This window comes from Enterobacter cancerogenus (assembly GCF_019047785.1).
GTDB lineage: Bacteria > Pseudomonadota > Gammaproteobacteria > Enterobacterales > Enterobacteriaceae > Enterobacter > Enterobacter cancerogenus.
Genome location: NZ_CP077290.1, coordinates 855775 through 912042, shown reverse-complemented (window position 1 = coordinate 912042; position 56268 = coordinate 855775). Strand labels below are relative to the sequence as shown.

Genomic DNA, 56268 nt, shown 5'->3' with positions numbered 1-56268 from the left:
CTGCACGGGCAGGTTATCCAGACCAAAACCGGGACCATAGACGCGGCGAATAATCGCTTCGGCCTCTGCATGACGCCCTTTACTCATCAGCCAGCGCGGCGATTCCGGGGTACCCAAACGGACCAGGAACAGCAGCACGCCAATAACGGCGGTGCTGGCAAGCGCCAGACGCCAGGCGTCAGGCCCGCCAAATCTGAGGATGGCTTCGCCCGTCAGATAGGCGGTTGCCGCCCCCGCGAACCACAGAATAGTCAGGGTGGCGAGACAAGGCCCTCGATTTTTCTTTGGCAGAAACTCCACCAGGAAGGCGGTTGCTACCGGGTACTCAATCCCCACGGCCACGCCATTCATAAAGCGAAGGGCAAACAGCATCTCGCCGCTCTGCACCCAGTATTGCGCCACGGAGCAGACCACGAACAGCGTCGGGCCAACGAAATAGAGCACGCGGCGGCCGAGTCGGTCGGTCAACGCGCCGCCGATAAACCCCCCGAAGAAAATACCGATCAGCGCCGAGGCGGCAATCAGCCCCTCCCAGAAGGCGCTCAGGCCCAGTGCGGGCGAGACTTTCATCATCGCGATGCCGATGATGCTTAGCACGTAGCCATCGACAAAGGATCCGCCGCCCGATCGCACGGTCAGCAGTCGGTGGAAACGATTAAGGGGAACATCTTCTACAGAAATGGTCTTTGACATGGTAACTCCTGTCTTTCCCCGACGTCGTTGAATTAACGGCTGTAACAGTCCTTAAAAGCGATGGAGGCTTATTACAGGCGCACGCAGACGGTGCCGTTAATCAAACGATTACGGTATAAATGTCGGTCAGGTAAAATAAGTAAAGCGTGATGAATAAACGGGCTTTTCTGTTATTGAGAGTTTTTCATTATCAATACTCCTCCGGTGCAGGATGGTCGGATAAGATGTTTTTTTATTATTAAGGTCTTACTTACTTTCATTGATGACGGGTAATTTCTTTGCGGCCACGCTGCGGGTAGACCACCAGCACATCAGCGACCCCAGGCTCACCATCGCGGTTCCTTGCCAGAAGGAGAGCGTCAGATGTGAGTTCAACATAAACGCGGCGAGCACCGCCGAGATAATCGGAATAAAATACGAAGCGGCAGCCAGTACCGTCACGTTGCCGTGAAGAATACCGACGTTCCAGGCGGCGTAACCAAAGCCCATGGCGATGGCGGCCAGCAGCAGGCTAATACAGGCGTGCCACGAAAGCACAAATTCCGGCTGCGGCGACGTCAGGTATTTCACCCATAATGTCAGGGCGGTTAACATAAAGAACAGGGTGATCCCGTTACTGCCTTTGGCAATTATTTTGGTAACCACACAATATATTGCCCAAATAATGGCACCGCTAAAGGCCAGTCCATAGCTGAGCGGGTTTTCCATGACGTTGCGCGTCATTTCGCTGAACGAAAATCCCTGTTCCCCGCCTAATACCCGGCATATTCCTGCGACCGCTAAAATCACCCCCGGAATAATCAGCGGGCGGGTTTTTTGCCGGTTGACGATCACCGCCAGCAGGATGGTCATGCTCGGCCAGAGATAATTCACCATCCCGACTTCAATGGCCTGCCGACCCGAGTGGGTAAAGCCCAGCGACAGTGACAGACAGAGTTCGTAGCACACGAACAGGATGCTGCCGAGGATCAGATAGCCCGGCGGAAACTGCCGCAGCTTCGGAAAGCCAACGGTGAACAGCAGCAGTACCGCGCTGCAGCTGTAAATCAGTGCCGCGCCGCCCACCGGCCCGAAGCCTTCGCTCACGCTTTTAATCAACCCAACGATCGCGCTCCACAGCAGGATGGCGAGTAATCCGATGAGCGTGGCTTTCTTCTGGGGCATACCCTGTACCTCTGTTTACATTTGGATCACAACCAGGGCGGCTGGCTGTTAAATTCTGGTTAAATCTTGCCTTAAAACTATGCCGCCGTCGGAGCGCTGTAAATACGTCCAGGACGCCAAAAATTCCGGAATGTGATCGTTATCTGAAATCATGTAGAAAATTACTACGACGAAAAATAACTTTTAATACATTGATATTTAATGTTTTTATTTTTATTGTGCGTAGAAATATACAACAGAAGCGTATTTATTTTGTATTTCTTATGTATACATAAAATATTCATTTATTGACCTCCTTCACGCCAATGTGCAAATTTTTAACAAACGCAGCCTGGCGGGCTGCCGTATCGACCCGAGGGTCGCGCATTTCTCTGGAGGTTAACGTGTTAACATTTGAAGGTATTTACACCCCGGCAATTACCCCTTATGCGGCCGATGGCAGCATTGATTTTGCGCGCTTCGCCGAGGTGTTGGAGTCGCTGATTGAGGCTCGCGTTCACGGCATCATCATCGGCGGCTCAACAGGTGAGTACTATGCCCAAAGCGCGCAGGAGCGTAAGGCGCTGGCCGAACATGCGCGTCAGGTGATTGGCACCCGACTCCCGCTGATTGTCGGCACGGGGGCAACCCGCACCGAAGACGCGGTGGACTATGCGAAGCACGCCCGCGAAATCAAGGCCGATGCGATTCTGGTGACCTCGCCGCCGTACGCGCTGCCGACCGAGCTGGAAAACGCCCATCATGCGCTGACGGTAGATAAAGCCGCCCAGCTGCCGATCATGCTCTATAACTATCCCGGCCGGATGGGGATCACCATGGGTAAAACCTACTTCCGTGAGGTGAGCCGCTCGTCCAACGTGGTCGCCATTAAAGAAAGCTCGGGCGATTTTAACAACCTGCACCTGCTGGCCTGCACATTCCCTGATATTGCGCTCTCCTGTGGCTGGGACGATCAGGCGCTGGAATTCTTCGCCTGGGGCGCACGCAGCTGGGTGTGCGCCGGGTCTAACTTCATTCCGCGTGAACACGTGGCGCTGTATGAGGCCTGCGTGGTGGAGAAAGACTTCGACAAAGGTCGTCGGATCATGGCGGCCATGATGCCGCTGATGCATTTCCTGGACGGCGGCAAGTTTGTACAGTCCATCCGTTACGGCTGCGAACTGAACGGCCTGACATCCGGTCAGGTGCGCGCGCCGTTACAGGATCTGAATGAAGCAGAAAAAGCGCAATTGAAAGCGGTGATTACTGAAGTTAAACGCAACGTGGCGGCGGTAACGTCGGCGTAAGGAGAAAAGATGAACAAGCTTCAGACGCTCGGGGACGTGATGCGCCTTACGGACCATCTTCAGATCCCGGATAACGCATTTATCAATGGCCGTTTCACCGCGGCCCATTCCGGCCAAACCCTGACAACCTATAATCCGGCGACCGGTGAACCCCTGGCCGCTATCGCCGCCTGCGATGAAAACGACGTGAACGCGGCAGTCAGCGCGGCGCGTGGTGCATTTGAGTCAGGCAGTTGGCGCAAGCAGACGCCGGGCGAACGCAAGGCGGTCTTGCTCAGGCTGGCGGCGCTGATGGAGCAGGAGTGTGAGTCGCTGGCGGCGCTGGAAAGCCTTGACAGCGGCAAGCCGTTCAGCGAGTGCCTGGCGGTGGACGTGCCGGAAACTATTCATGTTCTGAAGTGGCACGCGGAAGCCATCGACAAGCTGTATGACCACACCGCGCCAACGGGCAACGCGCTGGCGCTGGTGGTGCGCGAGCCGATTGGCGTGGTGGGCTGCGTCCTGCCGTGGAACTTCCCGCTGCTGATGCTCGCCTGGAAGATCGGTCCGGCGCTGGCGGCAGGCTGCTCCGTCGTGGTTAAACCGGCAGAGCAAACCTCGCTGACGTCGCTGCGCGTGGCGGAACTGGCGTATGAGGCGGGCGTTCCGGCGGGCGTGCTGAATATCGTCACCGGAACCGGCAAGGCGGTCGGGGAGCCGATTGGGCTGCATCCCGACATCGACATGGTCAGCTTTACCGGATCGACCGCAACCGGGCGTCGTTTCCTGCATTACGCCGCCGAATCTAACCTGAAAAAGGTCGTGCTGGAGTGCGGCGGCAAAAATCCGGCGCTGGTGTTTAATGATGCCGATGATGTCGCGGCGGTTGCCGGGCATGTGCTTAACGGTGCGTTCTGGAACATGGGCGAGAACTGTTCTGCCACGTCGCGCCTGCTGGTACAGGAAGGGATAAAAGAGGCGCTGCTGGCAGAGCTGGCGAAGCAGATCGGCACCTGGACGATGGGCAATCCGCTCGATCCGAACAACCGTCTGGGAACGATGGTCTCGCCGGAACACTTCAGTAAGGTAAGCCGCTATCTTGATATTGCGCGTCAGGAAGGGCTGCGCGTGCTGCACGGCGGCAGTACGGAGAAGGGCGCTTATGTGCAGCCGACGGTGATCGACGGCGTTACGCCGGAAAGCGCGCTGTTCCGCGAGGAGATATTCGGCCCTGTGCTGTGCGTCACGACGTTTAAAACCGAAGCCGAAGCCGTTGCGCTGGCGAACGACACCCCTTACGGGCTGGCTGCATCGGTTTATACCGGCAGACTCAATCGCGCCGTTCGCGTCTCCCGCGCTATTCGCGCCGGGACGGTGACCGTGAACTGCTTCGGGGAAGGCGACGCCACGACGCCATTTGGCGGCTATAAGCAGTCCGGTTTTGGCGGGCGCGATAAGTCAGCCTTCGCGCTCGATCAGTACACCGAACTGAAAACCATCTGGATTGACGTTTCTGACGAGGATGACTGAGGAAATTTGCCGTCGCGCGCCTTTATCTGTAGGTTAATCAGCATTACAGGCAGTTTCAGGAGGCGATAATGAGAACGGGCAAAGCTGCGCTTTATGAGGATCTCAAGCGGCTTATCTTGACGATGGAACTGGATCCCGATGCGCTGCTGGATGAAGCCAGCCTGACGGCGCAGTACGGCCTGTCGCGCACCCCGGTGCGCGAAGTGTTTCAGCGCCTTGCGGGGGAAGGGTATCTCGAGATTGTCGAAAAGCGGGGCGTAAGGGTGATCCCCATGAGCCACGCTACGCTGCGCAACTTCTTCCTCGTGGCCCCGATGATCTATGCCGCGGTGGGGCGCCTGGCGGTTCAGCATTACAAGCCCGTGCAGTTAAAGGCGCTGAAAGAGGCGCAAAAGCGCTTTCGCAAAGCGGTTCAAAACCAGGATGCCGACGCGCTGGCGCTGGAGAACAACCGCTTTCACGAGATCATGGGCGAGATGGCGGCGAACCCCTATCTGCAGCCGAGCCTGGGCCGTTTGCTGATAGACCACTGCCGTATCGGCCACACCTTTTTCCGTCCGCAAAATGAGGACATGGAGCGGCGGTTACTGTTGGCCGCCGATCATCACGATGCGTTTATCGCCGCGCTGGAAGCACGCGATGAACAGACGGTAGTCGATCTGGTATTTGAACACTGGGAGCTGTCCCGGGAAAACATGGAGATCTTCATTGCGCCGCAGGGGCTGAAGGCCGATGAGCGCGTGTAGATATTTGATTAATCTCACCTGACGTTCCGCCCGCGGCCTCCGCTGGCGGGCGTTTTTCACGACATTTTTTTCCTTTATTCGCCGTTCATCGGGGGCTTTTCTACGCCCAAGATTAACCTAGATTTAACTATTTTTATACTTGTTGTATACATGAGATATACATCACGTATTCATTATTCCAGTCTGGCTACCATGTTTTTCAGCAACGCTTAGTGGTCGTAAGCGAAAAGAAAAAATGACAGCGTACCGGAGTAAATCACGTGCAAAAGATCACCTCACTGCCCGCCGATGACGCCCTGCCAGGGTGGTATCACACCAGTCCATCGCGCATCCCTCGTCCTGCCCATGTAGGGCAAAAACATGCCCGCTGGGCGATCGTTGGAGCCGGATTAACCGGGCTTGCCGCCGCTCGACAGATGGCGCTGAATTTCCCCGATGATGAAATTGTCCTGATTGAGGCGCAGGAGGTGGGCTTTGGCCCGTCCGGTCGCAACGCGGGCTTTGCCATCGACGTCCCGCACGACATTGGGGCGAAGGACTACATCGGCGATGTCAAAACGGCAAACCTGATCCTCCGGCTCAACACGCTGGGGCAAAACTATCTGCGTGAGGTTGTTCAGGAGCACGGTATTGCGTGCCAGATGTCCGAGTCCGGGAAATACCAGGCGGCGGTAGGCGAGCAGGGGATAGCGATTCTGGAAGCTTATCGCAGGGGGTTGGAGAAGATTGGCCGGGAAACGCAGATGATTGCGGGCCACGATCTTCCCGACCACATCGGCACGTCGTATTACAAACAGGCGCTTTATATTCCTGGCACCATCCTTTTGCAACCCTCGGCGCTGGTAAAGGGGCTGGCAAACAGCCTGCCCGCGAACGTCACGCTCTATGAGTACACGCCCATTACGTCGATTAACTACGGCGACAAAGTGACACTGGTGCATGATAAAGGCAGCATCACGGCAGATACGCTGATTCTGGCGAACAATGCCTTTGCGTCGCACTTTGGCTTTCTGCGCGGACGCCTGCTGCCAACCTTCCTGTACGGTAGCCTGACGCGGCCCCTGACCGCTGATGAGCAATCTCAGCTCGGCGGCAAGCCGGTCTGGGGGGTGATCCCGGCGCATCCCTTTGGCAGTACCGTGCGCCGGACGGTGGACAACCGCATCCTGGTGCGTAACAGCTTCAGCTTCCATCCGGATGGTCGCCCGCGCGAGCAGCACCTGAAACGGTTTATCGCCAACCACCGTAAATCCTTTGAACGCCGCTTCCCGACCCTGAAACAGGTGGATTTTGAATACTCCTGGAGCGGTGCGATTTGCCTGTCGGAGAATCACGAGGGCTTTTTCGGCCAGCTTGCGCCAAACGTGTACGGCGCGCTGTGCTGTAACGGCCTGGGGATCACCCGCGGCACGGCTACCGGCAAGCTGCTGGCGGATATGATTGCCGGCGAGCGCAATGAGCTGATTGATTTTCTTGCCGCCTCGCCGGGGCCGAATAAGACGCCGCCGGAGCCGTTCCTCTCTGTGGGCGTTAACTCGGTACTCAGGTGGGGGCAGTACCGGGCAGGGCTCGAGGTCTAAGCGGTTTAGACGCCATTCAGGCACGTTCGTTTCTAATAGCAGGACTGACGAAACAACGATCCGGAGTGAAGCATGGCGTGGCTGGACAATCTGCTGAACCATTTTGCGCACTACCCGGCGCATCTGTTCGCGCTGCTCTTTGCAATGGCGCTGGCTAAATCGACGGTGATCGTCTCCTCCGTGCTTCCGCCCGCCTCGGTAATGCTGATCGCTGGGATTGCTGCGGGCCTGTCCAGCCTGCATCCGGGGCTGGCGTGGCTCGCCGTCGCGCTGGGTGCCGCCCTGGGATCGGTGCTCAATTACCACCTCGGCCAGCGGATGGGGAACACGCGCACCATTACGCGGCTCACCGCAAAACATGCCGATACGTTTTTGCGCGTGCAGCACCGGCTGCAGAAAAACGACGTCCTGGTACTGTTCACCGCGCGCTTTCTGGCGGTACTGCGCTATATCGTCCCGCTGACCGCCGGTATGCTACGACTGAACGCCGGCAAAGTGTATCTCGTGAGCCTGATTTCAGCCTGCGTCTGGGCAGCGTTATACGTTGCTGCGGCCATGGGGATCGCGATTTTCTAATCTTATGAGCGGTTTGAGAAATGCTTCCCGGAAAATTGTCATCAATCTGTCACACTTAACGCGACATCAAAACCGAGTGAGGAATAAGGGATGAGAAAAGCACTACTCACTGTTGCAGTGGCAGGTTGCGTATCAGTCACCTTTGGCGCTCAGGCGCAGGACACGCCCGAAGGATACCAGCTGGAACAGGTCTTAATCATGAGCCGCCACAACCTGCGCGCGCCGCTCGCCAATAACGGCAGCGTTCTGGAGCAGTCCACGGCGAAGCAGTGGCCTGAGTGGGATGTGCCGGGCGGCCAGCTGACCACCAAGGGCGGCGTGCTTGAAGTCTACATGGGCCACTATATGCGCGAATGGCTGGCAGCGCAGAAGATGATGACCTCCGGTGAATGCCCGCCAGCCGACACCGTGTATGCCTACGCCAACAGCCTGCAGCGCACCGTGGCAACCGCGCAGTTCTTTATTACCGGGGCTTTCCCGGGCTGCGACGTGCCGGTGCATCATCAGGAAAAAATGGGCACCATGGACCCGACCTTCAACCCCATCATTACCGACAGCTCGCCGGAATTCCGCGAAAAAGCGCTCAGTGCGATGGCATCAGAACGACAGAAAATGCAGCTGGACGAGAGCTACAGGCTGCTGGAGCAGATGACCAACTTTGCTGATTCGCCGTCCTGCAAGGAGAAGAAGATCTGTTCCCTGACGGATGCAAAAGATACCTTCAGCGCGGACGTCGACAAAGAGCCGGGCGTCTCCGGGCCGCTGAAAACAGGGAATTCACTGGTGGATGCCTTCACTCTGCAGTATTACGAAGGGTTCCCGATGGACCAGGTCGCGTGGGGCGAAATCAAAACCGACCAGCAGTGGCGCGTGCTGTCGAAGCTGAAAAACGGCTATCAGGACGCGCTGTTTACCTCTACAGCGGTGGCGCAAAACGTCGCGAAACCGCTGGTGAAGTATATCGACAAGGCGCTGGTCACCGACCGGACCACCTCGCCAAAAATAACGCTGCTGGTGGGTCACGACTCCAACATCGCCTCGCTGCTGACGGCGCTGGATTTCCAGCCGTATCAGCTTCATGACCAGCTGGAGCGCACGCCGATTGGCGGGAAAATCGTCTTCCAGCGCTGGCACGATAAGAACGCCAACCGCGAGCTGATGAAGATTGAGTATGTCTACCAAAGTACGGAGCAGTTGCGTAACGCCAGCGTGCTTTCACTGGCATCCCCGGCGCAGCGCGTGACCCTGGCGCTGAAAGGGTGCCCTATTGATGCAGACGGATTCTGTCCGATTGATAAGTTTGATGCGGTAATGAACAGCGCGGCAAAATAGCGGAAAATCCCCCGCCGCGGCGGGGGACATTGTCAGACGTTTTTACGTTCGATGGTTTGCTCACCCCAGAACAGGGAGTCTTTGTCCGTTTTCCCGAAGGCCAGTTCCAGAACCTCATCGCTGCCTTCTTCCCATATCTGCTCTGCCAGCTTCTCGTCATATTTTGCGACTTCAAAGATAGCTTCGGCGATCTCCGGCGAGGTGTTGCGTAAACTGGCCCATTCACCTACGCGGTGGGCTTTCGATTCTTGAGTTGGCATGTGTGTCCTCCTGTTGGGTTAGCCGAAAAGTTTTTTGGCCAGACCCGCGACGTGTTCACCCTGATAACGGGCGATGGAAAGCTCTTCATTACTTGGCTGGCGAGAGCCGTCGCCACCGGCAATGGTGGTTGCGCCGTAAGGTGTACCGCCCCGAACCTCAGACACATCAAACAGCTCTTGCGCGCCGTAGCCAATCGGCACAATCACCATCCCATGATGAGCAAGGGTAGTCCAGGTTGAGGTAATCGTCTGCTCCTGGCCGCCGCCGGTCCCGGTTGAGCTGAATACGCTCGCCAGCTTGCCGTACAGCGCGCCAGACGCCCACAGTCCTCCGGTTTGGTCGAGGAAGGTGCGCATCTGGCCTGACATATTGCCGAAGCGGGTTGGGGTGCCGATGATAATGGCATCGTAGTCGGCCAGCTCCTGCGGCGTGGCCTGCGGGGCGTTTTGTGTTTTTCCCCCGGCTTTGGCGAACGCCTCGGCGTTCATGGTTTCCGGTACGCGCTTCACCACAACATCCACGCCGTCTACTCTGTTTGCGCCTTCTGCAACCGCGTGAGCCATGGTTTCAATGTGTCCATACATGGAATAATAGAGCACCAGAACTTTTGCCATTTTGCATCACTCCTCGTTTGTTGTTCTGACAGCGAATCGCTGCGTTACTTTAAAGATATGTCGTGATGGGCAGACTGCAACTTTTCAGGCCATTTCTTTGATTTATAACAATATGTTAACGTTTCGTCTCTGTAGCAAAATGAAACAACTTTCGGCCGTCAAATTTTTGGAATGATAAGAGAGGCTTATGGATGACCGTCGCGTTATCTCATACAAAAGGCTCAGATCATGTTGCAGAATATTACCTCTGGCTTGCCGGATAGCCTCACTCCGCTAAGCTTAGTTTCACGCGACGCAGATAAAGGTACTGCGCTGACGTCGCCAGGTGAAAGAATACTCTTTTACTGAATGCAATATGATGTCTAATGTTTCACACTCTGGAGGTTAGAGATGGCAAACCATCGTGGTGGTTCAGGTAATTTCGCAGAAGACCGTGACAGAGCATCAGAAGCAGGTCGTAAAGGTGGCCAGTCAAGCGGGGGTAATTTCAAAAATGACCCTCAGCGTGCATCAGAAGCTGGCAAAAAAGGGGGCAAAAACAGCCACGGCAGCAGCAACAAGTAGTACGCCGGGTTGACTCCCTGCCGCCGGGTCTCCCGGCGGTTTTTTTATGCCCGTAACATTGAACTGGAACGCAAGGCATCGCACACTAGGGCATTGATTCTTTTCGCCGGTGCCGCATGTCAGTTTCACGCTTTACACTCTCCGTTAAACCCCAGGAAGCCATTCTCATTTTGATCACCATGTTCTGGGGCGGAACCTTCCTCGCCGTCCAGTATGCGGTCACCCTGAGCGATCCCTTCTTTTTTGTGGGTCTGCGCTTTGCCACCGCGGCGATTGCCGTGGCGTTAATCTCACTGAAAACTCTGCGCGGGCTAACGCTCAAAGAACTGAAGGCCGGTGTGGCAATTGGTATTGCCATCGCCATGGGCTACAGCCTGCAAACCTGGGGGTTGCAGAGCATCTCCAGCAGTAAATCTGCATTTATTACCGCCATGTACGTGCCGCTGGTGCCGCTGTTGCAGTGGCTCTGTCTGGGGCGGATGCCGGGGCTGATGTCCTGCATCGGGATTGTGCTGGCCTTTATTGGCCTGATTTTGCTGGCCGGACCGGAAAATAACCTGCTGGCGCTGGGGCCGGGCGAGCTGATCACCCTCACGGGTGCCATTGCCATTGCGGCAGAAATTATTTTGATCAGCGCCTGGGCGGGAAGCGTGGACGTTAAGCGGGTGACGGTGGTGCAGCTTGCCACCGCCTCGCTGGTGGCGTTTGCCGGCATGGTTCCGGCGGGGGAGTCGGTTCCGCCAATGTCCACCGGGCTGGTTGTGGTTGCCCTGGGGCTGGGCATTTTCAGCGCCATTATTCAGGTCACCATGAACTGGGCGCAGCGCAGCGTATCACCCACGCGCGCGACGGTTATCTATACCGGTGAGCCGGTCTGGGCGGGTATTTTCGGGCGCATCGCTGGCGAGCGTCTGCCGCTGCTCGCGCTGCTGGGGGCGGCGTTTATCATCGCGGGCGTGCTGGTCAGCGAGCTAAAGCTCAGGCGCAAGAAAAAGACGCGGGTCTGTGATGAGCCGGGAGAGCAGGTATGAGCCCGCGCGCAGCGCCAAAAACCGGCAAGCGTTCCCTGGCCGTCAGCGCCAAAAAGCAGGCCATTCTTAGCGCGGCGCTTGAGACCTTCTCGCAGTTTGGCATTCACGGCACGCGTCTTGAGCAGGTGGCTGAACAGGCCGGGGTGTCGAAAACCAATCTGCTCTACTACTACCCGTCAAAAGAGGCGCTCTATGTGGCGGTGATGAAGCAGATCCTGGATATCTGGCTCGCGCCGCTGAAAGCGTTTCGCGAAGAGCTGGCACCGCTGGTCGCCATCGGGGAGTACATCCGCCTGAAGCTCGAGGTTTCCCGCGACCATCCGCAGGCGTCCAGGCTGTTCTGTCTGGAGATGCTGCAGGGCGCGCCGCTGCTGCAGGCTGAGCTGACGGGCGATTTAAAGCAGCTGGTTGACGACAAATCGGCAATCATTGCCGGATGGGTTGCCGCCGGGAAGCTGGCTCCGGTCGACCCGCAGCATCTGATCTTTATGATTTGGGCCTCAACGCAGCATTACGCTGACTTTGCGGCCCAGGTGGAAGCGGTGACCGGAAAAACGCTGCGGGATGAGGCGTTTTTCCAGAGCACCCTTGAAAACGTCCAGCGGATGATAATCGAAGGGATCCGCGTGCGTTAGTGCGCCGGGGGAAGGGGGCAGCTCAAATCGCCCTCTTCACACTGCATTAAGGACGCAAGATAGGCCTCGCGCTCGGTGGTTTTTTCCGCCAGACACTGATTGGCGATCATCGGCTGGACGCTGCCCCCCGCGCTGCCCGAGGCGGCAAACGCGCAGTCTGCATCCCTTAAGACAATCCATGCCTGCTGCGCTTTTTTTAGCAGCGGCTGCTGTGCGGCGTCGGCGCGCTTCATCACCGTCTGATACGTTTGGTTCAGCTTTTTATCTGCTGCCTGATACTGCTGAGCGGTACAGCTGTTCATGTCCGCCTGGGTGTTGGCGCTGGCGCAAACATCGGCCAGTGCGCTGGTGCTAAACAGCAGTGCGGCGCCCGCAAAAAGTAATGGTTTCATCTTCTCTCCCTACAAAAAAGCCGGATGCGCTGCGCTTATCCGGCCTACGGTAACGTATGTAGCCCCGGTAAGCGTAGTGCCACCGGGGGATTTTACACAATTAGCCGATAGTCATCAGGCTGGCGTTGCCCCCTGCGGCGGCGGTATTCACGCTGAGCGAGCGTTCAACGTACAGACGCTCCAGCAGCAGATTTGTTTCACCGCGGGCAAAGCCCTGCACCGACACGATGGCCCCGCTGCGGGCCGCCACCTGCTCGCACAGTTCGCGCAGCTGATCCGAGTCGCCGTGGTAGATCACCGCGTCAAACGGCTGGGTGAGAAGCGCATCCGGTTTCGCAAAGTGAATGCGGGCGGCCACCTCTTTCGGCAGTTGCTTGGCGAGATCGCGGTGCAGCGCGTCTTCCGGCCACAGCACCTCACAACCCGTGGCGGCAGCGGCGGCCAGCTGAACCAGCGCGTCCTGCTCGTTATCGGCCATGCACAGTACGCGCTCGCGCGGCATCAGCGTCCAGGTGTTGCGCTCGCCGGTCGGCCCCGGCAGCAGACGCTGGGTACCAGCCTGCGCCAGCTCGCCGTACTGCTGCGCCAGGGTGCGCAGTTCCGGACGCTTGTCGGCCCACTTGATGAGCGCGTCCAGCGGCTGCGTGAGCACGGCCTTGAGCTGCGCATCTACCGGGTAGGCGGCATCCTGGCGCGCCAGGGTAACGCTCAGCGCATTTTCCGGACGGTTTGCCAGCAGACGGTACAGGTACATCGGTCCACCCGCTTTCGGACCGGTGCCGGACAGGCCTTCGCCGCCGAACGGCTGCACGCCCACCACTGCACCCACCATGTTGCGGTTGACGTACAGGTTGCCGACTTTCGCGCTGCCGGTAACCTGAGCGATGGTTTCATCGATGCGGGTATGCACGCCAAGCGTCAGGCCATAGCCGGAGGCGTTAATCTGCCCGATAAGCTCGTTCAGGTTGTTTCGGTTGTAACGCACGACGTGCAGCACTGGCCCGAAGACCTCTTTTTTCAGCTCGTCGAAGCTTGCCAGCTCAATCAGCGTTGGCGGGACAAAGGTGCCGGTCTGCCATTCGCGGGCGTCTTCGCTGTTCTCACGCACTGCCTGGAACACCGGGCGGCCTTTGGCACGCATCGTCTGAATGTGGTTCTCGATATTCTCTTTCGCCTCGGCGTCAATCACCGGCCCAATGTCGGTGGTGAGGCGTCCCGGGTTGCCCATGCGGCATTCGGCCATCGCGCCGCGCAGCATTTTCAGCGTATGGTCGGCAATGTCATCCTGCAGGCACAGCACGCGCAGGGCCGAGCAGCGCTGACCTGCGCTGTCAAACGCCGAGGCCAGCACGTCAACCACCACCTGCTCGGTGAGCGCGGAGGAGTCGACGATCATGGCGTTCATCCCGCCGGTTTCCGCCACCAGCGGCGTAGGGCGTCCTTGCGCATCCAGACGCGTGGCGATGTTGCGTTGCAGCAGCGTCGCCACCTCGGTGGAGCCGGTAAACATCACGCCGCGCACGCGGTTGTCTGAGGTCAGTTTTGCCCCAACCGTTTCACCGCGGCCCGGCACCAGCTGGACCACGCCCGCAGGCACGCCCGCTTCGCGCAGGATAGCGATACCCTGGGCGGCAATCAGCGGCGTTTGCTCGGCCGGTTTCGCCAGCACGCTGTTGACTGCGGCGAGAGCGGCAGCAATCTGGCCGGTAAAGATCGCCAGTGGGAAGTTCCACGGGCTGATACAGACAATCGGGCCAAGCGGACGGTGCGTTTCATTGTCGAAATCATCGCGTACCTGCCCGGCATAGTAATGCAGGAAGTCAACCGCCTCGCGCACTTCGGCGATGGCGTTGCTGAAGGTTTTACCCGCTTCACGCACCAGAATGCCGATGAGCTGCTGCATCTGATCTTCCATCAGCACCGCCGCGCGTTCCAGAATGGCGGCACGCTCCTGCGGCGGCGTCGCGAACCAGATTGGCGCGTTGTTCACCGCGCTCTCCAGCGCCTGCTCCACTTCCGCTTCCGTGGCTTCACGCGCGTAGCCGACGATATCTTTTGGCTCCGCCGGGTTGATCACCGGCTGCATTTCACCGTCGTCGACGGCGTGCTCAAGAATCGGTTTTGCCTGCCATTTCTGCAACGCGCTGTTGAGCAGGGCAGAGGAGAGGGATGCCAGACGGTGTTCGTTGGCCAGATCCAGGCCCGCGGAGTTAACACGGCCTGCGCCGTACAGTTCGCGCGGGAGGGCAATTTTCGGATGCGGCAGACCAACCTGACCTTCCTGCGCCGCCATTTTTTCAACGGCCAGCACCGGATCGGCCACCAGTTCATCCAGCGGCAGCGTAGTGTCGGCGATGCGGTTGACGAAGGAGGTGTTCGCGCCGTTTTCCAGCAGACGACGCACCAGGTAGGCCAGGAGGGTTTCATGCGTCCCGACCGGGGCATAAATTCGGCACGGGCGGTTCAGCTTGCCGTCGGCCACTTTGCCGGTCACCTGCTCGTACAGCGGTTCGCCCATGCCGTGCAGGCACTGGAACTCGTACTGTCCCGGATAGTAGTTCTGCCCGGCCAGGCTGTAGATTGCCGCCAGCGTGTGGGCGTTGTGGGTGGCGAACTGCGGGTAGATCAGGTTCGGCACGCCGAGCAGTTTTTTCGCACAGGCGAGGTAAGAGACGTCGGTGTAAACCTTGCGGGTGTAGACCGGATAACCTTCCAGGCCTTCCATCTGCGCGCGTTTGATTTCGCTGTCCCAGTAGGCGCCTTTCACCAGACGGATCATCAGGCGGCGACGGCTGCGGGAGGCGAGATCAATCAGATAGTCAATGACGAACGGGCAGCGTTTCTGGTAGGCCTGGATCACAAAGCCAATCCCGTTCCAGCCCGCCAGCTCTGGTTCAAAGCACAGTTTTTCCAGCAGATCGAGGGAGATCTCCAGACGGTCGGCCTCTTCGGCGTCGATGTTAATCCCGATGTCGTACTGACGCGCCAGCAGGGTCAGGGATTTCAGGCGCGGATACAGCTCTTCCATCACCCGGTCATACTGCGCGCGGCTGTAGCGCGGGTGCAGGGCAGAAAGCTTGATGGAGATGCCCGGCCCTTCATAAATGCCGCGCCCGTTGGAGGCTTTACCGATGGCGTGGATCGCCTGCTGGTAAGAGACCATGTACGCCTGTGCGTCGGCGGCGGTCAGCGCCGCTTCGCCCAGCATGTCGTACGAGTAGCGGAAGCCTTTGTCCTCGAGCTTGCGGGCATTTGCCAGCGCTTCGGCAATGGTTTCCCCGGTGACGAACTGCTCGCCCATCAGGCGCATCGCCATGTCCACGCCTTTACGGATCAGCGGCTCGCCGCTCTTGCCAATGATGCGGTTCAGCGAGCGGGAAAGATTCGCTTCGTTATGGGTTGACACCAGTCTGCCGGTAAACAGCAGCCCCCAGGTGGCGGCGTTAACGAACAGCGACGGGCTGCGGCCAATGTGTGACTGCCAGTTGCCGTTGCTGATTTTGTCGCGGATCAGCGCATCGCGGGTGGCTTTGTCCGGAATACGCAGCAGCGCTTCCGCCAGGCACATCAGCGCCACGCCTTCCTGAGAGGAGAGGGAAAACTCCTGCAACAGGCCTTGCACCATCCCGGCGCGGCCGGTGGCATTTTTTTGATTACGCAGCTTGTCGGCCAACTGGTACGCCAGGCTGTGCGCCTGAGCGGCAATGTCCTGCGGCAGGCGGGCCTGCTCCAGCAGCATCGGCACGGCGTCGGTTTCGGCCCGACGGTAAGCGCCGGTAATGGCTGCGCGGCTGACGGATTGCGGCAGGATCTGCTCGGCGAACTCCAGGAACGGCTGATGGGTCTCTTCGACAACAGCGGCGGTTTCTTCGCTTTCGTTCGCTGCGCCGGCGAGCAGGGCAGGCAGCTCGGGCAGCCCTTCGTCGCTCTCCAGCCTTTCGAGATAATTATAGATCGCCTGCTTGATTAGCCAGTGCGGCGTCCGGTCAATGCGGGTCGCCGCGGTTTTAATCCGTTCGCGGGTAGCGTCATCCAGCTTAACCCCCATGGTGGTCATCCCCATGCCAAAACTCCTGTTGTTCTGTAAGCGTGTTCAATCGTTAGCGTGAAATATCCACCATGTTGCAACTTTGTGCAACCGTGTTAAATGTGACCTGTGCTGCAAGCTGGCAAATGGCTTAATTGTTAATGACTGGTTAGCTAAAAAATGACGAAGGCGAGGTCGCCTGTGGCGCGGTTTCATGCGGAACTTAACAGTTTTGAAAGGTGCAACCCGTAAAAGCGTGAGCGAGTGCAACCTATAGGAAAGACGTATCAAACCTGGGATGTATTTGATGTAAATGCCGTGTTAAATCGTTTGTGTGCGAGCACTGCTTCCGGCAGGATACGCGCGGCCAACAGAAATACAGACACTCATTACCCCGTTCCGGTAATGACATAACAAGGCAACCCGGACGGTTGTCGCTCGACAATTTGGAGAATTTGAATGGCAATTAGCACACCGATGCTGGTGACATTTCTCGTTTATATCCTCGGCATGATCCTGATAGGGTTTTTGGCATGGCGTTCAACGAAAAACTTTGACGACTATATTCTGGGCGGCCGCAGCTTAGGCCCGATGGTGACCGCGCTCTCTGCGGGTGCCTCCGATATGAGCGGCTGGCTGCTGATGGGGCTGCCGGGCGCGATTTTCATTTCCGGGATTTCAGAAAGCTGGATCGCCATCGGCCTGACCGTCGGCGCATGGATCAACTGGAAGCTGGTGGCGGGCCGCCTGCGCGTCCACACCGAAGCCAACAATAACGCCCTGACGCTGCCGGACTACTTCACCGGCCGCTTCGAAGACAACAGCCGCATCCTGCGTATTATCTCTGCGGTGGTGATCCTGCTGTTCTTCACCATCTACTGCGCCTCCGGCATCGTAGCCGGTGCACGTCTGTTCGAAAGCACCTTCGGCATGAGCTATGAAACCGCGCTGTGGGCCGGTGCCGCCGCAACCATCATCTATACCTTCGTGGGCGGGTTCCTGGCGGTAAGCTGGACGGATACCGTGCAGGCCAGCCTGATGATCTTCGCCCTGATCCTGACGCCGGTGATTGTGATTTTCACCGTCGGCGGTTTTGGCGAATCGCTGGAAGTGATCAAGCAGAAGAGCATCGAAAACGTCGATATGCTGAAGGGGCTTAACTTCGTGGCCATCGTCTCCCTGATGGGCTGGGGTCTGGGCTACTTTGGTCAGCCGCATATCCTGGCGCGCTTTATGGCGGCGGATTCTCACCACACCATCGTCCATGCACGTCGCATCAGTATGACGTGGATGATCCTCTGTCTGGCTGGCGCATGTGCGGTCGGCTTCTTCGGGATTGCGTACTTCAACAACAACCCGGCGCAGGCAGGGGCGGTGAACCAGAACGCCGAGCGTGTGTTCATTGAACTGGCGCAGATCCTCTTTAACCCGTGGATTGCCGGTATCCTGCTATCTGCGATTCTGGCGGCGGTGATGTCGACCCTGAGCTGCCAGCTGCTGGTCTGCTCCAGCGCAATCACGAAGACCTCTACAAGGCGTTCCTGCGTAAAGGGGCGAGCCAGAAAGAGCTGGTGTGGGTAGGGCGTTTCATGGTGCTGGTGGTGGCGCTGGTCTCCATCGCGCTAGCGGCAAACCCGGAAAACCGCGTGCTGGGGCTGGTAAGTTACGCATGGGCAGGCTTCGGCGCGGCCTTTGGTCCGGTGGTGCTCTTCTCGGTACTGTGGTCGCGCATGACCCGCAACGGCGCGCTGGCGGGGATGATTATCGGTGCGGTCACCGTCATCGTCTGGAAACAGTTCGCGTGGCTGGGCCTGTACGAAATCATTCCGGGCTTCATCTTCGGCAGCATCGGCATTGTGGTGTTCAGTCTGCTTGGCAAGGCACCGTCTGCTGCGATGCAAAAACGCTTCGCTGAAGCGGACGCGCATTACCACTCTGCACCACCGTCTAAGCTGCAGGCAGAATAATTTTTCCACGTCACACCGTAGGCCGGGTAAGCGCTAGCGCCACCCGGCTTTTTTCTTGCAAATTTTCCAGAGTTACGGTGATATCGCTGCACTTATAACGATGAGGATAGCGAACAATGACAATTAAAACAGGGTTGATGGTGGCGGCATTACTGATGCTGGCAGGCTGTAACGCGCCCGCGCAACGCACAGCCGTGGAGACCTGCAAAGCAGATAACCAGATGCAGCAGACCACGCTCTATTTCGGCTTAAACCGTCCTGCTGGCGCGCAGATCACCGGCAACGAGTGGCAGCAGTTTGTCGATCAGGACGTGACGCCACGTTTTCGCGACGGCTTAACGGTGTTTGACGCGCGCGGTCAGTGGCTGGGTAACGACGGAAAAGTGGCGCGGGAGCCGAGTAAAGCGCTGATGCTAATCCATGCTCACGATGCGCAGAGCGAAAAGAATATCGAAGCGTTGCGCGGGATCTATAAATCTCGCTTCGCGCAGGAGTCGGTGATGCGGGTCGATCAGCCGGTGTGCGTGCAGTTTTAATAAAACCAGGCCCGGTGGCAGCTACGCCTTACCGGGCCTACAAATCCCGTAGGCCCGTGCAAGCGAAGCGCCACCCGGCAAAGCCTCTTACAATACCAGCCCCGCAAAACTCGCCGACAGCAGGCTCACCAGCGTTGCGCCATACACCAGACGCAGACCGAAGCGCGAGACCACGTTGCCCTGACGCTCGTTAAGGCCTTTAATCGCTCCGGCGACAATGCCGATAGACGCAAAGTTAGCGAACGACACCAGGAAGACGGATAAAATGCCCAGCCCGCGCGGTGACATCTGATGGGCAATTTTTTGCAGCTCAATCATCGCCACAAACTCGTTCGCCACCAGTTTGGTTGCCATAATGCTGCCGGCGTGCAAGGCATCGTGGAGCGGGATCCCAATAAGCCACGCCAGCGGATAGAAGACGTAGCCCAGGATCTGCTGGAAGCTCATACCAAATACGCTGGAGAAGAGGGCGTTGACCGCGCTAATCAGCGCAATAAAGCCAATCAGCATCGCCAGAATAATCATCGCTACTTTAAACCCGGCCAGAATATATTCGCCGAGCATTTCAAAGAAGCTTTGCGATTCATGCATTTTTTCCAGCTTAATCTCTGATTCCGCTTCCGGGCGCGCCGGGTTGATAATCGAGAGAATAATAAAGGTGCTGAACATATTGAGAATAAGCGCCGCAACGACAAATTTGGCGTCGAGCATGGTCATATAGGCGCCGACAATCGACAGGGAAACGGTCGACATGGCGGTGGCAGCCATCGTAAACAGACGGCGCGAGGAGAGATCGCCCAGGACGCCTTTGTAAGCAATGAAGTTTTCCGACTGGCCGAGGATCAGCGAGCTTACCGCGTTAAACGATTCCAGCTTGCCCATGCCGTTCAGCTTTGACAGCAGCGTGCCGATTACGCGAATAAAAATCGGCAGAATACGCCAGTGCTGGAGAATACCAATCAGCGCCGAAATAAATATAATCGGGCACAGTACGCCGAGGAAAATAAACGCCAGCCCTTTTTCACCCATCCCCCCGAAGACAAAATTCGTCCCTTCGGCCGCGAATTTCAGCAGGGATTCAAAGAATCCCGAGACGTAACGAATAATAAACAGGCCGCTTTGCGCGTGCAGGAAAAAAAAGGCCAGCGCAATTTCAATAACGATCAACTGTAAGACAAAGCGAATACGAATTTGGCGGCGATCGAAACTCACCAGCCAGGCAAGGGCGAGGATTATGACCAGCGCCAGCAGGAAATGGATAATGTTATACATAGTGTGGTTACGGTTGGTTTTTGAGGCGGACATTTAGCCACAGTGCCGATTAACCGTAAATGGGCATTTTCGTTATAACTTATAAACTTAATTATAACTACGCTAACTATTACCCGGCGATCCGTTTACATCTCGTCATCAAAACGCCCCATATTTCGCTTGTTTTTCTTTCCGCCGTAATGATAATCACTATCAAAAGAATTTACCTTTCTTTGCATCAGTTGACCGCGATAAACATTTAAGGTGTCGGCATGTTTGTTCCATTTCTCATTATGTTACGTGAAGGCCTTGAAGCGGCCCTGATTGTCAGCCTTATCGCCAGTTATCTGAAGCGAACCCAGCGCGGACGCTGGATTGGCGTGATGTGGGTGGGCGTTTTTCTGGCGGCCGCGCTCTGTCTGGGGTTGGGCATTCTTATCAACGAAACTACCGGCGAATTCCCGCAGCGGGAACAGGAGCTGTTTGAAGGGCTGGTCGCAGTGATTGCGGTGGTGATCCTCACCTGGATGGTGTTCTGGATGCGCAAAGTGTCGCGCAACGTGAAGGTGCAGCTGGAGCAGGCGGTGGACAACGCACTGCAAAAAGGCAATCACCACGGCTGGGCGCTGATCGCGATGGTCTTTTTCGCCGTCGCGCGCGAGGGTCTGGAATCGGTTTTCTTCCTGCTGGCGGCATTCCAGCAGGATGTCGGCATCTGGCCGCCGCTGGGTGCCATGCTCGGGCTGGCAACCGCCGTCGTGCTCGGCTTTCTGCTCTACTGGGGCGGCATCCGCCTTAACCTGGGCGCGTTTTTCAAATGGACCAGCCTGTTTATTCTGCTGGTCGCGGCCGGGCTGGCGGCGGGGGCGATCCGCGCCTTCCATGAAGCCGGGCTGTGGAATCACTTCCAGGACGTGGCGTTTAACCTCAGCGGCATTCTCTCCACCCATTCTCTGACCGGAACGTTACTGGAAGGCATTTTTGGCTACCAGGAAACGCCAAGCATCAGCGAAGTGGCGGTGTACTTCCTCTACCTTATTCCGGCGCTGGTGCTGTTCTTTATGCCTTCGCGCCCCAGCACTCAGCCGTCGCAAATCGCGCCGTGAAGTGCATTATTTAGTTACAACATACTTTTAAATGGGAAAGGTCATGGCAATTCAATTTCGTCGTAGTGCGTTACAGGTTGGTATGGCGGCGCTCTTTGCGTCTGCATTATCCGCGCAGGCCGCTGATATTCCGCAGGTGAAAGTCACCGTGAATGATAAGCAGTGTGAACCGATGACCATCACGGTTAACAGCGGTAAAACCCAGTTTATTATTCAAAACCACAGTCAAAAGGCGCTGGAGTGGGAGATCCTCAAAGGCGTGATGGTGGTGGAAGAGCGCGAAAATATCGCGCCGGGCTTCACCCAGAAGATGACCGCTAACCTGCAACCGGGTGAATATGACATGACCTGCGGTCTGTTGACGAACCCGAAAGGGAAACTGATCGTTAAGGGCGAAGCCACTGCTGACGCGGCCAAAGGGGATGCCCTGCTGAGTCTGGGTGAGGCCATCACCGCGTATAAAGCGTATGTCATGAAAGAGACTGCGGATCTGGTTGCCGGGACAAAAGCCTTTATCGACGCGGTGAAAGCAGGAGATATCGAAAAAGCGAAATCCCTGTATGCCCCAACCCGCCAGCACTATGAGCGTATCGAACCGATTGCCGAGCTGTTCTCCGACCTCGACGGCAGTATCGATGCCCGCGAAGATGACTACGAGCAGAAAGCAGCCGATCCTAAATTCACCGGCTTCCACCGCCTTGAAAAAGCTCTGTTCGGCGACAACTCCACCAAAGGGATGGAGAAATATGCGGAGCAGTTGAACAGCGACGTGCTGGACCTGCAAAAACGCATCAGCGAGCTGGCGTTCCCACCGTCAAAAGTGGTGGGCGGTGCAGCAGGCCTGATTGAAGAAGTGGCGGCGAGCAAAATCAGCGGTGAAGAAGATCGCTACAGCCACACCGACCTGTGGGATTTCCAGGCGAACGTTGACGGCGCGCAGAAGATTGTTGATTTGCTGCGTCCTCAGCTGCAGAAAGAGAACGGCGAACTGCTGGCGAAAGTCGATGCTAATTTCAGGAAAGTCGACGCTATTCTGGCGAAGTACCGCACCAAAGACGGATTTGAAACCTACGACAAACTGACCGACGCTGACCGTAACGCGCTGAAAGGCCCTGTGACCACCCTGGCGGAAGATCTGGCTCAACTGCGCGGCGTGCTGGGTCTGGACTAAGTAGAATGAACAAGCAAGACGAGTATGACGTCGCACAACCGTCGCGACGTCGGTTACTGAAAGGGGTAGGGGCGCTCGGCGGCGCGCTTGCCCTGGCGGGAGGGTGTCCGGTGGCACATGCGGCAAAACCGCAGAGTGCCCCCGGCACGCTGTCACCGGATGCCCGCATGGAGACCCAGCCTTTTTACGGCGTGCACCAGTCGGGCATTTTGACCCCGCAGCAGGCCTCCATGATGCTGGTGGCTTTCGATTCACTGGCAAGTGACAAAGCCGACCTGGAGCGTTTGTTCCGCCTGCTGACGGCACGTATCGCGTTTCTCACCGCGGGTGGGCCAGCCCCGGACACGCCAAATCCGCGCCTGCCGCCGATGGACTCCGGTATTCTGGGGCCGTTTATCGCCCCTGATAATCTGACAATCACCGTATCGCTGGGTGAATCGCTGTTTGATGCACGTTACGGGCTGACCAAACAAAAGCCCATTTCGCTGCAAAAGATGACGCGTTTTCCCAACGACTCCCTCGACGCGGCCCTCTGTCATGGCGATCTGCTGCTGCAGATCTGCGCCAATACGCAGGACACGGTGATCCACGCCCTGCGGGACATTATTAAGCACACGCCGGACCTGCTGAGCGTGCGCTGGAAGCGGGAAGGGTTTATCTCTGACCACGCTGCCCGCAGTAAAGGAAAAGAGACGCCGGTCAACCTGCTGGGCTTTAAGGATGGCACGGCCAACCCGGACAGCAGCGATGCCACGCTGATGAACGAGGTGGTCTGGGTGACCGCCAACCAGGGGGAACCGGCATGGGCTGTGGGCGGCAGCTATCAGGCGGTGCGGATCATTCAGTTCCACGTCGAGTTCTGGGATCGCACGCCGCTTAAAGAACAGCAGACGATCTTCGGTCGCGATAAGCAAAGCGGCGCGCCGCTCGGCATGAAGAACGAGCATGACGTGCCCGACTATGCCCGCGACCCGCAAGGGGACGTGATTGCGCTGGATAGCCATATCCGGCTCGCCAATCCGCGCACGCCAGAAACACAGTCCAGCCTGATGATGCGCCGTGGCTACAGTTACTCCCTGGGCGTGACAAATGCCGGCCAGCTCGATATGGGGCTGCTGTTTGTCTGCTACCAGCACGACCTTGAGAAAGGCTTCCTGACCGTGCAGAAGCGGCTCAACGGCGAAGCGCTGGAGGAGTACATTAAACCTATCGGCGGTGGCTATTTCTTTGCTCTGCCTGGACCGCGCACGCCAGATGCCTATCTCGGTCAGGGGCTGATCGAAGCCTGATAATCGTCCCTGCGATTGTTCGCAGGGACATTATTTTTCGCGATGACTATCTTGTTGTTATTTTTCTGTAATATTTCTATATGAGACTGAATCCACTGCAGGTACAGTCTTAAAAGTTGCATTATGGTAAAATAAATGTTGCATTTATGATAATCCCTGATGTACTTAAGATAAGACAGCGGTAGTTCCCGGCAGTGAAACTGATTCACTATGGAGATCGCGAATGGTAGCGTCCTGTACTGGACAAGGTAAACGTAACACCCGCAGCACCCGGCGCGGAGGCTCTGACTCCGGCAGCGATCTTTTCACTACAGATTTATCCCCCTCAACGCAACACCCTCTTACTACCGACGTGCAAAATGGTGCGCGTAGCCGTTTTGTGTCGTCATCCGGCAAAGCAAGCAATGGCTTACAAGGAAGCCAACCCTCTGATGTTTGTGCGCATAATCGTGCCGACGCTGGCGCGTGTGATGAATACCAACAACTCAAGGTGCTATCCATGGGAAGACAAAAAGCAGTGATCAAAGCTCGTCGCGAAGCAAAACGTGTGCTGAGACGGGATTCACGTAGTCATAAACAGCGTGAAGAAGAGTCGGTCACCTCGCTTGTGCAGATGAGTGGCGTAGAAGCAATTGGCATGGCGCGGGACTGCCGTGATACTTCCCCAATTGTGGCGCGGAATGAAGCTCAGGCGCACTACCTGAATGCTATCGAGAGTAAACAGCTCATCTTTGCAACCGGTGAAGCCGGATGCGGGAAAACCTGGATTAGCGCGGCCAAAGCGGCAGAGGCGCTGATCCATAAGGACGTGGACAGAATTATTGTCACCCGTCCGGTACTGCAGGCTGATGAAGATCTCGGTTTCTTACCCGGAGATATCTCAGAGAAGTTTGCTCCCTACTTCAGGCCCGTCTATGACGTGCTGGTGAAGCGACTGGGCGCATCCTTTATGCAGTACTGCCTGCGGCCAGAGATTGGCAAGGTGGAAATCGCGCCGTTCGCCTATATGCGCGGACGTACATTTGAAAATGCGGTCGTGATCCTTGACGAGGCTCAGAACGTGACCGCTGCGCAAATGAAGATGTTTTTAACGCGCCTCGGGGAGAACGTGACGGTCATCGTCAATGGCGATATCACCCAGTGCGACCTGCCGTCGGGCGTCAAGTCCGGCCTGAGTGACGCCATGGCTCGTTTTGAAGAAGACGAGATGATTGGGGTGGTACGCTTTACCAAAGATGACTGCGTGCGTTCGGCGCTGTGCCAGCGAACGCTGCAGGCGTACTACTGAGTGACGTGTTGTGTTCAAGGCCCGGGGAACCGGGCTTTGTTTTTTTGTGCAGTTTGTTGCGCCGGGTGGCGCTGCGCTTACCCGGCCTACGGGGCCGGTGCGGTTTTACCAAAGGTTAGGACGTTTTCCCTCTCCCTTGGGGAGAGGGTTAGGGTGAGGGGCCCAGACCGCACAAGGGTGAAGTGCAACATGCAAAAAAAAGCCCGCATTTTCATGCGAGCTCTTTCTTAAATATGGCGGTGAGGGGGGGATTGACTCGCTGCGCTCGCCCGTTGTCGAACCCCGGTCGGGGGTTCTCATCCCCCCGTTGGTGTGCAACATGCGAAAAAAAAGCCCGTACTTTCGTACGAGCTCTTCTTTAAATATGGCGGTGAGGGGGGATTGACTCGCTGCGCTCGCCCTTCGGGCAGCCTGTTCGCTGCGCGCCCAGTCTGTCCAACGGGCTGCCGCCCGTTGTCGAACCCCGGTCGGGAGTTCTCATCCCCCCGGTGGTGTGCAACATGCAAAAAAAGCCCGTACTTTCGTACGAGCTCTTCTTTAAATATGGCGGTGAGGGGGGGATTCGAACCCCCGATACGTTGCCGTATACACACTTTCCAGGCGTGCTCCTTCAGCCACTCGGACACCTCACCATATTGTTTTGCTGCCTGACCGCTTGGGGGCAACGGGGCGCTACTATAGGGAGTTGCGCTAAAACGGTCAAGCAGATTTTCTGTATTTGTGCTTGTTCGGTTAAGCCTTAATCAGCTTAGGTTGCAGCACCGGGTATTAACGCTGTGAATCGAGCATTTCGCCGTTTTTCACGACTTCCTGCGCCTTACCGTAGCTTTCGATCAACAGCTGATAGGCCGGGAAGATATGCGTATAAACCTCAGCCCACTGTGCAGCGTCTTCACGATTCCATGTCCGCTGGATCTCGGAGGCCACGGCAGCGGTATCCATTGGCACAACGCCCGCCTGAACCACACGGGCCAGGGTGATCTCCTGCGCCATTTTGCTGTAGGTGCCAGAGGCATCAATCACCGCAAACACTTTATAGCCGTCCGCCACCGCGCTGATGGATGGGAACGCCATGCAGACGCTGGTGATGGTCCCGGCAATAATCAGCGTTTTACGCCCGGTGGCTTTTACCGCCGCCACAAACTCCGGGTTATCCCAGGCGTTAATCTCACCTTTTCGGGCTACGTACTGGGCGTGCGGCGCGTTGGCGTGGATCTCCGGGATCAGCGGTCCGTTTGGCCCCTGCGGAACGGATGCAGTGGTAATCACCGGGATCTGCGCAAGCGTTGCGATTTTTGCCAGTGCTGCCGCACGGGCGCGCAGTTCCGGCATAGGCATGTCGCCAACGGTCTGGAACAGCCCGCTCTGATGATCGATAAGCAGCATGACCGCATCATTCGCATCAATGACCGGGCGGGAACCGTTAAAATTTGCAGGTGTAGACATGTTCTTCTCCTTTATGACGAGAGGATCTGGCCAAAACGGCCTGAGTTGAAATCACGGATAGCTTCTGCGATTTCGGTTTTACTGTTCATCACAAACGGGCCGTAACCGACGATCGGCTCGTTCAGCGGTTCGCCCGCCATCAGCAGCACTTTGGTATCGCTGTTGGCTTCCAGGTGGACGGTGTCACCTTGCTGGCTGAGCACCACCAGCTGCGCTTCACCCGCCTGGGCGGTGCCGTTCACCGTGACGCTTCCTTCCAGCACCACAAGCGCTGTGCTCCAGCCTTCGGGCTGATGGAAGGTGTGGTGGCTTCCCTGATTCAACGTCATATCCCAGACGTTCAGCGGGGAGAACGTCCGGGCCGGGCCGTCAGTCTCGCCGTAGCGGCCTGCGATCACCCGCAGCGTTCCACTGTCGTCCGGCAGCGTCACCACCGGGATCGTCTCTTTGGTGATGCTTTGATAGCCGGGTGCGGCCATTTTGTCTTTCGCAGGCAGGTTGACCCACAGCTGCATCATTTTGAGTTCCCCTCCTTTTTGTGAGAACGCGCTGGAGTGAAACTCTTCGTGCAAAATGCCCGAGCCTGCCGTCATCCACTGCACATCGCCCGGTCCAATCACGCCGGCTTGTCCCGTCGAATCGCGATGCTCCACTTCGCCGGAATAGACAATGGTGACCGTTTCAAATCCACGATGAGGATGCTGACCAACGCCGCGTTTTGCCCCGTCAGCCGGGAAGGCAAAGGGACCGGCGTAGTCCAAAAGCAGGAACGGGCTGAGCGGTTCACCGTGCGTCTGATAAGAAAACATCGAGCGAACCGGAAAACCGTCGCCGACCCAGTGCTGTCGCGGTGCGGTATAAACGCCTGTGACCTGTTTCATGATGAACTCCTGATGTTCTGTTGATGTAATTAGCTTATATTCAGGTCTAATATTCCGGTAGAGCGTGAAAATGACACTCACTGTTCCGTTTGTGGAACGATGGAGAGGGTATGCAGGATCTCAACGATTTAGCCTGGTTTGTGAAAGTGGTCGAGCACGGAGGATTTGCGGCAGCGGGGCGGGCGCTTGATGAGCCTAAATCGAAACTGAGCCGCCGGATAGCTCAGCTGGAGGAGCGGCTTGGCGTGCGCTTAATTCAGCGTACCACGCGGCAGTTTACGGTGACGGAGGTCGGGCAGACGTTCTATCAGCACTGTAAGGCAATGCTGGTGGAAGCGGAGGCGGCAGAGGAGGCCGTGGCTGCGCTGCAGGCCGAACCGCGCGGTATCGTCAGGATCACCTGTCCGGTTACGTTGCTGCATGTCCACGTAGGGCCAATGCTGGCACGCTTTCTGGCGCGCTATCCCGGCATCAATCTGCAGCTGGAGGCAACCAATCGGCGGGTCGATCCGGTAGCCGAGGGGATTGATGTGGCGATCCGCGTGCGGCCGCGTCCGTTTGATGACAGCGATCTGGTTCTAAGGGTGCTGGCCGACAGGGGACATTGTCTGGTGGCGGGGCGGCAGCTGGTTGAACGCCTGGGCGCACCGCTTACCCCCTCGGCGCTGAGCGACTGGCCGGGCTTAAGCATGGGAGCCGGTAAACAGGTACATAAATGGGATCTCTGCGGTCCGCAGGGCGCAAAAGCGGAGATCCATTTCACGCCGCGCTTTATTACCACCGACATGCTGGCGCTACGCGAAGCGGCGATGGCGGGTGTGGGCGTAGTGCAATTGCCGATTTTGATGGTGAAAGAGCAACTTGCCTCCGGTGAACTCGTTCGGGTACTGGAAGACTGGGAACCAAGACGGGAAGTGATCCACGCGGTTTATCCGTCCCGGCGCGGGCTGTTGCCATCCGTCAGAACGCTGGTGGATTTTCTCACCGAAGAGTATGCACGTATGGTGGAGGAGTAATAATTCCCTCTCCCCTGGGGAGAGGGCTAGGGTGAGGGGCCCAGACCGCACAAGGGTAAAGTTCAACATGCAAAAAAAAAGCCCGTACTTTCGTACGAGCTCTTCTTTAAATATGGCGGTGAGGGGGGGATTGACTCGCTGCGCTCGCCCTGCGGGCAGCCTGTTCGCTGCGCGCCCAGTCTGTCCAACGGGCTGCCGCCCGTTGTCGAACCACGGTCGGGAGTTCTCATCCCCCCGGTAGTGTGCAACATGCAAAAAAAAGCCCGCATTTTCATGCGAACTCTTCTTCAAATATGACGGTGAGGGGGGGATTGACTCGCTGCGCTCGCCCTTCGGGCAGCCTGTTCGCTACGCGCCCAGTCTGTCCAACGGGCTGCCGCCCGTTGTCGAACCACGGTCGGGAGTTCTCATCCCCCCGGTAGTGTGCAACATGCAAAAAAAAGCCCGCATTTTCATGCGAACTCTTCTTCAAATATGACGGCGAGGGGGGGATTGACTCGCTGCGCTCGCCCTTCGGGCAGCCTGTTCGCTACGCGCCCAGTCTGTCCAACGGGCTGCCGCCCGTTGTCGAACCCCGGTCGGGGGTTCTCATCCCCCCGGTGGTGTGCAATATGCAAAAAAAAAGCCCACATTTTCATGCGGGCTCTTCTTTAAATATGGCGGTGAGGGGGGGATTGACTCGCTGCGCTCGCCCTGCGGGCAGCCTGTTCGCTGCGCGCCCAGTCTGTCCAACGGGCCGCCGCCCGTTGTCGAACCCCGGTCGGGGGTTCTCATCCCCCCGGTAGTGTGCAACATGCAAAAAAAAGCCCGTACTTTCGTACGAGCTCTTTCTTAAATATGGCGGTGAGGGGGGGATTGACTCGCTACGCTCGCCCGTTGTCGAACCCCGGTCGGGGGTTCTCATCCCCCCGGTGGTGTGCAACATGCAAAAAAAAGCCCGCATTTTCATGCGAGCTCTTCTTTAAATATGGCGGTGAGGGGGGGATTCGAACCCCCGATACGTTGCCGTATACACACTTTCCAGGCGTGCTCCTTCAGCCACTCGGACACCTCACCATATTGTCATCCCGTTGTTGTCGGGACGGGCGCTAATGTAAGGAAAAGCCGAACTGCCGTCAACTCACTTTTTCAGTAATGTCGTGCGTTTAGACAAACTTCAGACAACCTGATTCCTAAATGCACGGAAACCGTCTTTTTTATCAGCAACGCGGATGACGATGAAATTTGTTATGCTGGCAATCCAGTTGAAAATGAAAATAAAACAGCGCAATAAAAGGCAGGAATGACTATGGATATTATTTTCTATCACCCCACTTTTGATACGGCTTACTGGATTAATGCACTTTCAGCGGCGCTGCCGGGTGCGCGGGTACGTGAGTGGAAACGCGGCCATAACGATCATGCTGACTATGCGCTGGTCTGGCACCCGCCGGTAGAAATGCTGCAGGGCCGCGAGCTGAAAGCCGTATTTGCCCTGGGCGCTGGCGTGGATTCGATCCTCAGTAAACTGAAAGCCCACCCGGAAATGCTGCCGGAACATATTCCGCTGTTCCGCCTGGAAGACACCGGCATGGGTCAGCAAATGCAGGAGTATGCAGTTAGCCAGGTGCTGCACTGGTTCCGCCGTTTTGATGACTATCAGGCGTTGAAACAGCAGGCCCGCTGGGAGCCGCTGCCTGAGTACCCCCGGGAAAACTTCACGATTGGTCTTCTCGGGGCGGGCGTACTGGGATCGAAAGTGGCCGAAGCCCTTGCCCCATGGGGGTTCCCGCTGCGCTGCTGGAGCCGCAGCCGCAAGGATTATCCGGGTATAGCCAGCTTTGCAGGAACACAGGAGCTGCCAGCGTTTCTGAAAGACACCCGCGTGTTAATAAACCTGTTGCCAAATACTGCTGAAACCGTGGGCATCATCAACGGCGAACTGCTGAACCAGCTGGCAGACCAGAGCTACGTCATGAATCTCGCGCGCGGCGTTCACCTTGTGGAAGCCGATCTGATTAAAGCTCTGGACAGCGGTAAGCTGAAAGGTGCAATGCTCGATGTCTACAGCCGTGAACCGTTGCCAGAAGAAAGCCCGCTGTGGGCGCACCCGCGGGTGGCGATGACGCCGCACATCGCGGCGGTCACACGGCCTGCCGAAGCCGTGGCGTACATTTCCCACACCATCAGCGAGATTGAAAAAGGAAAAACCGTCACCGGGCAGGTCGACAGACAGCGTGGATACTGACAGTAACCCGGCGTTGGCCGGGTTTTTGCTAATATTCGCCGCTGATAACTGCTATCCTTTGAAAAAATAGCCGAGGAGAGAAAGATGTATCCCGTTGACCTGCATATGCACACCGTCGCCAGCACTCACGCCTACAGCACCCTTCATGACTACATCGCGCAAGCAAAGCGTAAAGGCATCAAGCTGTTTGCCATTACCGATCACGGTCCTGATATGGCTGATGCACCGCACTACTGGCACTTCGTGAATATGCGTATCTGGCCACGCCTGGTGGATGGCGTCGGGATACTGCGCGGCATCGAAGCGAACATTAAGAATACCGACGGTGAAATTGACTGCACCGGCCCGATGCTGACCTCGCTGGATTTAATTATTGCCGGCTTCCATGAGCCGGTTTTTGCGCCGCAGGACAAAGAGACCAATACCGCGGCGATGATTGCCACCATTGCCAGCGGCAATGTGCATATCATCAGCCATCCGGGAAACCCGAAGTACCCTGTTGATATCGAGGCGGTTGCGCAGGCTGCGGCGAAACACCGCGTGGCGCTGGAGATAAACAACTCCTCTTTCGTTCACTCCCGCAAGGGCAGTGAAGCTAACTGCCGCAACATTGCTGCGGCGGTACGGGATGCTGGCGGCATGGTAGCCCTGGGATCCGATTCACACACGGCGTTTACCCTCGGCGATTTCAGCGAGTGCCTGAAGGTGCTGAATGACGTTGGGTTCCCGGAGGAGCGGATCCTGAATGTCACCCCGCGCCGCATGCTTGATTTTCTGGAATCGCGCGGAATGGCGCCGATCGATGAATTTGTCGACCTTTAATTACGTAACGGAATAAAAAAATGAATGAGTTTTCCATCCTCTGCCGCGTGCTGGGTACGCTCTATTATCGTCAGCCGCAGGATCCGCTGCTGGTTCCGCTCTTCACGCTGATTCGTGAAGGGAAGCTGGCGCAGAACTGGCCGCTGGAACAGGATGCGTTACTGGAGCGGCTGCAGAAGAGCTGCGATATGCAGCAGATTTCAACCGACTTCAATGCCCTGTTTGTGGGCGACGAGTGTCGCGTTTCGCCGTATCGCTCTGCGTGGCAGGAAGGCGCAACGGAAGCGGAAGTGCGCGCCTTTTTATCCGAGCGCGGTATGCCGCTGACGGATACCCCGGCCGACCACATCGGGACGCTGCTGCTGGCGGCCTCCTGGATTGAAGATCATGCGGGCGACGATGAAAATGACGCCATCCAGACCCTGTTTGAAGATTACCTGCTGCCGTGGTGTGGCACCTTCCTCGGCAAAGTGGAAGCACACGCGATGTCTCCTTTCTGGCGAACGCTGGCCCCGCTGACCCGTGACGCTATTGCCGCAATGTGGGATGAACTGGAAGAAGAGAACGAAGAGTGATCTGAATCACATAAATTCTGCAACGATACATTTCATCTTGCACATAATGTGCTCATGATCGCATTTTCATGGCGCGCTTCTGCTAATATGCGCGCCATGAACATATTACTCTGCATTGCACTTACAACAGGCATTCTCTCCGGGCTGTGGGGATGGGTGGCCGTGTCTCTCGGTTTGCTGAGCTGGGCCGGTTTCCTGGGCTGCACTGCCTATTTCGCCTGCCCTCAGGGCGGCCTGAAAGGGCTGTTTATCTCAGGCTGTACGTTGATGAGCGGTGTTGTCTGGGCGATGGTGATCATGAAGGGCAGCGCGCTGGCACCTCACCTTGAGATTCTGGGGTATGTCATGACGGGCGTGGTGGCCTTTTTGATGTGCGTTCAGGCGAAACATCTTCTGCTGTCGTTTGTCCCGGGTACCTTTATGGGCGCCTGCGCAACCTTTGCAGGGCAGGGTGACTGGCAGCTGGTGGTGCCATCGCTGGTGCTGGGCTTACTGTTTGGTTATGCGATGAAAAACAGCGGCCTCTGGCTGGCTGCCCGGCGGGAGCGAACGCAAAACGCCACGGCACTCAGTGAATAAAAAAAAGGCGAGATAACGTTCTCGCCTTTTTTATGCGCGTCGGATCAGGATTCCGGCGGAACGGACATTTCGCGGTATTTTACCAGAACCGGGTTTTTCGCTTCGGCCTTGTTCTGCAGATCCCACAGTCCGCGGTCGATCCCGTCGTTAATCAGGAAGATAACCCCCGTTTCGATGGCGGACATCAGACACATCATCACCGGTTCGTTAGAGGTATAGCCAATTTCACCCTCAAGCAAGCGCTGGTAGTCGATGAAGCGGAACACCCCAGCCTGCACCTCATACGAGAGGATGGTTTTGCTGGTGGTGACCGACGACAGCACTTCCCCGGTACTGACGTTGACCACGCGCAGGTTCACCGCTATTTGATCAAGTTGATACTGGGTATCTGCCCCAATACCAAAATAGCGCGCACCCACGCCGCCGGATTTAACGTTGCTTTCATAACCGATAATCGAGCCTTCGATCATGACGTTGGCTGCCGCCAGCGATTGCAGCGGCATACGGTTGTTATTCGCCACGGTGCCATTTTCCTGCGCGGCACGAATGATTTTACGCTCGTTCAGCAGGTTCTGTAGCCCCTGACGTTCCAGCGGAATAAACCAGCGTGAATCCTTCAGAGCGGTGACCAGCATCGCGGTGGCGCTTTGCGGCACAGCCGTAGAGAAGTTACTGGCCGGATAAGGCTTAAACTGTCCCGTTTCATCCTGAATATTGTAAACCGAGACGAATATCTTTCCGGTAGGCGACGGGAGATGCGTTAAATCACGATAGCTTTGGGCCCGAGGCATTAATGTCGGTTTTGCACCTTCTTTTGGCGGAGCAGTTAAACATCCGCTTAATAAGCACACTGCAACAATTAACAGGAAGCGCTGCATGGTCATTGTCCTTATTTCGTGGTTGTTTAGAAATCAGCGGCGTTATTTTGTAAACCGGACACCTGAATGGTGGATGTTTTCCCCGTTTTACGATCCGTCACGTTGAGCTGAAGCTGTCCGTCTTTATTGGCTATATCGACAATAAAGTCATTCGTCACCATTCGCCCGGGTTTACCGGTATTAATATTGGTGAGTAAGCCGCCTAAAATCTGTGACTGAATCGCCTGGGTGAAGTTGTCCAGCGCAGAGGGCGTGTCAACGCTGTAGTCCTCATAGCTGGGGTCTTTGTACGAGTTTTGAGCCTGAGCTTCGTTGAGCAGAAATGCCCCGTTGTTAGGGTTGCCACCAAAGTTAGGGTTACGAAACTGGAACGTCATATTCCCGGCCCAGCTTACAGGTGTAATAAGCATTAACGAAACCACTGCATATGCAATACGCATGACAGCCTCCGAATATTGGGTGACTAGAATTCGTCTTTTGCTAAATCGCGGGTGCTTAATAGCGCTTTATCTATTTGCAGGCGATTAATAGCGTCTTCAGTATGTGCCAGTGCTAAGTCAACGTTTTTATCGAAGTCTATTTTGGTGGGGAATAAAAATGTCTGGTAAATAACGTCCTGATTGGCCGTTATGGTTATCCAGCTTCCCCATCGTGCACTGGGCCGTTCGTTAATCGTGATATTTCCAGGATACGACGTGTCCCATTTATCGCTAAAAGCACGGTAAAAATTGTGCCCGACGGACGAGACGGTGTGGTCAGTTAACAGCCCGGGAACTTCAACCTCTACGGCCCGGAGGTTCCCGGCAGCGAGCAGAATGCCCGCTGCGGCAATCCAACTCAACGTGCGTTTCATGTTATTAACGCCTGAGGTTATCGTTTGCCCATGATACCGCCTGGGTCCGGTTTTTAACGGCTATCTTCTTGAAAAGATTATAAAGATGCGTCTTTACCGTATTTTCGCTGATAAATAACGAACGGGCGATTTCAATATTGGAGGCGCCTATGCGCAACTTGTTGAGGATCTCTTTCTCACGGTGAGTAAGAAGGGCAGATTCTGAACTGTTGTAGCGATAGTTTCCGGAATGGGTGATGAGATAGCTGGCAAGCTTCTGCGAAAAATAACATTCACCGCGCAATATCCCCTGCAACCCTTCAACGACACGGCCTTCCTCTTCAGTGACGTAAAAAACGCCATTGATATGCGGCCAGCTTTCAATGTCTCTGAACGGATACTCATCAGGGGTATTCAATAACAGCACACGGATATTATTGTTTTTCCTGCTTAAGTTATCTTGCCAGTAATGGATAAGCTTTTTATCCGCTTCCATCATATCGAGAAGAATGATGCTGCCTGAGGCAATATCATCAAAAGAGCGTTGAATATTGTGCAGTTTTCCGTTCAGTGCGAGCGATTGCTTTAAATGCTGTAATAAGGCGGTCGCTTGTAAAGAAGGCTTTGTGATCAACAGTAACGTATGATCCTGTAAACTATGGACTTCATTAAACATGATGAAACCCCACTTTTTAGGACACCTGGCAGCTGCCCTCTTAATTAAAAGAGGGCACCAGAAGTACTGACAGATGTTGCACTGCTGTGTGTAAAATCAGACCATAACCTCCAGCAGGAGGTAAATATAAAACGAATTGCTTACTTCTGATTTCAATCTAGCTATTACGAATTTTAAAGCAAGTGTTAATGATGTAACAAGATGTAAAAATAAATATTAATTTGTGAAATTCCAGGCGGAGAATTGTGAGGATTTGATAGGAAAGTTGTACAGAGTAATAATTATGGACAGTTTTTAAAAATCATACAAATAAATGTATCGCTATGATTTTAATGCGATATATTTATTGTTGCTCTCTGCTGTTAAGGTATGACTCAGCAAAAAAATCTACGCCTGAAAAATCCTTGGGAATCATCTTAAGAAAACACGCTTTGTGTCACGGCATGAACAAGATGTTGTTAAGCGAAACGGTAAACAGGCTCTGGATAAGGCCCGGCCGCGCGTTCTCCGGTGTTATGCAGGGCTTAACGGCGTCGCAGAATAAAAACTCACATTATCTGAACGCAGCGCTTTTTTGGCTTTATTTAATACTTTGAGGTGATGCCCTAAATAAAAATAAGCCGCGCGGGTGAGATATTTAAAATGTTTCGACGGACATACTCATCACCGTAACGACGCGTTAACAAAATGATGAATGAGTTAACACGAGGTCACATCACAGTGGGTATATAGCCAGGTCCAGGGTGACAACATGAAAAACAGTTCGTTATTTATGATGTTTACATTACTGGGAGTGCCTGGGTTTGTCACCGCGGCAGGTTCAGATTTAGCTCATACTGAATATAACTTCGCGGTGAATGAATTAAGTCGTTCCTCATTAAATCAGGCAGCCATTATTGGTCAGCAGGGCGTAAATAATGACGCTCAGGTTCGGCAGGGCGGTTCTAAATTACTGTCCGTTGTCTCCCAGGAAGGGACAGGAAACCGAGCGAGAGTTGATCAATCAGGGACTTATAACTTTGCCTATATCGCGCAGAGTGGCAGTTCGAACGATGCGAGTATTACGCAAGGGGCATTTGGTAACACGGCGATGATTATCCAGAAAGGCTCGGGTAATAAAGCCAATATTACGCAGTACGGTACGCAGAAAACCGCAGTTGTAGTGCAAAGACAGTCGCAAATGGCCATTCGCGTTATTCAACGCTAGCTGTTTCGCGGCGACTTTAATCAATCCGATGGGGGTTTACCATGAAATTTATCAAAGTGGCAGCACTTGCAGCAATCGTCGTTTCAGGTAGTGCTATGGCAGGTCTTATTAATCAAGGCGGCTGGGGTCATGGTGGCGGTCATAATAATAATGGTCCTGATTCAACCCTGAGCATTTACCAGTACGGTGGCGGTAACTCAGCTCTTGCACTGCAATCAGACGCCCGGGATTCTTCCCTGAGCATCAGCCAGAGCGGTGGCGGTAACGGCGCGGATGTCGGACAAGGTTCCGATGACAGCACCATTACCCTGACCCAGAACGGTTTCGGTAACAGCGCAACGCTCGATCAGTGGAATGGTAAAGACTCTACAATGACCGTGAGCCAGTTTGGTGGTGGTAACGGTGCGGCGGTTGATCAAACAGCTTCCGGCTCTACTGTGACTGTTCAGCAGGTTGGCTTCGGCAACAACGCGACAGCGCATCAGTATTAAGACAAACTTCAGTTCGACATAAAACAGGGCCTGCGCCCTGTTTTTTTTCGGGAGTTCATCATGCACACCTTAGTCCTCCTTGCTGCGCTCTCCAGCCAAATTACCTTCAAAACCTCGCAAGAGGGCGAGATGACCACCATCATTCCGCAGGTCACCCTGACGCACGCCTGTCTTTGTCAGGTACATATTGATTTTAGCCGCCATGGACTGGGGGGCAACAGCACCTCGACGCAGCGAAATACCTTAAACATTCCCGCCAATCAGCCGATAGATCTTTCACGCCTGAGCGTTAATATTCACGCCCTCGACTCGGTAACGCTTGTAGTTACTGTCTCCGACGGCGAATCGTTACATTTAACGCAACGCTGGCCGTCCTCTGAGTGATGACGTCATAATATTCATCAAATCAATAATTTGTGTGAGATGGCGCCACCCGGGAGTTATTACTATGATCATGAGAGCGGCGCTACGTGGCCGCAAGGGATCAGAGTGACGTTTTGGCTGTACCAAGGAACATATCAACCCCTCAAGGACGATTTATCATTGAGGAGCTACCGATGGCTGCGTCCATTTCCCGATTCATCTCTGGCATTGCTTTTATCTGTACCGCTGCGCTAACTCCCGCGATGGCGGCCACCACGGCGCAGGGCGGCGTGATCCACTTCCGCGGGCAGATCGTGGAAGACCCTTGCGTGGTAAACCCTCAACATCAGAAATTTGCGTTAACCTGCCCTCAAAACGGGCGGATGCAAACAACGCACATCAGTTATCAGGATGCCCTGGATGGACATCACACGTCTGCAAATACGGTGCAGGTCAGCATGAAGTACCTGGATCCAGAGAAGAAATTAGCGGTCGTTGAACTCGACTACCGTTGAGTCTTTCTTGCCCCCATCTCAGGCCGGGGGCCATTCAAATCCCTTTTTCATTGAATTCCCTCTGCTATACACTGAACCGAAAGGTGGAGAGCAGGGGGAAATATGAAACCACAAATAGAGATCGTCCTGGGCGATATCACCACGCTACGGGTTGACGTGATCGTCAACGCGGCAAATCCATCGTTAATGGGGGGCGGGGGTGTTGATGGTGCCATCCATCGGGCTGCCGGACCGCAGCTGCTTGAAGCCTGTAAGGTGGTGCGCCAGCAGCAGGGCGAGTGCCCGCCGGGGCATGCTGTCATTACGCTCGCGGGCGATTTGAACGCCAAAGCCGTCATCCACGCCGTGGGGCCTGTCTGGCACGGTGGAGACCGCAACGAGGCCAGCATACTGGAAGAGACCTACCGCAACTGCCTGCGCCTCGCGGCTGATAATGGCTATAACACCATGGCGTTTCCGGCCATCAGTACGGGCGTGTACGGCTATCCGAAAGCCGAGGCCGCCAGGATAGCCGTGAACACGGTTTACCACTATCTCTCGCTCAAGCCTGTGCCGGAGAAGGTCATTTTTGTCTGTTTTGATGAAGAGACGGCGCGTCTGTATGGGCAGATGCTGATCCAGCGCGAGCAGGAGTTAGGTATCGGATAAAAAAAGCGGCGCCAGATGGGCGCCGCTCTGCTATCAGGCTTTAACCTGCGGTTTGCCGGAGAAGAGGAAACGCAACAGCGGGATCCGCAGGTGGATCTCGTACAGCACAATCGCAATCCCTATCACAAAGACCAGCCCGGTAAAGAAGCCCACCGTATTCGAGGCAATGTGCGGGGTGATAAACGCCCCGAAGAACAGCGTTAACGGGTGATGCACCAGATAAATAAACAATGACGCATTGACGAAATAAGTGACGCGGCTGGATTTAAAATTCAGCAGGCGATGGCCCAGGGCGAATACCACGTTCACCATCCACAGCCCCATGAGCGTGGTAATCACGCTCTCGGTTTCATACATCCACGCGTCGCCGCTGCCGTAGCGTTGGTTCAGCAGATAGGCTGCAAACGCCAGCGCCGCGCCCGCCGCACACCACGGAGAAGGGGTCGTGAAGAGCGATTTCAGCTGCGGATAGATAAACGCCAGCGCCCCAATCAGGAAGAAGGGGAGGTAGAACAGCGTTTGCATAACGACGAAATTAAACAGCCCGTCGCTCAGAATCGGTGGGTAGACGATAAACAACGTGCGTCTGATGGCGGCATAGATTATGCCCAGCACCAGAAAGAGCAGCGACAGTTTGCCGAGGGTAATGTTGGCAAAGAACGCATCGGATTTTTCGCTGACGTGGCGGCGCAGCCGGGAAAAGATCACCAGACTCACCGTAGTGAGCACGACCAGCACCAGCAGGAACCAGAGGTGAGAAACAAGTTCCCAGACCAGGGTGTTGTACTTCTCATACAGCGAAAGCGTAGGCCAGTTTGCCGCCTTACCGTTGACATACTGCAGCATAATAAATTGCGGCAGCGTAAGCAGGGGAATGGCGGTTAACATCGGGATGCCCACGCGCTCCACGCGCACCTTCCACCAGCGCTTAAGCGGATAGCGCAGGAAAAGCATGTAGGAGAAGTAGCCCGAGATGACGAAAAACACCTGCATACGGAAGGCGTGAATAAAGTCATTAAACAGCGTAAGCCACCAGGAAGGTGCAAGGCTGTTAACGTGCCAGGTGTGGCTCGAGTAAATCAGTGAAATATGGAACGGGATCCCTAAGAGCATCAACCATGCCCGGATCGAGTCGAGGAAATATTCGCGTTGTACGGGTGTTGTGCTCATATAACTTTGTGCATTCTCAGACTTTTCGCCTTATCCCTAAGACTCATAATGGTTACATTCGGAGCCAACCCTACACCAAGACCGACACCCTGTCTCCAGGATAAGCACGCAAAGTGAAAAGCGGGTTCTTTCATTTGCTTAATCCATGAGCCAGCGAGCTGAACAAAGCAGTGATAATGTTGTCGGATTGCCTGAGTTTCCATTAAAATGGATCGGATCGATATAAGCACACAAAGGGGGAAGTGCTTACTTATTATGAAACATAAACAACAAATGATGAAAATGCGTTGGTTGGGTGCTGCAGTGGTGTTATCACTGTATACCTCATCGGCTCTGGCCTTTAACATCGATGACGTCGCAAAACAGGCAAAATCGATGGCGGGGAAGAGCTACGAAGCGCCGAAAAGTAACTTGCCCTCCGTTTTCCGCGACATGAAATACGCGGACTATCAGCAGATCCAGTTCAACCATGACAAAGCGTACTGGAACAACATTAAAACCCCGTTCAAGCTTGAGTTTTATCACCAGGGTATGTATTTCGACACCCCTGTTGCCATCAATGAAGTGACGGCGACCGCGGTCCGTAAAATCAAGTACAGCCCGGATTATTTCAATTTTGGCGACGTACAGCACGACAAAGACACGGTGAAAGACCTCGGCTTCGCAGGCTTCAAGGTGCTTTACCCGATCAACAGCAAAGATAAAAACGACGAAATCGTCAGCATGCTGGGCGCCAGCTACTTCCGCGTGATTGGCGCAGGGCAGGTGTACGGGCTTTCCGCGCGTGGCCTGGCCATTGATACGGCATTGCCATCCGGTGAAGAGTTCCCGCGTTTTCGCGAGTTCTGGATCGAACGTCCTAAACCTACGGACAAACGTCTGACGATTTATGCGCTGCTGGACTCCCCTCGTGCGACCGGCGCTTATCGCTTCGTGATCATGCCGGGCCGTGACACGGTTGTTGACGTGCAGTCCAAAGTGTACCTGCGCGATAAAGTAGGCAAGCTGGGCGTGGCACCGCTGACCAGCATGTTCCTGTTCGGCCCTAACCAGCCGTCTCCGGCAACCAACTTCCGCCCTGAGCTGCACGACTCCAACGGTCTCTCCATCCATGCCGGTAACGGCGAATGGATCTGGCGTCCGCTGAACAACCCGAAACATCTGGCCGTCAGCAGTTTCGCTATGGAAAACCCGCAGGGCTTCGGTCTGCTGCAGCGTGGCCGTCAGTTCTCTCGCTTTGAGGATCTGGACGACCGTTACGACCTGCGCCCAAGCGCCTGGGTAACGCCGAAAGGTGACTGGGGCAAAGGCAAAGTCGAGCTGGTTGAAATTCCAACCAACGATGAAACCAACGACAACATCGTCGCTTACTGGACGCCGGATCAGCTGCCGGAAGCCGGTAAAGAGATGAACTTCAAGTACGCGATTACCTTCAGCCGTGACGAAGATAAACTGCACGCGCCGGACAATGCGTATGTGATGCAGACGCGTCGCTCTACGGGCGATGTGAAGCAATCTAACCTTATCCGTCAGCCGGACGGCACCGTCGCGTTTGTGGTGGATTTCACCGGCCAGGACATGAAAAAACTGTCCCCGGATACCGCAGTGACCGCCCAGGCCAGCATCGGTGATAACGGTGAGATTGTGGAAAATGCTGTGCGTTATAACCCGGTAACCAAAGGGTGGCGTTTAACCCTGCGTGTGAAAGTGAAAGATCCGAAACAGACCACTGAAATGCGTGCTGCGCTGGTCAGTGAAGATCAGCCACTGAGCGAAACCTGGAGCTATCAGCTACCTGCCAATGAATAATACAACTGAATATATTGATGCGATGCCGCTGACGGATATTGAAAAAGCGGCACTGCCCAGGAGCGACATTCAGGCGGTGCATGCCGCCCTGGATGGTGAACATCGTCACTTTACCCGTGAGGATGATTCACCGCTCGGGTCAGTCAAAATGCGTCTGGAGCGCACGTGGCCGGACTCGCTGGCAGAAGGTCAACTGATTAAGGACGATGAAGGGCGCGACCAGCTTCAGGCAATGCCGAAAGCAACGCGTTCCTCGATGTTCCCCGATCCCTGGCGCACCAACCCGGTGGGCCGCTTCTGGGATCGCCTGCGCGGGCGTGAAGTTACGCCGCGCTATCTGTCCCGTTTGACCAAAGAAGAGCAGGCCTCTGAGCAGAAATGGCGTACCGTGGGTACGCTGCGCCGCTATACCTTGCTGCTGCTGACGCTGGCGCAGACGGTCGTTGCGACGTGGTACATGAAGACGATCCTGCCTTATCAGGGCTGGGCGCTGATTAACCCTGCTGACATGATAGGCCAGGATATCTGGGTCTCCTTTATGCAGCTGCTGCCGTATATTCTGCAGAGCGGCATCCTCCTGCTGTTCGCCGTGTTGTTCTGCTGGGTATCGGCCGGGTTCTGGACCGCGCTGATGGGCTTCCTGCAGCTGCTGATGGGCCGCGACAAATACAGCATTTCCGCGTCGACGGTCGGGGATGAACCCCTGAATCCCGAGCATCGTACCGCGCTGATTATGCCTATCTGTAACGAAGACGTTGACCGCGTATTCGCGGGTCTTCGCGCCACCTGGGAGTCCGTTAAGGCGACCGGTAACGCGGCGCATTTCGACGTCTACATTCTTAGCGACAGCTACAACCCCGATATCTGCGTGGCAGAGCAAAAAGCCTGGATGGAGCTGATTGCGGAAGTGCAGGGCGAAGGGCAGATCTTCTATCGCCGTCGTCGTCGTCGCGTGAAGCGTAAAAGCGGTAACATCGATGACTTCTGCCGTCGCTGGGGTAACCAGTACAGCTACATGGTGGTTCTGGATGCTGACTCGGTGATGAGCGGCGACTGTCTGAGCGGCCTGGTTCGCCTGATGGAAGCTAACCCGAATGCCGGGATTATTCAGTCCTCGCCAAAAGCGTCGGGAATGGACACGCTGTACGCACGCTGCCAGCAGTTTGCGACGCGGGTTTACGGGCCGCTGTTTACCGCGGGTCTGCACTTCTGGCAACTGGGTGAATCCCACTACTGGGGTCACAACGCCATTATCCGCGTGAAGCCGTTTATCGAGCACTGTGCGCTTGCGCCGCTGCCGGGCGAAGGCTCCTTCGCAGGCTCTATCCTGTCGCATGACTTTGTTGAAGCCGCGCTGATGCGCCGTGCAGGGTGGGGCGTCTGGATCGCCTACGATCTGCCAGGCTCCTACGAAGAATTGCCGCCGAACCTGCTGGATGAACTGAAGCGTGACCGCCGCTGGTGTCACGGTAACCTGATGAACTTCCGCCTGTTCCTGGTGAAAGGGATGCACCCGGTTCACCGTGCGGTCTTCCTGACGGGCGTGATGTCTTATCTGTCTGCACCGCTGTGGTTTATGTTCCTGGCGCTGTCGACGGCGTTGCAGGTTGTCCACGCGCTGACGGAACCGCAATACTTCCTGCAACCGCGCCAGCTGTTCCCGGTGTGGCCGCAGTGGCGTCCGGAACTGGCGATTGCGCTGTTTGCGTCGACCATGGTGCTGCTGTTCCTGCCAAAACTGCTCAGTATTGTGCTGATCTGGTGTAAAGGCTCTAAAGAGTACGGTGGCTTCTGCCGCGTGACGCTGTCGCTGCTGCTGGAAGTGCTGTTCTCCGTCCTGCTGGCACCGGTACGTATGCTCTTCCACACCGTATTTGTGGTGAGCGCGTTCCTGGGCTGGGAAGTGGTCTGGAACTCGCCGCAGCGTGACGATGACTCCACGCCGTGGAGCGAAGCCTTTATGCGTCACGGTTCGCAGCTGCTGCTGGGGCTGGTGTGGGCGGCCGGGATGGCGTGGCTGGATCTGCGTTTCCTGTTCTGGCTGGCCCCGATTGTCTTCTCCCTGATCCTGTCGCCGTTTGTGTCGGTGATCTCCAGCCGCTCAACGGTTGGCCTGCGCACTAAACGCTGGAAGCTGTTCCTGATCCCGGAAGAGTATTCCCCGCCGCAGGTGCTGGTGGATACCGACCGTTATCTCGAGCTGAACCGCAGCCGCTCGCTGGCAGATGGCTTTATGCACGCGGTGTTTAACCCGTCGTTTAACGCCCTGGCCACCGCAATGGCTACCGCGCGTCACCGTGCCAGCCATGTACTGGAGATTGCCCGCGATCGTCACGTTGAGCAGGCGCTGAACGAGACGCCGGAGAAACTCAACCGCGACCGTCGTCTGGTGCTGCTGAGCGATCCGGTAACAATGGCGCGCCTGCACTATCGCGTCTGGTCTGCGCCGGAGAGATACTCGTCGTGGGTGAGCCACTACAATGAGCTGAAACTGAATCCGCTGGCACTGAAGGCGAAGTAACTGCTTCTTTGCCCGGCGGCGTGACGTTTGCACGGGCCTACACATAAACGTAGGGCGGGTAAGCGAAGCGCCACCCACTAAATAAAATACCGGCTTAATCGCCGGTATTTTTTATGAGGTAAGGCATGAAAATAATCGCAGTGGTGGTCATGGCGATGCTGCTCAGCGGCTGCGGCAGCATCATCAGCCGTACCATTCCCGGGCAGGGCCACGGGAATCAGTATTACCCCGGCGTCCAGTGGGATGTTCGCGACTCAGCGTGGCGTTACCTTACGGTGCTCGATCTGCCGTTCTCGCTGATCTTCGACACGCTGCTGCTGCCCATTGACGCCAGCCACGGCCCGTACGAATAAGCGTTAATTAACGCTCGTCCCACTCATCCGCTGCGGCCTGGCCCTCTTCGGTATCCAGCGGCGGTTCGAGCTGAAACTCACCTTCATCCCATTCGTGCAGCGTATTCTCTTCAAGCCACTCCTGACGCAGTTCGATTTCATCGTAGTCGCCGTCAAAGACAGCCTGCGCACCTTCACCACTCAACACCGGCAAACATTCACCGTCCTGGCCATCATCGGCAAAGAACTCGGCCTGCCACATAATATCGCCGTCCTGCAGCACATATTTTTGAATGTTGAGCTGTTGCACGTCAGCATCTTCTTCCTCAAGGCCGGGTTTATCGGCGAGGAACTCTTCGCGAGCGGCATCAATAGCTTCTTCCAGCGTGGCGTACATGGTCATCGGTGTCTCCCTGTTTTTCGATAAGGTATTCAGGGAAAGAATAGCTGAATATGAGATTTTGCAAGTATGAGAGCGCAAATAAGCCGTCACGCTTCTGACTTCTTCACGGGTGTGCGTAACGCCCGTGACAGGCTAAACCACGAGTACACGGCGTTAAACAGCACGACGCATGCCGTCACGATAAAGACGGTACGGAATCCGAAAGTGGCAGAGACTCCCGCGCCGACAAGCGGCCCGGTGACGTTACCGATATCGCGAAATGACTGGTTGTAGCTGAATATCCGCCCGGAAATTTGGTTGGTGGAGTTATAGACCAGCAGGGTTTGTACCGCGGGAAGCAATGCGCCATCCGCCGCGCCCAATAAAAAGCGCAGTACGCCCAACTGCCACGGGGACTGTACCATCGACATCGGGATCAGCAGCAGGACAGAAATCACCAGGGCGCAGATCAGGATCTTCTCCGGGCCAACCCGATCGCCCAGCTTGCCAAGCCGCGGCGCGCTCAGAAGCGCTGCCACGCCAGGTACCGAGGCGATAAGCCCGCTGATAAACGCGATATTACTGACATTTCCGGCAAGTTCACGCACGTAGAGCGTGAGGATCGGGGCGATCGATCCGGTTGCCACCTGGATAATCATGGTGGTGACGAACAGGCTCAACACCAGCCTGGGGTTTTTTAACGACCCCAGCACATCCCGGGCGTGGAGCATCTCTTTTTTGGGCACGGGGGTGAAGTTTTCGCGAATACAGGCAAGCGTAACGATAAAGCAGAGGAACAGGACGCTGGCGGTAATAAAGAATACCGGACGCAGGCCGTAGGTGTCCGCCAGCAGACCGCCCGCAAGCGGCCCCAGCAGTGCGCCGCTCACGCCGCCGGTCGACAGCGTACCTAACGCCCAGCCGCTTTTATGGCGGGGGATCTGTGTGGCAATCAACGCATTGGCATTCGGGACAAAGCCGCCCAGCAGGCCAAGCAAGGCGCGCAATATCAGGAACTGCCAGACGTTCTGCGCCACCCCCATCAGCAGCATAATGATGGCCATCCCAAGCGCGGAGCGCAGCAGCATGATTTTTCGCCCCTTACGGTCGGCGAGGCCGCCCCAGAACGGCGAGGCAATGGCGGAGAACAGAAAGGTGATACTGAATACCAGCCCGGACCACATATTGAGCTCGCTGTGGCCCGTCACGCCCAGCTGCTCAACGTAAAGGGGGAGGAAAGGCATCACGAGGCTAAAGGCCGCACCGGTAAGAAAACAGCCAAACCAGGCAACCGCGAGGTTACGTTTCCAGTTTATGGGGGCATCTGAGGGTGACATAACGTTCCGCATGATGAGGTGCAGCGCACCGTGAGCAGTAGGGTAATAAGCCTGCTAATTATGCGCCTGGGTTAGGGTTGTCGCAATGTCGGGGAGCGCTTAAAGCTAAAACAGGTGCGGCCAGGCTGGCCGCATCAGCATTAATAGCGAGAAGGTACGCCTTCGGGGCGCGTTTTAAAGCGGCGGTGCAGCCACATGTACTGCTCCGGGGCGAGCATGATGCACTTCTCAACGACGCCGTTCATCCAGCGAGCGGTGGTTTCCGCGTCGTCCAGCGGGGGAGCCATTTCTGGCTCCAGCATAATCAGCTGATAGCCTGAACCGTCCGGCTTGCGGCGGGGCACAAACGGAACAATTGCCGCTTTCGACATTCGCGCCAGCATCCAGGTACCGCTGGTGGTTGCAGCCTGCTCAACGGCGAAAAAGGGAACGAACACACTGGCTTGACGACCGTAGTCGTGATCGGGGGCATACCAGATCACTTCGCCTGCTTTTAAGGCGCGGATCATGCCCTTGAGATCTTTTCGGTCAATCATGCTTTTATTGGAACGCATGCGGCCCCAGGTCTGCAGCAGATCAATTACCGGGTTATCGTTCGGACGGTATACGCCAATGCCCGGGGCCTGCATGCCAAACATCCGCGCACCAATCTCAAGCGTCAGGAAGTGGATGCCGATCAGCAGCACGCCGGTCTGATTAGCCTGAAGGGTATGAACCGGCTCCATGCCGGTGCCGGCCACTTCCGTCCAGCGCGCCATGCGTTTATTGGACCAGAACCACGCCATGCCCGTCTCCATCAGGCCCATGCCGACGGATTCGAAATTCTTCACGACCATCTCATGACGTTCGGCTTCGCTCATCTGCGGGAAACACAGTTCCAGGTTGCGCCAGGCGATCCGCGCGCGGCGTTTCATCAGATGCCGGGCGAGATGCCCCAGCCCTTTACCCAAACGGAAAATGACAGGATAAGGAAGTTGTACGATAAGCCACAACAAGCCAATGCCTAGCCAGGTTAACCAATAACGGGGGTGTAGGAGGGCGGCAGTAAATTTGGGTAACTGGGTCATGTCTGTCCTGTGTTCTAACGTCCTGAGTGGCCATTGTCTCATTTTTTGAGGCATAGCCAAAATATCTGTCATCGAAACGCGCACGAATGCAGCAAATGTTAAGCCTGATTAATCAGACAGGGAGAAATGTAGCGTAAATTGTATGGATGTAAATTGTTATTGTTTGCTATATGATGCCGACCGAATTTTATTTCTCTAACGATTGCAGGACTTGTACACCATGCCAGTGTTACACAACCGCGTGTCGAATGAGATGTTGAAAGCGCGTATGTTGGCCGAGACCGAACCGCGTACCACCATCTCATTCTATAAATACTTCACCATCGTCGATCCGCAGGCGACCCGTGACGCCCTTTACCAGGCCTTCACGGCGCTGAATGTTTTCGGGCGCGTCTACCTGGCGCGTGAAGGGATCAATGCCCAGATTAGCGTGCCGGAAAGCAACGTGAGCGCCTTTCGCGAGCTGCTTTACGGCTTTGATCCGGCGCTGAACGGGCTGCGCCTGAATATTGCCCTCGACGATGACGGTAAATCCTTCTGGGTGCTGCGCATGAAGGTGCGCGAACGCATCGTGGCTGACGGGATCGACGATCCGAGCTTCAACGCCAGCGATGTGGGCGACTATCTCAAAGCGGCTGAAGTGAATGCGATGCTGGACGACCCGGATGCGGTGTTCATCGATATGCGTAACCACTACGAATACGAAGTGGGGCATTTTGAGAACGCGATGGAGATCCCGGCCGACACGTTCCGCGAGCAGTTGCCGAAAGCCGTTGAGATGATGCAGGAACATAAAGATAAAAAAATCGTGATGTACTGCACCGGCGGGATCCGCTGTGAAAAAGCCAGCGCGTGGATGAAGCACAACGGTTTTAATAAGGTCTGGCACATTGAGGGCGGCATCATCGAGTATGCCCGCCGCGCCCGCGAGCAGGGGCTGCCGGTACGCTTTATCGGGAAAAACTTCGTGTTTGATGAGCGCATGGGCGAGCGTATCTCCGAGGATGTCATCGCGCAATGTCATCAGTGCGGTGCGCCGTGCGATACCCACACCAACTGCAAAAACGATGGCTGCCATCTGCTGTTTATTCAGTGTCCGGCCTGTGCCGAGAAGTTTAACGGTTGTTGCAGCGAGGTGTGCAGTGAAGAGAGCGTGCTTCCTGAAGAGGAACAGCGTCGGCTGCGCGCGGGTCGTGAAAACGGCAATAAGATTTTTAATAAATCTCGCGGTCGTTTAAATACCAAACTGGGCATTCCTGACCCTGAATAATCGTCACGCCCGGCATAGCGAGAGCCTGCCGGGCGTCATTATTACGACTTCTGCTGAACGCCTTCCACAGAAATAATCAGGTCCACGTCCTGAGACGCCGGGCCTAAATCCGTCGTGATATTAAAATCTTTCAAACGAATTTTACCGGTCGCTTCAAAACCAGCGCGTTTACCACCCCAGGGATCGTCACCCTGGCCGATTAATTTCGCATCAAGGGTTACCGGTTTGGTCACGCCATTGAGAGTAAGGTTGCCGGTAATATCCAGCTTGTCGCCATCCTTTTTCACTTCAGTCGACGCGAATGTTGCCTGCGGGAATTTCGAGACGTTCAAAAACTCCGCGCTGCGCAGGTGTTTATCACGTTCCGCGTGGTTGGTATCGACGCTGTTGGTATTAATGGTCACGTTCACTTTATCAGAGGCCGGGTTTTTCTCGTCAAAGGTAAAGGTACCGTCGAAATCATTAAAGCTGCCGTACAGCCAGCTATAACCCAGGTGCTGAATGCGGAAATTGACGAAGGCGTGCTGGCCTTCTTTATCAATTTTGTAATCAGCGGCCACGGCGGAACCCGTGGTGAATAACAGGGAACCTAATGCGATACCCAGCAGGCGTTTTTTCATTTTATGCTCCAGAGTCAACTGACGATCGGCCAAGCATGCGCTTAAGCGTGTCGTCTTTATCGATGAAATGGTGTTTAAGGGCAGCAAGCCCATGCAGGACGGACAGAATAACCACGCTCCACGCCAGCCACAGATGAATAATGCCTGCGATATCTGCCTGTGAACCCGCATCGGCCAGGGTAGCCGGGACGTCAAACAGGCCAAACACGCTGATGGGTTTGCCATCTGCCGTGGAAATTAAATAGCCGCTAATCAAAATGGCCAGCAGCAGGGCGTAGAGCGTAATGTGCGCGGCGGTTGCGCTCAGTCGTGTGAATTTGCTGTGGCTGTCGGGTGCCGGTGGTGGCGGGGAGATATGTCGCCAGATAATCCGAACCACCAATCCCATCATCAGCAGCACGCCAATGCTTTTATGCAATTCAGGCGCCTGGTGATACCATCCGTCATAATAGCTTAACGTGACCATCCAGAGACCCAGCCCGAACATGGCATACACCGCCAGAGCGAATATCCAGTGTAAGAGCATGGATATCATTCCGTAGCGTTGGGGGGAGTTACGCAATTGCATGAAAATTACCATTCTGAATAATTTGAACAATAAAAATGAACGGCTGGAAAAGATAATGCAACTTAAAAAATGAGATAATGATATTTATTTAATTTATTTCAGGTAATTTGAATATCTTCTGTGAATGTATTTCAGTGGCTTCGTTCAATATTTTATGGGGAATATTTGGGAAGAGTAGATTAACTCAATTAACCTAAAGTAATGTCAATATTTGTAAGCCGGTGCGTTCAGTAAAACATCACATAAATAAAATCGATCAGCGCCAGCAGCGACCACAGCAGGATATAGAGCATGAAATGCTCACGGATATTATTAATAAGATAGCTAACGATCCTGCGCATCATTCCCCGCGAGTAAGCAAAGTCACAGGCCCCGGACATCCGGAGCCTGCGGGATATTATCGGTCAAAACGGGCGAGCGAGAAGGGAGTGAGATCAAACTGCGGCGTAATACCCTGGGCAAACTGGGCAGCAATTTCACCGAGGACAGAGGCAAACTTAAAGCCATGCCCGCTCAGGCCGGTGATAAGCAAGGTATTGTCATGGCCCGGCAGGCGATCGATGATGAAATCTTCATCCGGCGTGTTGTCGTAAGTGCAGGCTGCGCCGTAAAGCAAGCCACCGACACCCGGCAGAATATTGCGCAGGAACATAAAGGCTTCTGAGCCATCCTGCGGGTAAGCGCCAAAAGGTTTGCGCTCATCCGGTGAGGCGATGGTCTGCCCGCCGTTATGCTTGCCGATTTTCAGCGCGTCCTTCTCAGAAGGGAAGCCGTAAAACTGGTCGCCGTTAGGCAATTCGCCGGTAAACGCCGGGAATTTATTCTGGCTGCTGTAGCGACCATCGGACTGGAACCATGAGAAGACTTTACGCACCGGCTGAATGGGCAGGTCCGGCAGCAGTTTGGTCACCCACGTCCCTGCGCTGACAAGCAGGCGCGCGCCGTCGTAGTCGCCTTCAGGTGTCGTCACGGTCACGCCATCAGCATGATGGGCAATACCGGTTACCGGGCAGTTAAACAGTTGCCCACAGCCTGCTTTTGCGGCCAGGTCGATCCAGGTCTTGATGGCGGTTTCACAATGCAGGACGCCGGAGTGCGCTTCATAAAGCCCGATATAGTCATCCGGCACGGTGATTTCCGGCCAGCGGCTCATCACGCCCTGCGCATCCAGACGCTCAACCTCAAGGTTAAAGGCTTTCGCGCTCTGTTCCACCGAGGCGAGAAACGCAGAGTGGGCCGGGCCCAGGTTCACGACGCCGGTGCGCTCAAAAATGCGCTCTTCCGTCTGCTTCGCCAGTTCGTCCCACAGCGTCTGGGCACGCAGAACCAGCGGCACATAGCGCTCGCCTTCGCCGTAGGCATGACGGATAAGGCGGGTATCGCCATGATGGCTACCTTCTGAATGCGGGGGAAGGTGGGCATCAATCATCAGCACCTTCAGGCCTGCCTGCGTGGCGTAATAACCTGCGGCCGATCCAACGGAGCCGCTACCAATAATGATCAGGTCGTATTTCATGGTCATCCCGTTAACTAACGCTTTGTTAGCAGAGTAATTAACATCGGCAGGTTATACAAGGGAGAAATAAATAAGGCACCCCGAGGGTGCCTGTTGAGTGAAAAGTGGGCATAAAATTAATGTCGTTTATACTCATTTTCCTGGTAGTCGCCAGATTCTATTTTGGCAATACCTGCCTCTAAAATAGAAATAAACTGACGGGCGACGTCTGTTGTAAGCCACAGCGTCTGTCCAACTTCCGCTTCTTCACGGTTGAGTTGACTTGGGGTCTGGTAGTGCAAACGCAGCATCAGCGCGTCGTAGCTGTCTACGGTGCTGATATCCCAGCCGACAAGCGGATGGGTCTGGATGACTTCACTATTCTTTTCCATTATAACCCCCTAAATGCGTGTTAGAAGACAACGGCTTTGAGGTTCAATGCATGTTTTTCTGAAAGCATCTTCAGTATATCAATAGATAAGGGTTCTTATGGGAAAAATAAATAGGTAGCAACACATTTTTCTGCATTTTAGGATTGTTCGAGCAATAAAACGCCATCTTGTTCACGATTTTTTAAGAAGATGCTGAAATAATCTGAACTAAACATAATTGAGATGAAAAAAAGCCGGGGCGACCCGGCAAAAAAACACAATGAGGGAGCAAGTGTTAATCGGTGATAAACCAGTCGTCAGCGCTTTCCCAGGTTTCCTGCAAAATTTCACTGATACGCTCTTTATCTTCTTTAGCGCCACCGATAACCGACAGGTTGTTCGCGGTCGCATAACGCACCGTTACGGGATTCTCATTATCAGGAAAATTTTCGTCAATACGGCGGGATAGCTCGCCTGCCAGTGCATCAAGCGCGCCGGCAGGCAGAACGGTAGTTTTGGCAATGGTGACTTCAATACGCATAAATGCCCCCTGTGTAATATACTGTGCATTTATACAGGTATATTAGTGTTTTGACAACACGGGGGCGGGGTTTTTTAGCGTTTGACGGTCCACTGCACGGTTTCACCCGCGAGGAACGGGATCAGCGTGTCATCCGTAAGCGCGATCGCCTCTTCTACCTGGCTCGCTTTGCGTTCCAGCTCAATTAAGGTCTCATTGACCGGCAGGCCGTAGAAACGGGGGCCGTTCAGGGAGCAGAACGCCTCGAAATGCTCAAGGGCATTCATCTCTTCGAATACGGTGGCATAGCTCGCCAGGGCGGTAGGGGCGTTAAAACAGCCTGCGCAGCCGCAGCTTGCCTCTTTACGGTGGCGGGCATGCGGCGCGGAGTCGGTGCCGAGGAATGCGCGGGAGAACCCGCTGGCAACCAGCTCACGCAGCGCCTGCTGGTGGATGTTGCGCTTGAGGATCGGCAGGCAATAGAGATGAGGGCGTACGCCACCGACCAGCATGTGGTTGCGGTTGAACATCAGATGCTGAGGCGTGATGGTGGCGGCAATCAGCTCATTGCCGTCACGGACATACTCTGCCGCATCTTTGGTGGTGATATGCTCAAACACCACTTTCAGCGCGGGCAGGCGCTGGCGCAGCGGCTCCATCACCGTCTCGATAAACCGGGCTTCGCGGTCGAAAATATCGATATCCGCATGGGTCACTTCACCGTGCACCAGCAGCGGCATGCCCAGCTTCTGCATGCGTTCCAGCACCGGCATGATGGCATCAATGCTGGTCACGCCGTGGCTGGAGTTGGTAGTGGCATTCGCCGGGTAAAGTTTAGCGGCCGTGAACACCCCTTCGTTAAACCCGCGCTCCACTTCGTTCGGATCGAGAGAATCCGTAAGATAGCAGGTCATTAATGGCGTGAAATCATGTCCTGCCGGGACCGCATCCAGAATGCGCTGGCGATAGGCGATGGCTGCATCGACGGTGGTAACGGGCGGAACCAGGTTTGGCATGACAATCGCGCGGCCATAAATTTCGCTGGTATACGGCACGACGGTTTTGAGCATATCGCCATCACGCAGATGGATATGCCAGTCGTCAGGGCGGCGGATTTTAAGAACCTGGGATTGTGCAGTCATGGAAGCTCCGGCTTGAAAAGAATCAGTCATAAGAGGGCTGTTTTTGCCGGACACAAATCATAAGCGGAAACGTTTTCGTTTGCACACTTTTCCGTAAAAAAAAGGGCGCCTGAGCGCCCTGATGTTAATCGGTGAAAGGAATAATAATTTCGCCGGGTTTTACCTCAATGCCCTTGGCATACTTTTTAGCAAGCGACTCGCCCTTGCTCTTGTCCTCGCTGAGAACGTAGGCCGGCTGCTGGTTGAAGTAGTTGCGCAGCGACTGATTCAGATACGGCATGAGCGTCTGCAGCACCGGCTTCATCTTATCCGGTGAGACAACCGCATCGACCACTTCCATCTCCTGGAGGAAAATCGCCCCTTTCTCTTTATTAAAGACCGGCAGCGCCTTCAGTTTGAGTTTGATATTGGCTTTCTGATTACCAAAGAGGGAGGTCATGTCCAGATTAGCGTCCCCGGAAAGGGTGACTTTATTCGGCTCTTCACGTCCGATCTGGCTGACGAGATTGCTGAGGACGATGTGTGCATCGGCGAGGCCCGGCACACCAATGTCTTTGGAGAAGTTGTTATGTTTTTCCAGCGCCTGATTGATTTCCTGCTCACTGACGGTGTATTGGGTAAGCTGATTGCAGCCTACCAGCAGACCACTGACAATCAACGCAGCGGCAATAACAATTTTCTTCATAGTGTTCCTCAACGAAAAATCGGCGCTTCTGTCCTGTGGCGTCAGTATGTCAGTGTGAAATGGCAGAAACCAGCAGAAAAAACTGATAAGCGCGGCGGGAGGGGCCTCCCGCCGACGTGAGGTATTACGCGCCAGGCTCGAGCATGCCGCTTGCGCTGCGCTTCTGGCTGAACTGCCACCACAGGGCAATGAAGGTGATCAACCCCACCACGCCGAGCATGACCCAGGGCAGTTCCGGCTGGCTCATCGCTTTGCCCGCATCGAACAGCCAGCCACCGCCCGCATAGCCCAGCGCGCCACCCAGCGCCAGGCCCAGACGGCTGAACCCCATATAGCTGCCGCGTGCCCGTGCATCCGCCAGCGAGGCGCTCAGGGTTTCACGGGCCGGTTCGGCGATAACAGAGCCGATGTAGAACGTGCAGATAAGCGTAAACAGCTGCTGAAGCGAGCTCACTAAACCGATGGGCATCATGCTCAGCGTCATGATCAGCAGACCCGCCATCAGGCGGTGCTCAAGACGAAAGCGCCGTTCACTCCAGCGGGCAATCGGATAGAGCAGCGTGAGCGACAGGCAGGCTTCAATGGCGTACATCCATTTGACCGCGGTCGGCGTACCGGCGATGTCATTCACCATGATCGGTAGCATCAGCATCACCTGAACCGCCAGCATGTAGTAACCGGTCAGGGTTAATACATAGGTCACAAAACGCTTATCGCTCAGCACGCGCCCAAGCCCTTCGCGCACCGGCGCTTTCACCGTCGACAGTTTCCACGTGGGCAGATACAGCCCGTTAAACAGCGCACACAGGATAAAGAGCACGGCACCGGTCGCGCAGACCAGACGGAAGTCATACTGCAACAACCAACTTCCCAGCAGCGCACCCACAACCGCGCCGGCGCTGTCCTGCATCATCAGAATGGAGAAGAAACGCCCCCGGTGCTGCGGACGAATTAACTTCACCACCAGCGCGGTACGCGGCGGGTCGAACAACGTGCCGCCAATGCCGGACAGGAAGCAGGAGAACCACAGCACCCACGGCTCATGGGCGATGGCCATCGTGGCAAAGCCTGCCGCGCGTAGCAGCATGCCGGTGACGATCATCGGTTTTGCGCCAAAGCGGTCGGCGATAGCACCGCCAAACACGCCTAACCCTTGCTGAACAAGCTGGCGTAATCCCAACGCAATACCGACCATTAATGCCGCCCAGCCCATTTGATCGACAAAACGGATCGATATCAGGGGAAACACGACAAAAAAGCCGAGCACGACCAGCATGTTATCGACGAGCAGGAAATATTTACCCAGGCTCCTGGCCTGTGATACGCGGGACATTTTCCCTCCAGGGAAAATAAGAAGGTGAGCACGCTAACATTCTGCGGTGTCGCCGCGTGTTTTCCCACCCCCGGGCGTGACAATATTTTTTTATCAAAAAGGTGCTTTGATAGAGAGTTCTCATCGAAAGTTGTGAAAAGAGGTGAAAATGGTATGTCACTGTTTTCACAGACGGCACTGCCGCAGGTATAGTAAAGCTAACAGGTAGAGCAGAAGCGACGGGAAGGAGTGGTATCGATGTTTGGCTATCGCAGTAACGTGCCAAAAGTGCGTCTGACAACGGACAGGCTGGTTGTTCGTCTGGTGCACGAGCGTGATGCCTGGCGTCTGGCGGATTATTACGCCGAGAATCGCCAGTTTTTAAAACCCTGGGAACCCGTTCGGGATGAAAGCCATTGCTACCCTTCCGGCTGGCAGGCGCGGCTCAGTATGATCGCGGAATTTCACAAGCAGGGGAGCGCATTTTATTTCGCGCTGCTGGATCCTGATGAAAAAGAGATTATCGGCATCGCCAACTTCTCTAACGTGGTGCGCGGGTCGTTTCACGCCTGCTATCTCGGCTACTCCATCGGCCAGAAATGGCAGGGGCAGGGACTGATGTACGAAGCGTTAACGGCGGCAATCCGGTATATGCAGCGCACGCAGCATATCCATCGCATTATGGCGAACTACATGCCCCACAATCAGCGCAGCGGTAGCCTGCTGGCGCGGTTAGGGTTTGAAAAAGAAGGGTACGCCAAAGACTATTTGTTGATCGACGGAGAGTGGCAGGATCACGTCCTGACGGCGCTCACGGCTCAGGACTGGACGGCGGGTCGTTAAGGAGAAAAGATGAAATATCAGTTGAACGGTGCCGAAGCGCGCGTCATTGGATGCTTGCTGGAAAAACAGGTTACCACCCCGGAACAGTATCCGCTGTCGGTCAATGCCGTGACCATGGCCTGCAATCAGAAGACCAACCGTGAACCGGTGATGAATCTCGGGGAACATGAGGTGCAGGATTGCCTGGATGCGCTGGTCAAGCGCCACTACCTGCGAACGGTGAGTGGTTTCGGCAACCGCGTGACCAAATATGAGCAGCGCTTTTGCAACTCAGAATTTGGCGATTTGAAACTGAGCGCGGCAGAAGTGGCGGTGATTACCACGCTGTTGCTGCGCGGAGCGCAAACGCCTGGGGAACTGCGCACGCGCGCAGCGCGGATGCATGAGTTCCGCGATATGCAGGAGGTTGAGCAGACGCTCGAAGGGCTGGCCTCACGTGAAGACGGGCCATACGTGGTACGCCTGCCGCGTGAGCCGGGCAAGCGTGAAAGCCGCTATATGCACCTGTTTAGCGGAGAGGTGGATACGGCAGCGGCAGAGCCTGACCTGGCAGCGGCGGATAACGGCCTGGCGGCGCGAGTGGCGGTGCTGGAAGACGAGGTTGCCGGGCTGAAACAGCGTCTGGATGCACTGCTGGCACATTTGGGGGA

Annotated in this window: 56 protein-coding genes, 2 tRNA genes, 2 other RNA genes and 1 pseudogene (2 of these 61 cut by a window edge); 31 read left to right on the top strand and 30 right to left on the bottom strand. The window is 55.7% G+C overall.

Annotation, left to right across the window (positions count from 1 at the left end; translation table 11 throughout):
* On the bottom strand, positions 1 to 693 hold the 5' portion of the coding sequence (locus I6L58_RS04320; RefSeq protein ID WP_088207536.1) for an MFS transporter. 693 nt of this gene lie to the left of the window's left edge; only the first 693 of its 1386 coding nucleotides appear in the window; it begins with the start codon at positions 691 to 693; its stop codon lies beyond the left edge, outside the window.
* Between the two features lie 246 nt (positions 694 to 939).
* The gene (gene yddG / locus I6L58_RS04315; RefSeq protein WP_006174587.1) at positions 940 to 1857 is read right to left on the bottom strand and encodes an aromatic amino acid DMT transporter YddG; all 918 of its coding nucleotides are present in this window, start codon (positions 1855 to 1857) and stop codon (positions 940 to 942) included.
* A gap of 383 nt (positions 1858 to 2240) precedes the next feature.
* On the opposite strand from yddG, the gene I6L58_RS04310 reads away from it, so the two are divergent.
* From I6L58_RS04310 to agp, 6 genes are all read left to right on the top strand, one after another.
* The gene (locus I6L58_RS04310; RefSeq protein WP_088207535.1) at positions 2241 to 3143 is read left to right on the top strand and encodes a dihydrodipicolinate synthase family protein; all 903 of its coding nucleotides are present in this window, start codon (positions 2241 to 2243) and stop codon (positions 3141 to 3143) included.
* Between the two features lie 9 nt (positions 3144 to 3152).
* The gene (locus tag I6L58_RS04305) at positions 3153 to 4652 is read left to right on the top strand and encodes an aldehyde dehydrogenase (protein WP_088207534.1); all 1500 of its coding nucleotides are present in this window, start codon (positions 3153 to 3155) and stop codon (positions 4650 to 4652) included.
* A gap of 68 nt (positions 4653 to 4720) precedes the next feature.
* A complete protein-coding gene (locus I6L58_RS04300) occupies positions 4721 to 5398 on the top strand; it encodes a GntR family transcriptional regulator (RefSeq protein WP_006174596.1) in 678 nt (225 codons plus the stop codon).
* A gap of 260 nt (positions 5399 to 5658) precedes the next feature.
* Positions 5659 to 6978, top strand: coding sequence for an NAD(P)/FAD-dependent oxidoreductase (locus I6L58_RS04295; protein ID WP_042319489.1), 1320 nt, complete (start codon positions 5659 to 5661; stop codon positions 6976 to 6978).
* A 72-nt stretch (positions 6979 to 7050) separates the two neighbouring features.
* A complete protein-coding gene (locus tag I6L58_RS04290; RefSeq protein ID WP_088207533.1) occupies positions 7051 to 7554 on the top strand; it encodes a DedA family protein in 504 nt (167 codons plus the stop codon).
* Positions 7555 to 7644: 90 nt separating this feature from the next.
* Positions 7645 to 8886 (top strand): bifunctional glucose-1-phosphatase/inositol phosphatase, encoded by a 1242-nt coding sequence (agp, locus tag I6L58_RS04285; protein WP_088207532.1) that lies wholly within the window; start codon positions 7645 to 7647, stop codon positions 8884 to 8886.
* A gap of 32 nt (positions 8887 to 8918) precedes the next feature.
* Here agp and I6L58_RS04280 read toward each other — a convergent pair whose 3' ends face one another.
* Together I6L58_RS04280 and wrbA are read right to left on the bottom strand one after the other, a co-directional pair.
* Entirely contained in the window at positions 8919 to 9146 is a 228-nt protein-coding gene (locus I6L58_RS04280) for a YccJ family protein (RefSeq protein ID WP_006174601.1), read from the bottom strand.
* 18 nt (positions 9147 to 9164) lie between these two features.
* Positions 9165 to 9761: an NAD(P)H:quinone oxidoreductase gene (gene wrbA / locus I6L58_RS04275; protein WP_006174602.1), complete on the bottom strand. Its 597-nt coding sequence runs from the start codon at positions 9759 to 9761 to the stop codon at positions 9165 to 9167.
* A gap of 390 nt (positions 9762 to 10151) precedes the next feature.
* Between wrbA and I6L58_RS04270 the strand changes: the two genes are divergently transcribed.
* From I6L58_RS04270 to rutR, 3 genes are all read left to right on the top strand, one after another.
* The gene (locus tag I6L58_RS04270) at positions 10152 to 10325 is read left to right on the top strand and encodes a con-10 family general stress protein (RefSeq protein WP_042319491.1); all 174 of its coding nucleotides are present in this window, start codon (positions 10152 to 10154) and stop codon (positions 10323 to 10325) included.
* Positions 10326 to 10441: 116 nt separating this feature from the next.
* Entirely contained in the window at positions 10442 to 11356 is a 915-nt protein-coding gene (locus I6L58_RS04265) for a DMT family transporter (protein ID WP_088207531.1), read from the top strand.
* On the top strand, positions 11353 to 11991 hold the full coding sequence (gene rutR, locus I6L58_RS04260) for an HTH-type transcriptional regulator RutR (protein WP_006174606.1): 639 nt from the start codon (positions 11353 to 11355) through the stop codon (positions 11989 to 11991). The genes I6L58_RS04265 and rutR overlap by 4 nt, the downstream gene beginning before the upstream one ends.
* Here the strand turns inward: rutR and I6L58_RS04255 are convergent.
* Positions 11988 to 12383 (bottom strand): lysozyme inhibitor LprI family protein, encoded by a 396-nt coding sequence (locus I6L58_RS04255; RefSeq protein ID WP_088207530.1) that lies wholly within the window; start codon positions 12381 to 12383, stop codon positions 11988 to 11990. The genes rutR and I6L58_RS04255 overlap by 4 nt on opposite strands.
* A 100-nt stretch (positions 12384 to 12483) precedes the next feature.
* Entirely contained in the window at positions 12484 to 16446 is a 3963-nt protein-coding gene (gene putA / locus I6L58_RS04250; RefSeq protein ID WP_088207529.1) for a trifunctional transcriptional regulator/proline dehydrogenase/L-glutamate gamma-semialdehyde dehydrogenase, read from the bottom strand.
* 423 nt (positions 16447 to 16869) lie between these two features.
* Here putA and putP point away from each other — a divergent pair.
* Positions 16870 to 18377 (top strand): annotated as a pseudogene (gene putP / locus I6L58_RS04245) (sodium/proline symporter PutP).
* 116 nt (positions 18378 to 18493) lie between these two features.
* Entirely contained in the window at positions 18494 to 18913 is a 420-nt protein-coding gene (locus tag I6L58_RS04240; protein WP_088207528.1) for a DUF3574 domain-containing protein, read from the top strand.
* A gap of 87 nt (positions 18914 to 19000) precedes the next feature.
* On the opposite strand, the gene I6L58_RS04235 is transcribed toward I6L58_RS04240, so the two are convergent.
* Positions 19001 to 20185, bottom strand: coding sequence for a NupC/NupG family nucleoside CNT transporter (locus I6L58_RS04235; protein WP_088207908.1), 1185 nt, complete (start codon positions 20183 to 20185; stop codon positions 19001 to 19003).
* 251 nt (positions 20186 to 20436) lie between these two features.
* On the opposite strand from I6L58_RS04235, the gene efeU reads away from it, so the two are divergent.
* The 4 genes from efeU (at position 20437) to phoH (ending at position 25018) form a co-directional block, all read left to right on the top strand.
* Complete coding sequence (efeU, locus tag I6L58_RS04230) at positions 20437 to 21270, top strand: iron uptake transporter permease EfeU (RefSeq protein ID WP_088207526.1); 834 nt, start codon at positions 20437 to 20439, stop codon at positions 21268 to 21270.
* 43 nt (positions 21271 to 21313) lie between these two features.
* Positions 21314 to 22441 carry an iron uptake system protein EfeO gene (gene efeO / locus I6L58_RS04225; protein WP_088207525.1) on the top strand — a complete coding sequence of 376 codons (1128 nt, stop codon included), beginning with the start codon at positions 21314 to 21316 and terminating at the stop codon, positions 22439 to 22441.
* A 5-nt stretch (positions 22442 to 22446) separates the two neighbouring features.
* Entirely contained in the window at positions 22447 to 23730 is a 1284-nt protein-coding gene (gene efeB / locus I6L58_RS04220) for an iron uptake transporter deferrochelatase/peroxidase subunit (protein ID WP_006174615.1), read from the top strand.
* A gap of 499 nt (positions 23731 to 24229) precedes the next feature.
* Complete coding sequence (gene phoH / locus I6L58_RS04215; protein WP_006174616.1) at positions 24230 to 25018, top strand: phosphate starvation-inducible protein PhoH; 789 nt, start codon at positions 24230 to 24232, stop codon at positions 25016 to 25018.
* Positions 25019 to 25562: 544 nt separating this feature from the next.
* On the opposite strand, the gene I6L58_RS04210 is transcribed toward phoH, so the two are convergent.
* The 3 genes from I6L58_RS04210 to I6L58_RS04200 form a co-directional block, all read right to left on the bottom strand.
* Positions 25563 to 25650: transfer RNA gene (locus I6L58_RS04210), tRNA-Ser, on the bottom strand.
* A 136-nt stretch (positions 25651 to 25786) separates the two neighbouring features.
* On the bottom strand, positions 25787 to 26464 hold the full coding sequence (locus I6L58_RS04205; RefSeq protein ID WP_058609174.1) for an isochorismatase family protein: 678 nt from the start codon (positions 26462 to 26464) through the stop codon (positions 25787 to 25789).
* Between the two features lie 11 nt (positions 26465 to 26475).
* Positions 26476 to 27345 carry a pirin family protein gene (locus I6L58_RS04200; RefSeq protein ID WP_088207524.1) on the bottom strand — a complete coding sequence of 290 codons (870 nt, stop codon included), beginning with the start codon at positions 27343 to 27345 and terminating at the stop codon, positions 26476 to 26478.
* 110 nt (positions 27346 to 27455) lie between these two features.
* Here I6L58_RS04200 and I6L58_RS04195 point away from each other — a divergent pair, with 110 nt between their 5' ends.
* The gene (locus I6L58_RS04195; RefSeq protein ID WP_006174620.1) at positions 27456 to 28361 is read left to right on the top strand and encodes a LysR family transcriptional regulator; all 906 of its coding nucleotides are present in this window, start codon (positions 27456 to 27458) and stop codon (positions 28359 to 28361) included.
* 294 nt (positions 28362 to 28655) lie between these two features.
* On the opposite strand, the gene I6L58_RS23110 is transcribed toward I6L58_RS04195, so the two are convergent.
* The 3 genes from I6L58_RS23110 to I6L58_RS04185 all read right to left on the bottom strand — a co-directional run bounded on the left by I6L58_RS23110 (position 28656) and on the right by I6L58_RS04185 (position 29417).
* Positions 28656 to 28793: non-coding RNA, RtT sRNA (locus I6L58_RS23110), on the bottom strand.
* Positions 28794 to 28836: 43 nt separating this feature from the next.
* A non-coding RNA gene (locus I6L58_RS04190) (RtT sRNA) lies at positions 28837 to 28974 on the bottom strand.
* Positions 28975 to 29329: 355 nt separating this feature from the next.
* Positions 29330 to 29417 (bottom strand) — tRNA-Ser (locus I6L58_RS04185).
* A gap of 232 nt (positions 29418 to 29649) precedes the next feature.
* Here I6L58_RS04185 and ghrA point away from each other — a divergent pair.
* The 4 genes from ghrA to I6L58_RS04165 all read left to right on the top strand — a co-directional run bounded on the left by ghrA (position 29650) and on the right by I6L58_RS04165 (position 32564).
* A complete protein-coding gene (gene ghrA, locus I6L58_RS04180; RefSeq protein ID WP_088207523.1) occupies positions 29650 to 30588 on the top strand; it encodes a glyoxylate/hydroxypyruvate reductase GhrA in 939 nt (312 codons plus the stop codon).
* Positions 30589 to 30672: 84 nt separating this feature from the next.
* Positions 30673 to 31410, top strand: a complete 738-nt coding sequence (locus tag I6L58_RS04175) for a phosphatase (protein WP_006174623.1) — start codon at positions 30673 to 30675, stop codon at positions 31408 to 31410.
* Positions 31411 to 31430: 20 nt separating this feature from the next.
* Positions 31431 to 31985 carry a TorD/DmsD family molecular chaperone gene (locus I6L58_RS04170; RefSeq protein ID WP_088207522.1) on the top strand — a complete coding sequence of 185 codons (555 nt, stop codon included), beginning with the start codon at positions 31431 to 31433 and terminating at the stop codon, positions 31983 to 31985.
* Positions 31986 to 32081: 96 nt separating this feature from the next.
* Positions 32082 to 32564: a DUF1097 domain-containing protein gene (locus I6L58_RS04165; protein ID WP_072208775.1), complete on the top strand. Its 483-nt coding sequence runs from the start codon at positions 32082 to 32084 to the stop codon at positions 32562 to 32564.
* 44 nt (positions 32565 to 32608) lie between these two features.
* Here I6L58_RS04165 and csgG read toward each other — a convergent pair whose 3' ends face one another.
* Genes csgG through csgD form a run of 4 tightly spaced genes read right to left on the bottom strand, consistent with a single transcriptional unit; the run spans position 32609 to position 34950 of the window.
* Positions 32609 to 33442 (bottom strand): curli production assembly/transport protein CsgG, encoded by an 834-nt coding sequence (gene csgG, locus I6L58_RS04160; protein WP_042319504.1) that lies wholly within the window; start codon positions 33440 to 33442, stop codon positions 32609 to 32611.
* 26 nt (positions 33443 to 33468) lie between these two features.
* A complete protein-coding gene (gene csgF, locus I6L58_RS04155; protein ID WP_042319506.1) occupies positions 33469 to 33882 on the bottom strand; it encodes a curli production assembly/transport protein CsgF in 414 nt (137 codons plus the stop codon).
* A 23-nt stretch (positions 33883 to 33905) separates the two neighbouring features.
* The gene (gene csgE, locus I6L58_RS04150) at positions 33906 to 34295 is read right to left on the bottom strand and encodes a curli production assembly/transport protein CsgE (protein WP_006174628.1); all 390 of its coding nucleotides are present in this window, start codon (positions 34293 to 34295) and stop codon (positions 33906 to 33908) included.
* A gap of 4 nt (positions 34296 to 34299) precedes the next feature.
* Entirely contained in the window at positions 34300 to 34950 is a 651-nt protein-coding gene (gene csgD, locus I6L58_RS04145) for a biofilm master transcriptional regulator CsgD (RefSeq protein WP_058609168.1), read from the bottom strand.
* A gap of 751 nt (positions 34951 to 35701) precedes the next feature.
* On the opposite strand from csgD, the gene csgB reads away from it, so the two are divergent.
* The 5 genes from csgB to ymdB all read left to right on the top strand — a co-directional run bounded on the left by csgB (position 35702) and on the right by ymdB (position 38174).
* Complete coding sequence (gene csgB / locus I6L58_RS04140) at positions 35702 to 36157, top strand: curli minor subunit CsgB (RefSeq protein WP_088207521.1); 456 nt, start codon at positions 35702 to 35704, stop codon at positions 36155 to 36157.
* A 41-nt stretch (positions 36158 to 36198) separates the two neighbouring features.
* On the top strand, positions 36199 to 36648 hold the full coding sequence (gene csgA, locus I6L58_RS04135) for a curli major subunit CsgA (RefSeq protein WP_006174632.1): 450 nt from the start codon (positions 36199 to 36201) through the stop codon (positions 36646 to 36648).
* Between the two features lie 60 nt (positions 36649 to 36708).
* Positions 36709 to 37032 (top strand): curli assembly chaperone CsgC, encoded by a 324-nt coding sequence (csgC, locus tag I6L58_RS04130; RefSeq protein ID WP_058609166.1) that lies wholly within the window; start codon positions 36709 to 36711, stop codon positions 37030 to 37032.
* Between the two features lie 173 nt (positions 37033 to 37205).
* On the top strand, positions 37206 to 37526 hold the full coding sequence (locus I6L58_RS04125; RefSeq protein ID WP_006174634.1) for a fimbrial protein: 321 nt from the start codon (positions 37206 to 37208) through the stop codon (positions 37524 to 37526).
* A 102-nt stretch (positions 37527 to 37628) separates the two neighbouring features.
* Positions 37629 to 38174, top strand: coding sequence for an O-acetyl-ADP-ribose deacetylase (gene ymdB / locus I6L58_RS04120; RefSeq protein WP_088207520.1), 546 nt, complete (start codon positions 37629 to 37631; stop codon positions 38172 to 38174).
* A 33-nt stretch (positions 38175 to 38207) separates the two neighbouring features.
* Here the strand turns inward: ymdB and mdoC are convergent, their stop codons facing one another.
* The gene (mdoC, locus tag I6L58_RS04115; RefSeq protein WP_088207519.1) at positions 38208 to 39344 is read right to left on the bottom strand and encodes a glucans biosynthesis protein MdoC; all 1137 of its coding nucleotides are present in this window, start codon (positions 39342 to 39344) and stop codon (positions 38208 to 38210) included.
* A gap of 273 nt (positions 39345 to 39617) precedes the next feature.
* Between mdoC and mdoG the strand changes: the two genes are divergently transcribed.
* From mdoG to I6L58_RS04100, 3 genes are all read left to right on the top strand, one after another.
* Complete coding sequence (gene mdoG, locus I6L58_RS04110; protein ID WP_167519807.1) at positions 39618 to 41153, top strand: glucans biosynthesis protein MdoG; 1536 nt, start codon at positions 39618 to 39620, stop codon at positions 41151 to 41153.
* Complete coding sequence (mdoH, locus tag I6L58_RS04105; protein WP_058609164.1) at positions 41146 to 43674, top strand: glucans biosynthesis glucosyltransferase MdoH; 2529 nt, start codon at positions 41146 to 41148, stop codon at positions 43672 to 43674. Before mdoG ends, mdoH begins: the two co-directional genes overlap by 8 nt.
* Before the next feature lie 125 nt (positions 43675 to 43799).
* Complete coding sequence (locus I6L58_RS04100; protein WP_006174640.1) at positions 43800 to 44027, top strand: YceK/YidQ family lipoprotein; 228 nt, start codon at positions 43800 to 43802, stop codon at positions 44025 to 44027.
* 7 nt (positions 44028 to 44034) lie between these two features.
* Here the strand turns inward: I6L58_RS04100 and I6L58_RS04095 are convergent, their stop codons facing one another.
* From I6L58_RS04095 to I6L58_RS04085, 3 genes are all read right to left on the bottom strand, one after another.
* Positions 44035 to 44409, bottom strand: coding sequence for a MysB family protein (locus tag I6L58_RS04095; RefSeq protein ID WP_006174641.1), 375 nt, complete (start codon positions 44407 to 44409; stop codon positions 44035 to 44037).
* Positions 44410 to 44495: 86 nt separating this feature from the next.
* A complete protein-coding gene (gene mdtG, locus I6L58_RS04090) occupies positions 44496 to 45725 on the bottom strand; it encodes a multidrug efflux MFS transporter MdtG (protein WP_088207518.1) in 1230 nt (409 codons plus the stop codon).
* Between the two features lie 140 nt (positions 45726 to 45865).
* The gene (locus I6L58_RS04085) at positions 45866 to 46792 is read right to left on the bottom strand and encodes a Kdo(2)-lipid IV(A) acyltransferase (RefSeq protein WP_088207517.1); all 927 of its coding nucleotides are present in this window, start codon (positions 46790 to 46792) and stop codon (positions 45866 to 45868) included.
* A 220-nt stretch (positions 46793 to 47012) separates the two neighbouring features.
* Between I6L58_RS04085 and trhO the strand changes: the two genes are divergently transcribed.
* Positions 47013 to 48062 (top strand): oxygen-dependent tRNA uridine(34) hydroxylase TrhO, encoded by a 1050-nt coding sequence (gene trhO, locus I6L58_RS04080; protein ID WP_006174644.1) that lies wholly within the window; start codon positions 47013 to 47015, stop codon positions 48060 to 48062.
* Positions 48063 to 48103: 41 nt separating this feature from the next.
* Here the strand turns inward: trhO and I6L58_RS04075 are convergent, their stop codons facing one another.
* The 9 genes from I6L58_RS04075 to mdtH form a co-directional block, all read right to left on the bottom strand.
* Positions 48104 to 48682 (bottom strand): YceI family protein, encoded by a 579-nt coding sequence (locus tag I6L58_RS04075; RefSeq protein ID WP_006174645.1) that lies wholly within the window; start codon positions 48680 to 48682, stop codon positions 48104 to 48106.
* Between the two features lies 1 nt (position 48683).
* On the bottom strand, positions 48684 to 49250 hold the full coding sequence (locus tag I6L58_RS04070; protein ID WP_088207516.1) for a cytochrome b: 567 nt from the start codon (positions 49248 to 49250) through the stop codon (positions 48684 to 48686).
* A gap of 227 nt (positions 49251 to 49477) precedes the next feature.
* Positions 49478 to 49591 (bottom strand): YceO family protein, encoded by a 114-nt coding sequence (locus I6L58_RS04065; RefSeq protein WP_042320499.1) that lies wholly within the window; start codon positions 49589 to 49591, stop codon positions 49478 to 49480.
* Between the two features lie 56 nt (positions 49592 to 49647).
* The gene (gene solA, locus I6L58_RS04060; protein WP_088207515.1) at positions 49648 to 50766 is read right to left on the bottom strand and encodes an N-methyl-L-tryptophan oxidase; all 1119 of its coding nucleotides are present in this window, start codon (positions 50764 to 50766) and stop codon (positions 49648 to 49650) included.
* A 116-nt stretch (positions 50767 to 50882) separates the two neighbouring features.
* Complete coding sequence (gene bssS / locus I6L58_RS04055) at positions 50883 to 51137, bottom strand: biofilm formation regulator BssS (RefSeq protein WP_006174649.1); 255 nt, start codon at positions 51135 to 51137, stop codon at positions 50883 to 50885.
* Between the two features lie 274 nt (positions 51138 to 51411).
* Positions 51412 to 51657 (bottom strand): DNA damage-inducible protein I, encoded by a 246-nt coding sequence (gene dinI, locus I6L58_RS04050; RefSeq protein ID WP_006174651.1) that lies wholly within the window; start codon positions 51655 to 51657, stop codon positions 51412 to 51414.
* Positions 51658 to 51731: 74 nt separating this feature from the next.
* Positions 51732 to 52778, bottom strand: coding sequence for a dihydroorotase (pyrC, locus tag I6L58_RS04045; protein ID WP_088207514.1), 1047 nt, complete (start codon positions 52776 to 52778; stop codon positions 51732 to 51734).
* 124 nt (positions 52779 to 52902) lie between these two features.
* Complete coding sequence (locus I6L58_RS04040; RefSeq protein ID WP_006174653.1) at positions 52903 to 53463, bottom strand: lipoprotein; 561 nt, start codon at positions 53461 to 53463, stop codon at positions 52903 to 52905.
* 124 nt (positions 53464 to 53587) lie between these two features.
* The gene (gene mdtH / locus I6L58_RS04035) at positions 53588 to 54796 is read right to left on the bottom strand and encodes a multidrug efflux MFS transporter MdtH (RefSeq protein ID WP_088207513.1); all 1209 of its coding nucleotides are present in this window, start codon (positions 54794 to 54796) and stop codon (positions 53588 to 53590) included.
* Positions 54797 to 55033: 237 nt separating this feature from the next.
* Between mdtH and rimJ the strand changes: the two genes are divergently transcribed.
* Both rimJ and I6L58_RS04025 read left to right on the top strand, forming a co-directional pair.
* Entirely contained in the window at positions 55034 to 55618 is a 585-nt protein-coding gene (gene rimJ / locus I6L58_RS04030) for a ribosomal protein S5-alanine N-acetyltransferase (protein ID WP_006174655.1), read from the top strand.
* 9 nt (positions 55619 to 55627) lie between these two features.
* Positions 55628 to 56268, top strand: partial view of a YceH family protein gene (locus I6L58_RS04025; protein WP_088207512.1) — the 5' portion only. It continues 4 nt past the right edge of the window; only the first 641 of its 645 coding nucleotides appear in the window; its start codon is at positions 55628 to 55630; its stop codon lies beyond the right edge, outside the window.

Coding starts and splice junctions, on each gene's coding strand:
- csgG (WP_042319504.1), bottom strand. CDS start 33,442: ATGCAGCGCTTCCTGTTAATTGTTGCAGTGTGCTTATTAAGCGGATGT.
- ymdB (WP_088207520.1), top strand. CDS start 37,629: ATGAAACCACAAATAGAGATCGTCCTGGGCGATATCACCACGCTACGG.
- pyrC (WP_088207514.1), bottom strand. CDS start 52,778: ATGACTGCACAATCCCAGGTTCTTAAAATCCGCCGCCCTGACGACTGG.
- csgF (WP_042319506.1), bottom strand. CDS start 33,882: ATGCGTATTGCATATGCAGTGGTTTCGTTAATGCTTATTACACCTGTA.
- phoH (WP_006174616.1), top strand. CDS start 24,230: ATGGGAAGACAAAAAGCAGTGATCAAAGCTCGTCGCGAAGCAAAACGT.
- ghrA (WP_088207523.1), top strand. CDS start 29,650: ATGGATATTATTTTCTATCACCCCACTTTTGATACGGCTTACTGGATT.
- I6L58_RS04125 (WP_006174634.1), top strand. CDS start 37,206: ATGGCTGCGTCCATTTCCCGATTCATCTCTGGCATTGCTTTTATCTGT.
- I6L58_RS04300 (WP_006174596.1), top strand. CDS start 4,721: ATGAGAACGGGCAAAGCTGCGCTTTATGAGGATCTCAAGCGGCTTATC.
- rimJ (WP_006174655.1), top strand. CDS start 55,034: ATGTTTGGCTATCGCAGTAACGTGCCAAAAGTGCGTCTGACAACGGAC.
- I6L58_RS04290 (WP_088207533.1), top strand. CDS start 7,051: ATGGCGTGGCTGGACAATCTGCTGAACCATTTTGCGCACTACCCGGCG.
- csgD (WP_058609168.1), bottom strand. CDS start 34,950: ATGTTTAATGAAGTCCATAGTTTACAGGATCATACGTTACTGTTGATC.
- wrbA (WP_006174602.1), bottom strand. CDS start 9,761: ATGGCAAAAGTTCTGGTGCTCTATTATTCCATGTATGGACACATTGAA.
- I6L58_RS04265 (WP_088207531.1), top strand. CDS start 10,442: ATGTCAGTTTCACGCTTTACACTCTCCGTTAAACCCCAGGAAGCCATT.
- bssS (WP_006174649.1), bottom strand. CDS start 51,137: ATGGAAAAGAATAGTGAAGTCATCCAGACCCATCCGCTTGTCGGCTGG.
- I6L58_RS04070 (WP_088207516.1), bottom strand. CDS start 49,250: ATGCAATTGCGTAACTCCCCCCAACGCTACGGAATGATATCCATGCTC.
- I6L58_RS04235 (WP_088207908.1), bottom strand. CDS start 20,185: ATGTATAACATTATCCATTTCCTGCTGGCGCTGGTCATAATCCTCGCC.
- rutR (WP_006174606.1), top strand. CDS start 11,353: ATGAGCCCGCGCGCAGCGCCAAAAACCGGCAAGCGTTCCCTGGCCGTC.
- csgE (WP_006174628.1), bottom strand. CDS start 34,295: ATGAAACGCACGTTGAGTTGGATTGCCGCAGCGGGCATTCTGCTCGCT.
- mdoH (WP_058609164.1), top strand. CDS start 41,146: ATGAATAATACAACTGAATATATTGATGCGATGCCGCTGACGGATATT.
- mdtG (WP_088207518.1), bottom strand. CDS start 45,725: ATGTCACCCTCAGATGCCCCCATAAACTGGAAACGTAACCTCGCGGTT.
- yddG (WP_006174587.1), bottom strand. CDS start 1,857: ATGCCCCAGAAGAAAGCCACGCTCATCGGATTACTCGCCATCCTGCTG.
- I6L58_RS04075 (WP_006174645.1), bottom strand. CDS start 48,682: ATGAAAAAACGCCTGCTGGGTATCGCATTAGGTTCCCTGTTATTCACC.
- I6L58_RS04255 (WP_088207530.1), bottom strand. CDS start 12,383: ATGAAACCATTACTTTTTGCGGGCGCCGCACTGCTGTTTAGCACCAGC.
- I6L58_RS04165 (WP_072208775.1), top strand. CDS start 32,082: ATGAACATATTACTCTGCATTGCACTTACAACAGGCATTCTCTCCGGG.
- I6L58_RS04240 (WP_088207528.1), top strand. CDS start 18,494: ATGACAATTAAAACAGGGTTGATGGTGGCGGCATTACTGATGCTGGCA.
- I6L58_RS04200 (WP_088207524.1), bottom strand. CDS start 27,345: ATGAAACAGGTCACAGGCGTTTATACCGCACCGCGACAGCACTGGGTC.
- csgA (WP_006174632.1), top strand. CDS start 36,199: ATGAAATTTATCAAAGTGGCAGCACTTGCAGCAATCGTCGTTTCAGGT.
- I6L58_RS04040 (WP_006174653.1), bottom strand. CDS start 53,463: ATGAAGAAAATTGTTATTGCCGCTGCGTTGATTGTCAGTGGTCTGCTG.
- I6L58_RS04085 (WP_088207517.1), bottom strand. CDS start 46,792: ATGACCCAGTTACCCAAATTTACTGCCGCCCTCCTACACCCCCGTTAT.
- putA (WP_088207529.1), bottom strand. CDS start 16,446: ATGGGGATGACCACCATGGGGGTTAAGCTGGATGACGCTACCCGCGAA.
- I6L58_RS04270 (WP_042319491.1), top strand. CDS start 10,152: ATGGCAAACCATCGTGGTGGTTCAGGTAATTTCGCAGAAGACCGTGAC.
- I6L58_RS04095 (WP_006174641.1), bottom strand. CDS start 44,409: ATGACCATGTACGCCACGCTGGAAGAAGCTATTGATGCCGCTCGCGAA.
- mdoC (WP_088207519.1), bottom strand. CDS start 39,344: ATGAGCACAACACCCGTACAACGCGAATATTTCCTCGACTCGATCCGG.
- dinI (WP_006174651.1), bottom strand. CDS start 51,657: ATGCGTATTGAAGTCACCATTGCCAAAACTACCGTTCTGCCTGCCGGC.
- I6L58_RS04205 (WP_058609174.1), bottom strand. CDS start 26,464: ATGTCTACACCTGCAAATTTTAACGGTTCCCGCCCGGTCATTGATGCG.
- trhO (WP_006174644.1), top strand. CDS start 47,013: ATGCCAGTGTTACACAACCGCGTGTCGAATGAGATGTTGAAAGCGCGT.
- I6L58_RS04305 (WP_088207534.1), top strand. CDS start 3,153: ATGAACAAGCTTCAGACGCTCGGGGACGTGATGCGCCTTACGGACCAT.
- I6L58_RS04170 (WP_088207522.1), top strand. CDS start 31,431: ATGAATGAGTTTTCCATCCTCTGCCGCGTGCTGGGTACGCTCTATTAT.
- I6L58_RS04065 (WP_042320499.1), bottom strand. CDS start 49,591: ATGCGCAGGATCGTTAGCTATCTTATTAATAATATCCGTGAGCATTTC.
- efeU (WP_088207526.1), top strand. CDS start 20,437: ATGTTTGTTCCATTTCTCATTATGTTACGTGAAGGCCTTGAAGCGGCC.
- efeO (WP_088207525.1), top strand. CDS start 21,314: ATGGCAATTCAATTTCGTCGTAGTGCGTTACAGGTTGGTATGGCGGCG.
- I6L58_RS04100 (WP_006174640.1), top strand. CDS start 43,800: ATGAAAATAATCGCAGTGGTGGTCATGGCGATGCTGCTCAGCGGCTGC.
- csgC (WP_058609166.1), top strand. CDS start 36,709: ATGCACACCTTAGTCCTCCTTGCTGCGCTCTCCAGCCAAATTACCTTC.
- mdoG (WP_167519807.1), top strand. CDS start 39,618: ATGATGAAAATGCGTTGGTTGGGTGCTGCAGTGGTGTTATCACTGTAT.
- solA (WP_088207515.1), bottom strand. CDS start 50,766: ATGAAATACGACCTGATCATTATTGGTAGCGGCTCCGTTGGATCGGCC.
- I6L58_RS04280 (WP_006174601.1), bottom strand. CDS start 9,146: ATGCCAACTCAAGAATCGAAAGCCCACCGCGTAGGTGAATGGGCCAGT.
- agp (WP_088207532.1), top strand. CDS start 7,645: ATGAGAAAAGCACTACTCACTGTTGCAGTGGCAGGTTGCGTATCAGTC.
- I6L58_RS04195 (WP_006174620.1), top strand. CDS start 27,456: ATGCAGGATCTCAACGATTTAGCCTGGTTTGTGAAAGTGGTCGAGCAC.
- mdtH (WP_088207513.1), bottom strand. CDS start 54,796: ATGTCCCGCGTATCACAGGCCAGGAGCCTGGGTAAATATTTCCTGCTC.
- csgB (WP_088207521.1), top strand. CDS start 35,702: ATGAAAAACAGTTCGTTATTTATGATGTTTACATTACTGGGAGTGCCT.
- I6L58_RS04175 (WP_006174623.1), top strand. CDS start 30,673: ATGTATCCCGTTGACCTGCATATGCACACCGTCGCCAGCACTCACGCC.
- efeB (WP_006174615.1), top strand. CDS start 22,447: ATGAACAAGCAAGACGAGTATGACGTCGCACAACCGTCGCGACGTCGG.